Source organism: Lawsonella clevelandensis (assembly GCF_001293125.1).
Classification (GTDB): Bacteria; Actinomycetota; Actinomycetes; order Mycobacteriales; family Mycobacteriaceae; genus Lawsonella; species Lawsonella clevelandensis.
This window is the reverse complement of the sequence record NZ_CP009312.1, coordinates 1,382,288-1,439,958: the sequence shown is the minus strand read 5'-3', so window position 1 is coordinate 1,439,958 and position 57,671 is coordinate 1,382,288. Positions and strand designations below refer to the sequence as shown.

Annotated in this window: 53 protein-coding genes (1 of these 53 cut by a window edge); 26 read left to right on the top strand and 27 right to left on the bottom strand. The window is 60.2% G+C overall.

The window, feature by feature from the left end; genetic code table 11:
• Positions 1-10: 10 nt before the first annotated feature.
• The 3 genes from IY73_RS06100 to rfbB all read right to left on the bottom strand — a co-directional run bounded on the left by IY73_RS06100 (position 11) and on the right by rfbB (position 3,164).
• Entirely contained in the window at positions 11-907 is an 897-nt protein-coding gene (locus tag IY73_RS06100) for a glycosyltransferase family 2 protein (protein ID WP_053962305.1), read from the bottom strand.
• Positions 908-917: 10 nt separating this feature from the next.
• Complete coding sequence (rfbD, locus tag IY73_RS06095; protein WP_053962304.1) at positions 918-1,955, bottom strand: dTDP-4-dehydrorhamnose reductase; 1,038 nt, start codon at positions 1,953-1,955, stop codon at positions 918-920.
• A gap of 177 nt (positions 1,956-2,132) precedes the next feature.
• A complete protein-coding gene (rfbB, locus tag IY73_RS06090; RefSeq protein WP_053962303.1) occupies positions 2,133-3,164 on the bottom strand; it encodes a dTDP-glucose 4,6-dehydratase in 1,032 nt (343 codons plus the stop codon).
• Between the two features lie 267 nt (positions 3,165-3,431).
• Here rfbB and IY73_RS06085 point away from each other — a divergent pair, with 267 nt between their 5' ends.
• From IY73_RS06085 to IY73_RS06070, 4 genes are all read left to right on the top strand, one after another.
• On the top strand, positions 3,432-4,934 hold the full coding sequence (locus IY73_RS06085) for an LCP family protein (RefSeq protein WP_053962302.1): 1,503 nt from the start codon (positions 3,432-3,434) through the stop codon (positions 4,932-4,934).
• Between the two features lie 104 nt (positions 4,935-5,038).
• Positions 5,039-5,701, top strand: a complete 663-nt coding sequence (locus IY73_RS06080) for a TetR/AcrR family transcriptional regulator (protein ID WP_148417759.1) — start codon at positions 5,039-5,041, stop codon at positions 5,699-5,701.
• Positions 5,667-7,229, top strand: a complete 1,563-nt coding sequence (locus IY73_RS06075; RefSeq protein ID WP_053979081.1) for a glycerol-3-phosphate dehydrogenase/oxidase — start codon at positions 5,667-5,669, stop codon at positions 7,227-7,229. Before IY73_RS06080 ends, IY73_RS06075 begins: the two co-directional genes overlap by 35 nt.
• Before the next feature lie 189 nt (positions 7,230-7,418).
• The gene (locus IY73_RS06070) at positions 7,419-8,312 is read left to right on the top strand and encodes a TetR/AcrR family transcriptional regulator (RefSeq protein WP_053962299.1); all 894 of its coding nucleotides are present in this window, start codon (positions 7,419-7,421) and stop codon (positions 8,310-8,312) included.
• A gap of 17 nt (positions 8,313-8,329) precedes the next feature.
• Here IY73_RS06070 and purE read toward each other — a convergent pair whose 3' ends face one another.
• Together purE and IY73_RS06060 are read right to left on the bottom strand one after the other, a co-directional pair.
• Positions 8,330-8,842 (bottom strand): 5-(carboxyamino)imidazole ribonucleotide mutase, encoded by a 513-nt coding sequence (purE, locus tag IY73_RS06065; protein WP_053962298.1) that lies wholly within the window; start codon positions 8,840-8,842, stop codon positions 8,330-8,332.
• Positions 8,843-8,927: 85 nt separating this feature from the next.
• The gene (locus IY73_RS06060; protein ID WP_082345494.1) at positions 8,928-10,193 is read right to left on the bottom strand and encodes a 5-(carboxyamino)imidazole ribonucleotide synthase; all 1,266 of its coding nucleotides are present in this window, start codon (positions 10,191-10,193) and stop codon (positions 8,928-8,930) included.
• Positions 10,194-10,239: 46 nt separating this feature from the next.
• Here IY73_RS06060 and IY73_RS06055 point away from each other — a divergent pair, with 46 nt between their 5' ends.
• Positions 10,240-11,058, top strand: a complete 819-nt coding sequence (locus IY73_RS06055) for a GtrA family protein (protein ID WP_063665779.1) — start codon at positions 10,240-10,242, stop codon at positions 11,056-11,058.
• A gap of 38 nt (positions 11,059-11,096) precedes the next feature.
• Here the strand turns inward: IY73_RS06055 and IY73_RS06050 are convergent, their stop codons facing one another.
• A complete protein-coding gene (locus tag IY73_RS06050; RefSeq protein ID WP_053962297.1) occupies positions 11,097-11,858 on the bottom strand; it encodes a PH domain-containing protein in 762 nt (253 codons plus the stop codon).
• Positions 11,859-11,865: 7 nt separating this feature from the next.
• A complete protein-coding gene (locus tag IY73_RS06045; RefSeq protein ID WP_053962296.1) occupies positions 11,866-12,774 on the bottom strand; it encodes a biotin--[acetyl-CoA-carboxylase] ligase in 909 nt (302 codons plus the stop codon).
• Between the two features lie 181 nt (positions 12,775-12,955).
• On the opposite strand from IY73_RS06045, the gene IY73_RS06040 reads away from it, so the two are divergent.
• The 8 genes from IY73_RS06040 to IY73_RS06005 all read left to right on the top strand — a co-directional run bounded on the left by IY73_RS06040 (position 12,956) and on the right by IY73_RS06005 (position 22,596).
• Entirely contained in the window at positions 12,956-14,560 is a 1,605-nt protein-coding gene (locus IY73_RS06040; RefSeq protein WP_390175745.1) for an acyl-CoA carboxylase subunit beta, read from the top strand.
• On the top strand, positions 14,560-15,216 hold the full coding sequence (locus IY73_RS06035) for a nucleoside triphosphate pyrophosphatase (RefSeq protein ID WP_096334773.1): 657 nt from the start codon (positions 14,560-14,562) through the stop codon (positions 15,214-15,216). The genes IY73_RS06040 and IY73_RS06035 overlap by 1 nt, the downstream gene beginning before the upstream one ends.
• Before the next feature lie 154 nt (positions 15,217-15,370).
• Positions 15,371-15,586 (top strand): acyl-CoA carboxylase subunit epsilon, encoded by a 216-nt coding sequence (locus IY73_RS06030; protein ID WP_053962294.1) that lies wholly within the window; start codon positions 15,371-15,373, stop codon positions 15,584-15,586.
• Between the two features lie 147 nt (positions 15,587-15,733).
• Entirely contained in the window at positions 15,734-17,053 is a 1,320-nt protein-coding gene (locus tag IY73_RS06025; protein WP_053962293.1) for a TrpB-like pyridoxal phosphate-dependent enzyme, read from the top strand.
• A 225-nt stretch (positions 17,054-17,278) separates the two neighbouring features.
• The gene (locus IY73_RS06020; protein ID WP_192839649.1) at positions 17,279-18,196 is read left to right on the top strand and encodes a sulfurtransferase; all 918 of its coding nucleotides are present in this window, start codon (positions 17,279-17,281) and stop codon (positions 18,194-18,196) included.
• Positions 18,197-18,351: 155 nt separating this feature from the next.
• The gene (locus IY73_RS06015) at positions 18,352-20,145 is read left to right on the top strand and encodes an acetyl/propionyl/methylcrotonyl-CoA carboxylase subunit alpha (RefSeq protein ID WP_053962292.1); all 1,794 of its coding nucleotides are present in this window, start codon (positions 18,352-18,354) and stop codon (positions 20,143-20,145) included.
• Positions 20,146-20,398: 253 nt separating this feature from the next.
• Positions 20,399-21,919 (top strand): glycerol kinase GlpK, encoded by a 1,521-nt coding sequence (gene glpK / locus IY73_RS06010; RefSeq protein WP_053962291.1) that lies wholly within the window; start codon positions 20,399-20,401, stop codon positions 21,917-21,919.
• A 164-nt stretch (positions 21,920-22,083) separates the two neighbouring features.
• The gene (locus tag IY73_RS06005) at positions 22,084-22,596 is read left to right on the top strand and encodes a gamma-glutamylcyclotransferase family protein (protein ID WP_053962290.1); all 513 of its coding nucleotides are present in this window, start codon (positions 22,084-22,086) and stop codon (positions 22,594-22,596) included.
• Between the two features lie 169 nt (positions 22,597-22,765).
• Here the strand turns inward: IY73_RS06005 and IY73_RS06000 are convergent, their stop codons facing one another.
• Together IY73_RS06000 and upp are read right to left on the bottom strand one after the other, a co-directional pair.
• Positions 22,766-24,577 carry an APC family permease gene (locus IY73_RS06000; protein WP_237025151.1) on the bottom strand — a complete coding sequence of 604 codons (1,812 nt, stop codon included), beginning with the start codon at positions 24,575-24,577 and terminating at the stop codon, positions 22,766-22,768.
• Between the two features lie 328 nt (positions 24,578-24,905).
• Positions 24,906-25,550, bottom strand: coding sequence for a uracil phosphoribosyltransferase (gene upp / locus IY73_RS05995; RefSeq protein ID WP_053979078.1), 645 nt, complete (start codon positions 25,548-25,550; stop codon positions 24,906-24,908).
• 151 nt (positions 25,551-25,701) lie between these two features.
• On the opposite strand from upp, the gene IY73_RS05990 reads away from it, so the two are divergent.
• The 4 genes from IY73_RS05990 to IY73_RS05975 are packed head-to-tail and all read left to right on the top strand — an operon-like array spanning position 25,702 to position 29,664.
• Complete coding sequence (locus tag IY73_RS05990; protein WP_148565063.1) at positions 25,702-26,025, top strand: hypothetical protein; 324 nt, start codon at positions 25,702-25,704, stop codon at positions 26,023-26,025.
• On the top strand, positions 26,019-27,854 hold the full coding sequence (locus IY73_RS08660) for an NlpC/P60 family protein (protein ID WP_053979076.1): 1,836 nt from the start codon (positions 26,019-26,021) through the stop codon (positions 27,852-27,854). Before IY73_RS05990 ends, IY73_RS08660 begins: the two co-directional genes overlap by 7 nt.
• A gap of 3 nt (positions 27,855-27,857) precedes the next feature.
• Entirely contained in the window at positions 27,858-28,391 is a 534-nt protein-coding gene (locus tag IY73_RS05980; protein ID WP_053962285.1) for a YbaB/EbfC family nucleoid-associated protein, read from the top strand.
• 52 nt (positions 28,392-28,443) lie between these two features.
• A complete protein-coding gene (locus IY73_RS05975) occupies positions 28,444-29,664 on the top strand; it encodes a hypothetical protein (protein ID WP_053979075.1) in 1,221 nt (406 codons plus the stop codon).
• Between the two features lie 120 nt (positions 29,665-29,784).
• Here the strand turns inward: IY73_RS05975 and yhjD are convergent, their stop codons facing one another.
• From yhjD to IY73_RS05945, 6 genes are all read right to left on the bottom strand, one after another.
• A complete protein-coding gene (gene yhjD, locus IY73_RS05970; RefSeq protein WP_053979074.1) occupies positions 29,785-30,789 on the bottom strand; it encodes an inner membrane protein YhjD in 1,005 nt (334 codons plus the stop codon).
• 35 nt (positions 30,790-30,824) lie between these two features.
• Positions 30,825-31,856 carry a tryptophan--tRNA ligase gene (gene trpS, locus IY73_RS05965; protein ID WP_053962282.1) on the bottom strand — a complete coding sequence of 344 codons (1,032 nt, stop codon included), beginning with the start codon at positions 31,854-31,856 and terminating at the stop codon, positions 30,825-30,827.
• Positions 31,857-31,983: 127 nt separating this feature from the next.
• On the bottom strand, positions 31,984-32,886 hold the full coding sequence (locus IY73_RS05960) for an exodeoxyribonuclease III (RefSeq protein WP_053979073.1): 903 nt from the start codon (positions 32,884-32,886) through the stop codon (positions 31,984-31,986).
• Positions 32,883-34,211 carry an MFS transporter gene (locus IY73_RS05955; protein ID WP_053962280.1) on the bottom strand — a complete coding sequence of 443 codons (1,329 nt, stop codon included), beginning with the start codon at positions 34,209-34,211 and terminating at the stop codon, positions 32,883-32,885. Before IY73_RS05955 ends, IY73_RS05960 begins: the two co-directional genes overlap by 4 nt.
• Positions 34,212-34,214: 3 nt before the next feature.
• Entirely contained in the window at positions 34,215-35,435 is a 1,221-nt protein-coding gene (locus tag IY73_RS05950; protein WP_053962279.1) for an NADP-dependent isocitrate dehydrogenase, read from the bottom strand.
• A 215-nt stretch (positions 35,436-35,650) separates the two neighbouring features.
• On the bottom strand, positions 35,651-37,192 hold the full coding sequence (locus IY73_RS05945) for an MFS transporter (RefSeq protein ID WP_053962278.1): 1,542 nt from the start codon (positions 37,190-37,192) through the stop codon (positions 35,651-35,653).
• 151 nt (positions 37,193-37,343) lie between these two features.
• Between IY73_RS05945 and IY73_RS05940 the strand changes: the two genes are divergently transcribed.
• The 3 genes from IY73_RS05940 (at position 37,344) to metX (ending at position 41,267) form a co-directional block, all read left to right on the top strand.
• On the top strand, positions 37,344-38,666 hold the full coding sequence (locus tag IY73_RS05940) for an O-acetylhomoserine aminocarboxypropyltransferase/cysteine synthase family protein (protein WP_053979072.1): 1,323 nt from the start codon (positions 37,344-37,346) through the stop codon (positions 38,664-38,666).
• Positions 38,667-38,716: 50 nt separating this feature from the next.
• The gene (locus tag IY73_RS05935) at positions 38,717-40,048 is read left to right on the top strand and encodes an O-acetylhomoserine aminocarboxypropyltransferase/cysteine synthase family protein (RefSeq protein WP_053979071.1); all 1,332 of its coding nucleotides are present in this window, start codon (positions 38,717-38,719) and stop codon (positions 40,046-40,048) included.
• Between the two features lie 67 nt (positions 40,049-40,115).
• Positions 40,116-41,267: a homoserine O-acetyltransferase MetX gene (gene metX, locus IY73_RS05930; protein ID WP_063665778.1), complete on the top strand. Its 1,152-nt coding sequence runs from the start codon at positions 40,116-40,118 to the stop codon at positions 41,265-41,267.
• 160 nt (positions 41,268-41,427) lie between these two features.
• Here the strand turns inward: metX and IY73_RS05925 are convergent, their stop codons facing one another.
• Positions 41,428-41,988: a DUF3017 domain-containing protein gene (locus IY73_RS05925; protein ID WP_053962275.1), complete on the bottom strand. Its 561-nt coding sequence runs from the start codon at positions 41,986-41,988 to the stop codon at positions 41,428-41,430.
• 107 nt (positions 41,989-42,095) lie between these two features.
• The gene (locus tag IY73_RS05920) at positions 42,096-42,953 is read right to left on the bottom strand and encodes a bifunctional methylenetetrahydrofolate dehydrogenase/methenyltetrahydrofolate cyclohydrolase (protein WP_053962274.1); all 858 of its coding nucleotides are present in this window, start codon (positions 42,951-42,953) and stop codon (positions 42,096-42,098) included.
• 108 nt (positions 42,954-43,061) lie between these two features.
• Here IY73_RS05920 and IY73_RS05915 point away from each other — a divergent pair, with 108 nt between their 5' ends.
• Positions 43,062-43,592, top strand: coding sequence for a tRNA (cytidine(34)-2'-O)-methyltransferase (locus tag IY73_RS05915; RefSeq protein WP_053962273.1), 531 nt, complete (start codon positions 43,062-43,064; stop codon positions 43,590-43,592).
• On the opposite strand, the gene IY73_RS05910 is transcribed toward IY73_RS05915, so the two are convergent.
• Genes IY73_RS05910 through IY73_RS05900 form a run of 3 tightly spaced genes read right to left on the bottom strand, consistent with a single transcriptional unit; the run spans position 43,589 to position 46,555 of the window.
• Complete coding sequence (locus tag IY73_RS05910) at positions 43,589-44,953, bottom strand: PFL family protein (protein ID WP_390175741.1); 1,365 nt, start codon at positions 44,951-44,953, stop codon at positions 43,589-43,591. The two genes, IY73_RS05915 and IY73_RS05910, sit on opposite strands and share 4 nt — an antisense overlap.
• 15 nt (positions 44,954-44,968) lie before the next feature.
• A complete protein-coding gene (locus IY73_RS05905) occupies positions 44,969-45,238 on the bottom strand; it encodes an ACT domain-containing protein (RefSeq protein ID WP_053962272.1) in 270 nt (89 codons plus the stop codon).
• Between the two features lie 9 nt (positions 45,239-45,247).
• Positions 45,248-46,555, bottom strand: coding sequence for an acetyl-CoA hydrolase/transferase family protein (locus tag IY73_RS05900; protein ID WP_237025121.1), 1,308 nt, complete (start codon positions 46,553-46,555; stop codon positions 45,248-45,250).
• 108 nt (positions 46,556-46,663) lie between these two features.
• Here IY73_RS05900 and dusB point away from each other — a divergent pair, with 108 nt between their 5' ends.
• Complete coding sequence (gene dusB / locus IY73_RS05895; RefSeq protein WP_257720250.1) at positions 46,664-47,803, top strand: tRNA dihydrouridine synthase DusB; 1,140 nt, start codon at positions 46,664-46,666, stop codon at positions 47,801-47,803.
• Positions 47,804-47,877: 74 nt separating this feature from the next.
• On the top strand, positions 47,878-48,567 hold the full coding sequence (locus tag IY73_RS05890; RefSeq protein ID WP_053962270.1) for a phosphate signaling complex PhoU family protein: 690 nt from the start codon (positions 47,878-47,880) through the stop codon (positions 48,565-48,567).
• Positions 48,568-48,753: 186 nt separating this feature from the next.
• Here IY73_RS05890 and pstB read toward each other — a convergent pair whose 3' ends face one another.
• The 6 genes from pstB to IY73_RS05860 all read right to left on the bottom strand — a co-directional run bounded on the left by pstB (position 48,754) and on the right by IY73_RS05860 (position 54,382).
• On the bottom strand, positions 48,754-49,530 hold the full coding sequence (gene pstB / locus IY73_RS05885) for a phosphate ABC transporter ATP-binding protein PstB (protein ID WP_053962269.1): 777 nt from the start codon (positions 49,528-49,530) through the stop codon (positions 48,754-48,756).
• A gap of 25 nt (positions 49,531-49,555) precedes the next feature.
• Positions 49,556-50,518, bottom strand: coding sequence for a phosphate ABC transporter permease PstA (pstA, locus tag IY73_RS05880; RefSeq protein ID WP_082346606.1), 963 nt, complete (start codon positions 50,516-50,518; stop codon positions 49,556-49,558).
• Positions 50,519-51,454 (bottom strand): phosphate ABC transporter permease subunit PstC, encoded by a 936-nt coding sequence (gene pstC, locus IY73_RS05875; protein ID WP_063665777.1) that lies wholly within the window; start codon positions 51,452-51,454, stop codon positions 50,519-50,521. It abuts the gene before it with no gap.
• Positions 51,451-52,539, bottom strand: a complete 1,089-nt coding sequence (gene pstS, locus IY73_RS05870) for a phosphate ABC transporter substrate-binding protein PstS (RefSeq protein WP_053962268.1) — start codon at positions 52,537-52,539, stop codon at positions 51,451-51,453. Before pstS ends, pstC begins: the two co-directional genes overlap by 4 nt.
• Before the next feature lie 84 nt (positions 52,540-52,623).
• Positions 52,624-53,664 (bottom strand): mycothiol synthase, encoded by a 1,041-nt coding sequence (gene mshD, locus IY73_RS05865; RefSeq protein ID WP_053979069.1) that lies wholly within the window; start codon positions 53,662-53,664, stop codon positions 52,624-52,626.
• 4 nt (positions 53,665-53,668) lie between these two features.
• The gene (locus IY73_RS05860; protein ID WP_053962266.1) at positions 53,669-54,382 is read right to left on the bottom strand and encodes a response regulator transcription factor; all 714 of its coding nucleotides are present in this window, start codon (positions 54,380-54,382) and stop codon (positions 53,669-53,671) included.
• Between the two features lie 148 nt (positions 54,383-54,530).
• Between IY73_RS05860 and IY73_RS05855 the strand changes: the two genes are divergently transcribed.
• Genes IY73_RS05855 through IY73_RS05845 form a run of 3 tightly spaced genes read left to right on the top strand, consistent with a single transcriptional unit; the run spans position 54,531 to position 56,413 of the window.
• Positions 54,531-55,412: an LmeA family phospholipid-binding protein gene (locus IY73_RS05855; protein WP_148417752.1), complete on the top strand. Its 882-nt coding sequence runs from the start codon at positions 54,531-54,533 to the stop codon at positions 55,410-55,412.
• Positions 55,413-55,454: 42 nt separating this feature from the next.
• Positions 55,455-55,724 (top strand): hypothetical protein, encoded by a 270-nt coding sequence (locus IY73_RS05850; protein WP_053962264.1) that lies wholly within the window; start codon positions 55,455-55,457, stop codon positions 55,722-55,724.
• Between the two features lie 14 nt (positions 55,725-55,738).
• Positions 55,739-56,413: an FABP family protein gene (locus tag IY73_RS05845; RefSeq protein ID WP_053962263.1), complete on the top strand. Its 675-nt coding sequence runs from the start codon at positions 55,739-55,741 to the stop codon at positions 56,411-56,413.
• 15 nt (positions 56,414-56,428) lie between these two features.
• Here the strand turns inward: IY73_RS05845 and cydC are convergent, their stop codons facing one another.
• Positions 56,429-57,671, bottom strand: the 3' portion of a protein-coding gene (gene cydC / locus IY73_RS05840) for a thiol reductant ABC exporter subunit CydC (RefSeq protein WP_082346605.1). The gene runs 467 nt beyond the window's last position; the window shows 1,243 of its 1,710 coding nt (coding positions 468-1,710); its start codon lies beyond the right edge, outside the window; the stop codon is at positions 56,429-56,431.

The following is a 57,671-nucleotide window of genomic DNA, read 5'->3' as shown; positions in this document are numbered from 1 at the left end:
GTGGAAAAGGTCAGTGCCGCTGGCGGCGCGCCAACGATACGGCAATCTGACACCGAACCCACAGGCCAGCCTTCAGTATCCACCGTAGTGGAGCTTGCCACCAATGTGGGTGGCGATCGGCCTGGAATTTATATGCACTCCGATGGTGTGCCGGCAACATGGTCTCCGGATGGGAGCTGGCAGCATGGCCTTTCGCATGCCGGATCTCAGCGGAGGGGACGAAGATGTTCTGCCAACCTGCTTTACCGAGCCGGTCACCCAGATCCACATCCTCCATATACATGAAGTAACCCTCGTCGAAACCAGCAATCTGGTAAAAGGCTTCCCACCGCACCAACAGACAGGAACCGGACAGCCAACCGGCAGGATGCTCCACCGTCATGTTTCGATCATCCAAGTAAGACTTCGTCCACGGGTTTCCCGGCCAGATCGGACCAAGAAGGGCGTGGGCAATCCCATCGCGAATACTCGGCAGGGCCCGCGCAGAAGGATAGATAGTACCGTCCGCTTCTCGAATAAGTGGCCCTAGCGCACCAGCTTTCTCCCAACGCTCAGCAGCAGCGAGCAGCGCATCAATCGACCCCGGCGAGAACTCCACATCAGGATTGGAGATGAGGATGTAGTCAGTGCGGACGTCCGGGCAATTGTCCTCAAGATAGGTGAAGGCCCGGTTGATAGCGGAGCCGTAGCCGAGGTTAGAACCCATGCCGAGCAGGCCGACGGTGAGGCCGGGGGTGCCAGCATAGTCACGCACGGCAGCCTCAGGTGCCCCGTCGGTGGAGCCGTTATCCGCCATAATGACGTGCACTGGCTGATGAGTCGCTGCAGGAATACTGTCCAAGAAGGTGCGCAAGTAGCGACCGGGTGAATAGGTGACGGTCACTACTGCTAAGGATGCTTGTGCCACGAGTAATAGCCTATCTATCCGACTGGTTGAACTCGAACTGAGGAATCGGCAGGTGCCTCGTGGCGGGCGTCGGTAGGGACCCCTGTGCAGAGTCAGCCAGCGCCTCCCTGAGCGCGTCCTGCCACGAACGCAGCGGAGTCAGCCCGGCATCCTGCCAGCTGGTGGAACTGAGGACTGACCAGCTAGGGCGAGCTGCCGGAGTGGGGAACTCGCTGCTCGTGCAGGGGTGCACAGCTGCGGCCGCGTCACTATCGAGTTGGCTGATAATGGCCTGAGCGAATTCGAACCAGGTGGTGAAACCTGAGTTAGTGGCATGGAGAAGAGCGGGTACCGACTCCCCATGACAGAGTTTCTGACAGAGTTCCCACAGGCCCCAGGCCAGGTCGAGGGAATAGGTGGGGCAGCCGCGCTGGTCGTTGACGACCGTTACGCTCCCCTTCTCTCGGTAGAGATCCTGCATCGTGGTGACGAAGTCGCGGCCCCGCACACCCCACTGGTGGCGTTGCGGACCGGTAAACAGCCAGGAGGTGCGCACAATCACAGCTTGCTGTGGTCCCTCAGCACCGGCCCAGGCATCCATAATGGCAGCTTCACCGGCGGCTTTACTCGCTCCGTAGACGCAGCTCGGGGAGACTGGGTCGTCTGTCTCCCAGGGCAGGCACTGTCCTGCATCATCGAAACGCGGCTGCCCCCCAAAAACGTAGTCAGTACTGAGGTGAACAAGATGCGCACCCCGTTCCCGGCAGAGTGCTGCCAGTTCACCAGGCGCTTCGGCGTTGACGCGGTAGGCCAGGTCGGAATTCTCTTCAGCAGCATCGACGGCAGTGTAGGCGGCGCAGTTAAGGACGATGTCCCCGGGGCCCAACATGAGCGTTTCACCAGCGGTGAATACCGACGGATCGGAGAGATCACAGTCCCGGCGCGAGTACATCACTAGCGGGGTTTCCTGCCCGACTTCCCACAGGAAGGCAGGTTGGGTGGCGAGGAGCGCATAGCCAAGTTGGCCACTGGCTCCCACGATGTGGATTCGGCAGCGATGCGTTGTCACAGGAATACTCTCTTCTTTAGTCGCTAGTGTGTGACGTTTCGAGTCAGTCGGCTCATGATGTGTGGGCGTGCGATGTCGCGAGAAAACCGCTCGATGGGCGCCAAGTGTATAGAGGCTACTGGGGTTTGCGCTGGTTTCCTAATAGCCGCACGAGTCGGGGAGACCAGCAACCTGGCGTCAACGCGGGTCAACATCCTGGTAGGGTGCGGCCTGATCGAACCGTTCCAGCCGAGGTGCCCCCGCGCGCAACGGTTCCCACCACTCCCGGTTCTCGCGATACCAGGCGATAGTAGAAGCCAATCCGTGGTCAAAACTCATGTGGGGCCGGTAGCCCAATTCCGCACGGGCTTTGGAGTCGTCCACACAGTAGCGCATATCGTGACCCGGTCGGTCTGCCACGAAGTCGATCATGTTCTCGCGCATCCCCATCTCAGCGACAATCCGACGAGTCATCTCTAGCGCGGACATTTCTGTCCCACCCCCAATGTTATAGACCTCCCCGGCACGGCCTTTCGTCAACGCCATCGCTAACCCCCGGCAGTGGTCAGTGACGTGCAGCCAGTCGCGGCGAGCGGAGCCATCACCATAGACTGGTACCTTCTTTCCCTCCATAAGGTTGGTGACGAAAAGCGGGATGAGCTTTTCGGGGAACTGGTGCGGGCCGTAGTTATTGGAGCAGCGGGTAATGACGACGGGCAGGCCGAAGCTCCGGAAGAACGATTGGGCGACGAGGTCAGAGCCTGCTTTCGAAGCGGAGTAGGGGCTGGTGGGAAGGAGCGGGTCTGTTTCCGGCCAGGCCCCCAGCGGGATGGAACCGTAGATTTCGTCGGTGGAGACATGGACGATGCGGCTGACGCCGACGTCGTGCGCCGCCTGCATGACGGCTGCGGTTCCTACGACGTTGGTGTGCGCGAAAGTGGTGGCTCCATTAATGGACCGGTCGACATGTGATTCTGCGGCGAAATGGATGACGGCGTCGTGTCCACGCATGGCCTCGTGCAGAGTGGGTTCATCGCAAATGTCACCGTGGACGAAGGAGAAGCGGGGGTCACTCGCACATTGGGTGAGGTTTGTCAGTGTGCCGGCGTAGGTGAGGGCATCGTAGACGGTGACGGCTTCGAGCTCCGGAAGATCGAGTGCTCCCTCCAGAGCCATTGTGGTAAAAACTGAGCCGATAAAGCCAGCTCCACCGGTGATGAAGAGCTTCACCCTATGTCCTTCCCCTAGGTGCTAGTGCTTGTTCCTAGATTACCTACTATGGGAGCTGCCCTGTGCATTTCTGGAACAGCTGCTGTAGAGCACCTGAAACTCTTGGCCTCACCTCAGGTTTTTCTTGTTGAGTGGGCTCGTCAATTGTCGAAATGTAGTGCTTTTTTCGTAATCTAGTAGGAGTACTCTGTTACCACAGAGTGATCTTCTAGTTATCCACCAGTAATAGTCCTGGTGGGAGGGATATCGACGAGGAAAGGAGATGCTATGAATGGCCGCGCTCCCCAGACGGTTCTGACGCGCGTTGTGCGACCTATTATCGCTATCATCGCCATCCTCCTCGTCGTTGTGTCAACCTTCGCATGGTCAAAGATCGATACCCTCAAAGACAACACCGCGAACGCCTTCCTTTCCCTAGGTGGTGAAGCGGATGGCGCTACTGACATCCTCCTCGTCGGGTCTGACTCCCGCACTGATGCCAAGGGCAATCCGCTTACCCCCAGCGAGCAGCGTATGCTGCACGCAGGCAGTGATGTGGAATCGACCAACACGGACACCATCCTGCTGGTGCGTATTCCCCACAATGGCCGCTCCGCTACCGCTATCTCCATTCCCCGCGATACGTGGATCTCCACCCCGAAGTTGGGTGAGGGCAAAATCAATGGCGTGTATGGGCAGACTCTGTTGTTGGCCAAGCAGGAAGCCCTGGCCAAGGGCATGTCCCCGCAACAAGCCGAGAAGGTAGCGACGGATGCTGGCCGTGAAGCCCTCCTCCACGCAGTCGCCGATCTTACCGGCGTGACGGTCGACCATTATGCCGAAGTGGGCTTACTGGGCTTTGTCCTTATCACTAATGCAGTGGGCGGCGTGGAAGTATGTCTCAACCGTGCTGTGAACGACCCTTATTCGGGTGCACACTTCCGTGCTGGAGTGCAGACACTGAGTGGTTCCAAAGCACTTGCGTTTGTCCGTCAACGCCACGGTTTGTTGCGTGGTGACCTCGACCGTATTACCCGCCAGCAGGCGTATATGGCCTCTATGGTGCGCAAGGTGCTTTCCGCGGGTGTCCTCACCAATCCGGATGCGTTGAACCGGCTCACTCAAGCAATTAACCGCTCCGTGGTGGTGAACGAGGGCTGGGACGTGGTGCAATTCGCCCAGCAGCTTCAGCACCTGACGGGTGGGCAGGTGAAGTTCGCTACCATCCCTGTCACTAATCCTGATGCACATATGAAGCTGGATAACGGCGACATGGTGAGTGCTATTGAAGTTGATCCGCCGGCAGTGAAGGCGTGGGTGGAGCGCACCATTGGGTCTTCCAAGAAGCCGGGGAAGAAAAAGGAACTGCCGAAGCCGGAACGTGTCAACATTGATCGTTCTGCCGTGTCACTATCGGTCTTGAATGCCGGTTCTCTCGCCGGATTGGCTGGTTCAGTGGCCAAGTACTTGGAGGGGCTGGGCTACCAGACTCAGAACACCGGAAACTCTGACAACGACACCCCCACTAGTGTTGTGGTGGGTAATCCACAGACCATGGCTGCGGCGGATGCCGTGAGTAAAGACTTGGGTGGTCTCCCCGTCCAGAGTTCCGCAGATGTACCTATTGGAACCGTGCGAGTCGTCCTCTCTGACGACTATGAGGGACCGGCCACGAAGGACGGGAAGACTGTCTTCGCCAGTGATCTTGAACTGCCTGTCAAACCCACTGTGAGCCCCGGTAGTACCCCCTCTATTAGCGCGGGTGGGCGTGGTCCGCAATGCGTCAATTAGGTTCTGCGTCCCCGACGAGCAGCACTAATGTGATCTTGCCAACTATTGCCATTTACACATTAACACTTATTGACAATCTGTAATTCCTAGGGGAGTATTGAACCGTGCCTAAGTCACCTCAGAATCCAGAATCCACCACGATGTCGGTCGATGAAGCCATCATCAAAGCTGGCCTCAGCTGCATCGTGAAGGATGGTGTACGCCGCACAACCATGGCTGGAATTGCCCGAGCCGCCCAAGTGAGCCGCCCTACTCTCTACCGCCGTTACAAGGACGTCACCGCCCTCGCCACGGCACTCCTCACCCGGGAACTCCTCGACATTCTAGACACTGTGCCCCGTATGCCTTCGGATACCGAGGAACTGGTCAACACCATCGTGATCTACACCGACAAAGCACGGAACAATGCTTTCCTCCGGGCCATTATCGAGACAGATCCCGAACTGCTGACCACGTACTCCTTCCGACGCTTCGGCCAGAGCCAAATCGCTCTCATCCGCTACTTGGAAACCCTCATCAAGCAAGTCCAGGTATCAGATGTGGCCCGCGCACACGGTGAAGAGCCGGAGGCAGCACTCCTCATCCGCCAGGACGATCCCCACGTCATGGCAACTATGATTCTGGTCATAACCCAGGCTGCTGCACTCTCCGCACAGGCAGCCTCCTCCGGTTTTGGTAGTGATGACGTTTGGCGTGAAGAACTAACCAAAACATTGAAGGGATATTTGTCTCATGACCTCACAGGATCCTCGCGCACTATCTCCTGAACTTCGTACCGAAACTCTCGCTAAACTCGCTTCGATGCCCGCCGGTGAGCTCGACATGATCATCATCGGCGCCGGCATCACCGGTGCCGGCGTGGCTCTCGACGCCGTCACCCGCGGCCTCAAAGTCGCCATCATTGAAAAAGAAGATATCGCCTTCGGCACCTCCCGCTGGTCCTCCAAGCTCGCCCACGGTGGCCTCCGCTACCTCGCCAAGATGGAACTCGGCATCGCCCACAGCTCCGCCGTCGAACGTGGCATCCTCCTGGAAGAGACCGCTCCACACCTCGTTCATTCCATCGCCCAGGTCGTTCCACTGAACGACGCCGCCACCACCATCCAGCAGGGTGCTTCCCGCGTCGGCTTCATTGGTGGCGACCTCCTCCGCATGGCGGCCGGCACCTCCGGCGACATTCTTCCCCACTCCCACTACCAGAGCGTCTCTAAGACCCTCGAAATGTGTCCCGGTGTCTCCCGCGATGGACTTAAGGGCTCCTGGGTGTTCTACGACGGCCAGATGATCGACGACGCCCGAGTCGTCACCTGCGCCATCCGCACCGCCGCAGAAAAGGGCTGCCTCGTCCTCACCCATGCTGCCTGCAGCGACGTCACCGGTACCTCCGTAACCGTCACTGACCAACTGGGCGGCAAGAGCTTCACCCTCAGCGCCAAGTCTGTGAGCTCTGCCACCGGTGTCTGGGCAGGACACATCGATAACGAGATCAAACTCCGTCCCGCCCGCGGCACCCACCTGGTGATCGACGCTGCCAAGATGGGCAACCCTACCGGCCAGCTCACTGTGCCGCTGCCTGGCTCCATCTCCCGTTACCTCTTCGCCATCCCCGAACAGCTCGGACGCATCTACCTGGGCCTCACCGACGAAGAAACCCGTGGCGAAATCGTCGACGTCCCACCCACCCCGGAAGAGGACATCGACTTCCTCCTCAAGAACTTCAACAGCGCCCTCGAAGTGAAACTCACCCGTGACGACGTCATCGGCGCCTTCACCGGCTACCGCCCGCTCATCGACTCCGGTGAAGGCGGATCCACCTCGGACCTGTCCCGTCGCCACGCCATCATCGAAGCCAGCAATGGCCTCATCTCCATCGTGGGCGGTAAGTTCACCGAGTACCGCCTCATGGCTGAAGAGACCGTCGACGAGGTCATCAAGCGTCGCAACCTCAGCGCCGGCCCCTGCATCACCCGCACCACCCCCTTCATCGGTGCTCCCAAGCACTCTGCCTCGGCCGGGGTGTCCAAGGCAGACCTGGACAAACTGCCCGCCTCGCTGGTCGCTCGCTTCGGCCACGAAGCCCCCAACGTAGTGGCCTCCTGCCCGGTCGAACGCCCGCTGGAGCAGGTTGCCGGCATGGACATCACCCGTGCTGAGTTTGCCTACGCTGTCACCCACGAAGGCGCCATGACTGTCGACGATATCCTGGACCGCCGCACCCGCGTCGGCTTGGTGAAGAAGGACCGCGACGCAGCCCTTCCCACCGCCCAGGAAATGATCGACACTCTGGTCAAGTAGGGCACAACCTACAGCAACTTCATTAACTCTTCCCGGTGGGCCTAGTAGCTGTTTACTAGGCTCACCGGTTTTCTTTCCCCATGTAAGAAAAATTCGGCGCTAAATCCCGTAGCATAGTGGACAAGCCACGATATCTACTCCCCGACAGTGCACTGGCCTGCGCGCCATTGAGTTTTCACCCTTCCCCATATGACCACACCACATAACTCCGTCCCCTACTCGTGGAACTTGCCCCTCAATATTGACGGCAAGATCCTTGGCGCGGCCTACGACGTCATTATGGAAAAGGGCATCGACAAAGCCACAATCTCTGAAATCGCCAGCCGTGCAGGTATTTCTCGGCCAACTCTGTATCGTCGCTTCAGCGACATCAACGCCGTCTTCTGCGCCCTCGTCACCTCCATCATGCTGGACATATTGAACCAGTGCTATCAGCTTGTCGACACCGTGGAAGAACTCATCGATACCCTCCTCGACTTTGTGATCCGCGTGCGCGAACAACCCATTTTTGACCAACTCGCACGCTCCGAAAACGGCTTCCTAGCTAACTATTTCGTTATGCGCCTCGGTATTTCACAACGGGAATTGCTTGCAGTACTAGCCTCCCTGATCCACCACTGCCGAGCCGTCGACCCAACCCAGCTCCGCGACGAAGACGACATGGAACTTGCCGCCATGATCATCATGATGCTGCAAGGCACCAGCCTCTCCGTTGGATCCATGTCCCGCATCATCTCTAATGACACCTGGCGCCGACAACTGAAATACGCACTCACCGGGCTCCTTAGCCCCTCCGCAGACATTCCCCCAGCAAATATTCCGCGCAGCCCCGAAACGAGCGCAACCAACCGACGTTCTCGCTTCATCTCCCTCGGAGTCCCCGAAGCTGAACCTATGACTCCCCCCGCCCGCTTCATGGCAGACATCTCGAAACCGAAAAGTAGCAGCCGGCGCACCTCAACCCGCAGAACTGCTGGCAAACCAGGTGCACAAAAACCACCTGCCGACGAAACAGCTGCCCCTCCCACCACACAAAAGAGCGCGAAGAACAGCACTCGCCGCTCCCCGCGCTCTGCCCGCTAGACTGCGTCTACCTGGGGTTACCGTTCCTGATCCAGGCGGTTCTGCAAAGCCGCGTGTTTACCCACGACCTCTTCTTCCATCCCTGCCATAAAGGCCTCCATCTTCGCCCGCACCTCTGCATCAGCAGCGCCAATAATACGAGCAGCCAACAGGCCAGCATTCTTCGCGCCATCAATCGACACAGTTGCTACCGGCACTCCCGCCGGCATCTGCACGATAGACAACAGCGAATCCATTCCCTCCAGGTTCTTCAAAGCACGCGGGATACCAATAACAGGCAACGCCGTGGCTGCCGCCATCATGCCCGGCAGATGTGCAGCACCACCGGCACAAGCAATAATGCACTGCAGCCCCCGCCCCGCGGCCTCCTTGCCGTAATCCAGCATGCGCTGCGGAGTACGGTGCGCCGAATACACACCCACCTCCCATGGAATACCGAACGCATCCAGGGCTTCCACCGCCGGCTCAACTGTCGGCCAGTCGGAATCTGACCCCATCACAATTCCTACCAAAGGGTTATAGGACGCCATCGTCGTCACCTTTCTTCACGTCTTACCCGACGCTCATCCGTCTCAGCATCGTTGTCGTGTACGTTGCCAGCGTGGATACAATAGCTCACTCGTTAGCCGGCATACCTGTATGCGGGTCCCAGCCATCCAGCCACTCCGCCGTGGACATCCACTGTGCCGCCAACTCGGCTTCCCGCTGTACCTTCGCCACATAGACGGGATCCTCAACCGAACCACCCAGCGGGCCACACACGTTGACGTGTCCCAGTTTACGGCCCGGACGCTCGCTTTTTCCGTACATATGCAGCTTCACATTGGGGAAGCGTGCAAATAGGTGATGCGCCCGTTCATCCATCGTCATCTTCGGAGTCTTCGGCGCGCCCAACACATTGGCCATCACCGTAAACGGCACCCGCATAGAGACGTCCCCCAACGGATAATCCAGGACTGCCCGAATGTGCTGCTCAAACTGGCTGGTAATGCACCCATCCTGCGTCCAATGGCCGGTGTTATGAGGGCGCATCGCCAATTCATTAACCAGCAAAGAGTTATCCGGCAGCAAGAACAGCTCCACCGCCAGCACGCCGGTTACCTCCAGCTCCTGGGCAATGCGCAACCCCAACTGTTGGGCAGCTGTCGCCACCTCCGCTGGCAAACAGGGCGCAGGAGCCATCGCAACGGCACAAATTCCCTGCTGTTGGATGGATTGGGTAACGGGCCACGCGGCCCCCTGCCCCTCTGGAGAACGGGCGACCAGGGCAGACAATTCCACCACCCACGGCACTTTCCACTCGCCCAGCATTGTCATCTCGTGCGCCGTGATCCCCGTGCGCACAATTTCCTGCGCCTCCACCAACGTCGTCGGAGCCCACACTCCATGGCCGTCGTATCCGCCACGCGCCGTCTTAATGATGACCTCGCCGTCGTTCTCCTCCCAGAACCGCGCAACATCGTCATCGGTCTGCAGATGGGCAAACGGGGGCACCGGGGCACCAATCTCCCGTAGGCGACGCCGCATCTGCAACTTATCCTGGGCAAAAATGAGGGCACGCGGCTGTGGCTGGAAGTTCACTCCCTCCGCCAGCAACGTGGCTAGCACGTCCTGGGGGACATGCTCATGGTCAAAGGTCACCACATCCGCCCCCTGTGCGGCGGTACGGATAGCTTCTACATCCGTATGCTCGCCCATCACCACGTCGGGAGTGACCTGGGCAGCGGATTCCGTAGGACCAGAGGACACCACCCGCAACGTCTGCCCCAGCTCGATTGCCGCCTGGGCCGTCATACGAGCCAGCTGCCCACCTCCAATCATGGCGACCTTGGGCATAATGCGTTCGGTGACAGGGGGATACTTGCGTGGCGCGGTAGGCATAGGCAGTACTCTTCCGGCAGGAGCAGGATGGATAGCGAATAATGCCGTGCCGTCGGGAATTCTTTCGCCGGCCTATGCCGACGCAGAGGGGGACGACCTGGCATTCCATGTCCATTGTGTCACGTCACCGGCAGAAGAAGGTAAGCTGACTTTTGTGAAAATAGAAGAGTCCCTCCTCAAACACATGCCGGAGAAGTGGCGCCCCTTCCTCATTAAGCATCGCGAATTCATCCGCTTCGGCATCGTCGGTGGCATTACCTTCATCATCGACAACGGCATTTTCTATGCCTTGACGCTTACCGTCATGCAGCAGAAAGCCACCATGGCCAAAATTCTGGCCGTCACTATTGCTGTCGTTTGCTCATACGTTCTTAACTCCGAATGGGCATTCCACGAGCGTGGCGGAAAACGCAGCAGGCGTGAAGCCACCTTCTTCTTCATCGTCTCCGGTATCGGCATTCTCATCAATGCCATCCCGCTGTGGTTCTCCCGCAACATTCTGGGACTCGCCCTGGTGAGCCATGGTGGTCGCCTCACCTCACAGCTTGCCGTGTCTCTCTGGGACTTCCTCTTCGGTTCCATCATCGGTATGTTGCTGGCCATGGTGTGGCGCTGGTGGGCCTTCGACAAGTTTGTCTTCCCCAAAGCCCCCGAGATGGAAGAGATGGCAAAGCCCCACCGCGCCCCCAAGTTTGCGCAAGGTGAGGCAGTGTCCATGACACAAGACTGGAAGCAACACTCCCGCCGCCAGACCCCGATCCGGAAGGGAACCGTCGCCAGTCGTGCTGTTGCCCGGCGCGAACGCTACCGAACGCCAGAAGAGCGGATCACAGCAAAGCGTGCGCAAGCTGACCTCAACCAGTAAGCGCCGTCCCCCTACGATCTCCTCTTGGATCCTCCCCGTTAGCGTCGAAATAATCTGCGCCGGCGGGGAGGTTTTTGTGCACCTCCGCCATAATCTGCGGTATTCCCCCGCCCTGCGTAGGAGGGACGGTAGGGGGCCCCAGTGGGTGGCTGTAGCGGCGGCTGCAGTGGATTCTGTGCCGGCGACTGGTAGGTGGCAAGCGGGGGCATCGGCGCATAGCCTGCTCCCACCGGTGGATATGCTGGATACCCCTCGGCTGGCGCATAGTATGCCCGCTGCGAGTAGGCGCCCGTGCGCTGCAACTCGGCACTTCCCGAGCGCACAAAACTCTCCAGATCATGTGGATGCGGAACCCGGTCGAACTGCAGTCCGCCTAGTTCATAGCTAGAGATATGAACAGTGCCGTAGTGCAGCATGCGGCCTAGCAGCGATTGCTCCACATCCACCGCTTGCAACCATGCCAACGACACAGAGAAGGTTTCTTTACGGAACACACCCTGTCGGAACACCACCCGGTTGCTGGTGACCACAATGGAAGAGCCCAGCCAGTGCAGTACCGGCACCACCACCCATACCAGCAGCATCGCCACCATCACCAGGATGAGGGCGGCTTGCAGAATGTCACGGAGGACTCCTTCCTGGAGAGCGTCGGACAGCCCCACCAGCAGCATCGCGAGCATGACCGTCAGGATGGTCAGCAGTGTCGGGCGGGCAAGGCTGATCCAATGGGGACGCTCGTGAATGAGAATCTCCTCACCCGGGTCGAGGATCTTCTCTGGGTAGTCACCGCTTCTCTTCATGACTCCATCATGGCAGGTAGCAGCCTCCTCCGCGAACATGTCGCACATCACCAGCACGCACCGCTTGGACTGCCCCGTTAGCTGTGCGCAACAACAGACAGCCATCCTCCGCTACATCCACCGCTGTTCCGTGGGCCATTACCCCATCCGGTAGCTGTATATCCACTTCCTGGCCAATAGTGGAACAGCGGTCAATATAATCTTCCAGCATCACCGTGTCTCCCCGCCACCATTCCTGTACCCGCCGATCGAGTTCTGTAAAGATGGCGATAGCAAGGTCCTCCCGGCTGGGTGTGTGGTCTCCCAGTACCATCGCCAGCGATACGGCATAGTCGACTGGTAGTTCATCGGGAGACTGGGTGACGTTGATGCCTACCCCCGGCACAATCGCGGCGGCGCTACTGCCGTCGGGGAAGGTGCGGTCTACCGCCGCCATCTCCACCAGCATGCCGGCCAGTTTCCCACCATTGCAGAGAATGTCGTTAGGCCATTTGAGGGAAAGGTCGATTTCTCCCGGAGTTCCACTGGCGCTTCCTGCGCCGGCACCCGCATCAATGCCTGCTTCTCGGAGGGTCCGGCGGAGCCCATCGATCACTGCCACACCCGTTGCTAAAGGCAGCAGCGCCCATCGTTGCGACGAGACGGTACCTGTCCGGATAAGGGCCGAGAAGCTGATAGAGGATTGGTGCGGGGCCACAAAACTGCGGGTGTAGCGGCCTCGCCCGTTGGTCTGGTACTCAGCCAGCAGCAAAGCCCGGTCGCAGGTGAGGTCGGCGGAAGCCCGCTGGACCATGTCGCTATTGGTGGAACCTGTAACATCCGCTACCTCTAGGGACTGCCAGGTGGTTGCGGGAGTGTCCACTAGCGCAGCACGCAGAAGGGCGACATCGAGTGGACGGGTAGGGACGAGCGGCATGAAGACTCCACGGGGAGAGAAACTGATGGCGCAGCTACGGGCACCGTTATCTTGCTAGCCATTCTACGGGGTGGACCGTGCGTGCGGTGTGGGGGTGGTGAAGTCGAGATTTTTGGGGGAAACCCCAACCTAGTCCACGCTCGGTTCTCCAGAAAGGCCGCAGTTGAGTAAGCTAATGCTCATGAGTAATGGCGCACCTAGTATTCACACCACTGCCGGCAAGCTGAACGAGCTTCGTCGCCGCATGGCCGAAGCCCAGGCACCCGTCGGCGCCGAGGCTATCGAGAAGGTTCACGACGCTGGTTTGATGACCGCCCGCGAACGCATCGTGGCGTTGTTCGACGAAGGCTCCTTCGTGGAAACCGATGCGCTGGCAAAGAGCCGCTCCAACTCCTACGACCTGGCATTCTGCAAGCCGGTGGGAGACGGCGTGGTCACCGGCTACGGTACCGTCGATGGCCGCTCGGTATGCGCCTTCTCCGCTGACTCCACCGTACTGGGAGGCAGCTTCGGCGAGGTGACGGGCGAGAAGATTGTCAAGATCCTTGACCTTGCAATTAAGACCGGACGGCCGCTGGTCACCATTATTGACGGCCGCGGCGCTCGACTGCAGGAAGGCGTCAACTCGCTGGCCTTCTACGGAGAGATCTGCCAGCGGCTGGTGAAGGCCTCCGGCCTCATCCCGCAGATTTCTGTCGTACTGGGTCGAAGCTCCGGCGGCAATGTCTTCGCCTCCGCACTGCAGGACTTCGTCATCATGGTGCGTGGCCAGTCCGAGATGCTCTTCGGTACCCCCGAAATGATCGCCGAGCGAAGCGCAGGTAAATCCACCCAGGACATGGGTGGTGCGGACATCCACATGGAAAAGACCGGCCTCTGCCATTACGTGGCCGACGACGAAGCGGATGCCCTCACCTACGCCAAGGAACTGCTCGCCCACCTGCCCTCTAACAACCGAGCAGAAGCACCCAAGCAGCCCTGGGTGAAACTCCCCGGCGCACCCGGTAGCCACCCACGTCCGGAAGACCTGGAACTCGACGCCATTGTTCCCGACTCCGACGCCACCACCTACGACATGGTGGAGATCATCACCCGACTCGTTGACGATGGCGACTTCCTGGAAGTACAGGCAGGTCGCGCCACCAACATGCTGACTGGTTTTGCCTGCATCGAAGGCCGCTCCGTCGCGGTCGTCGCCAACCAACCGCAGGTTCTCGCCGGTGCGATTGACACAGCTGCCGCTGACAAGGCCGCCCGATTCATCCGCACCTGCGATGCCTTTAACATTCCCATCATCACCCTGGTGGATGTGCCCAGCTTCCTCCCCTCCCTGGAAGAAGAGCAGGCCGGCTCCGTACGCTCCGCCGCCAAGCTCTTCTACGCCTACGGCGAAGCGGTCACTCCGTGTGTCACTGTCGTCGTCCGTAAAGCCTTCGGCGAAGCCTACAACGCCATGGGCTCCAAGCACCTTGGCGCTGACATCAACCTGGCCTGGCCGACCGCCCAGATCGCCATCGATGATGCCGCTAACTCCGTTCCCCGCCTGCACCATCAGCAGCTTGCAGAAGCTGCCGAGAAGGGTGAGGATGTGGAAGCCCTCACCGCAAAGCTGCAGGCCGAGTACGAAACACAGGTGGTTAACCCCTACGTTGCCGCTGAGCGCGGTTTTGTGGACTCCGTCATTCCGCCATCGCACACTCGGGACGAAATCGCCATCGCACTGCGTCTCCTCGAACGCAAGGTGGTTCCCAGCTACCCGAAGCGCCACGGCAATATCCCGCTGTAATGACCACTGTGGTGTTGGGGTCGGCCTCGCCGTCCCGCCTACAGATCCTCCGCAGCGGTGGAATTGAGCCTTTCGTTCTCGTCTCCACCGCAGATGAGAACGAGCTCAAACACCAACTCCCCGCTGGCCCCACACTGGTGGAACAGCTAGCTGCTGCCAAAGCCGCCGACGTTGCCCACCAGCTGTGTATTTCCCACCCGACACTGGCGGCTGACGCACTCGTCATTGGCTGCGATTCCATGCTGCTTACCGCAACCGGTGAGCTGGTAGGGAAGCCACTCACGGTAGAGCGCACCATCGCCCACTGGCAGCAGGTACGCGGCACTTCTGCAGAACTCCTCACCGGGCATACCGTTATTCGCCTGACGGACGGCGCAGAGGCCACCGCCTCCGCCGTCACCCGCACCGTCGTACACTTCAGCACTCCCACTGACGACGATATCCGTCGCTATGCCGAATCCGGCGAACCCCTCTACTGTGCCGGTGCCTTTACCTTGGAAGCTCTCGGCGGCTGGTTTATTGATGCCATCGAGGGGGACCCCTCCAACGTGATCGGGCTGAGCCTGCCCACCCTCCGCCGGCTCGCCGCCCAAGTGGGACTGAACGCCACCAGCCTGTGGAATACCGTCACCAGCCCATCAGCAGAAGAAAAGTGACAGAACATCGCACAGTAATTAGGTTTTTCGCACCACCGCGCTAAACTGTTATTTTGCGTAGCAGCATAAAAGCGCTGGATACCGCCAACGTATCGAGAGCGGATCCCAGGAACCATCTGCCACCCACGAGAAAGACCGTAAGAAGGGTAAACGAATGACCGTAAAGCCGGACGTGGTTTTCGACATCGTTAAAGGTAACCCCACCGAAGCAGAGGTTGCCGCCATCGGCGAAGCCCTCCGCACCATGGCCCTCGCCGCCTCGACCGACACCATGCCGCAGGTCACCAACGCCCTCAACAACTGGGGTGATGTTAACCGCCAGTTCTCCCCTGTTCTCGCCTACGCCCCCACCGCCTACGTCAACCTCTAGGCACCGCAGCCACATCACTAGGCGTAATCCACTTTTCTAGGAATAGCCTGCATCTCTAGGAGCTACTCCCACCCTAAAATGGTGTCCGCTACCGCAGTAGCCCCCCTCAAATGGATTTCCCCTGATCGTGATGAGAGACTGTCAAGTATGACTGTCGAACTTTCCCCGAATACAAAGGTCATCTTGGACGAATCCGAGATGCCCACCCAGTGGTACAACCTCAACGCTGACTTTCCCGAGCCCTGCGCTCCGCACCTCAACCCGGCCACCCAAGAGCCCGTCACCGAAGCTGACCTCCAACCGCTCTTCTCTGCCGAACTCTGCCGCCAGGAGCTCACCAAAGACCGCTACGTTGAAATCCCCGAGCCGATCCGACGGCTCTACACGCAGTGGCGCCCCAGCCCCCTCTACCGCGCCCGTCGCCTAGAGGAAACACTCGGCACTTCTGCCCGCATCTACTACAAGTACGAAGGTGTGAGCCCCGTCGGTTCACACAAGACCAACACCGCTCTACCACAGGCCTACTACAACAAGATCGAAGGCATTGAGCACCTCACCACCGAGACGGGTGCTGGTCAATGGGGAGCCGCCCTCAGCTACGCGGGCGCCATGTTCGATATTGACGTCCAGGTGTGGCAGGTCCGCACCTCCTACGAATCCAAACCCTACCGCCGCATGCTCATGGACCTCTACGGAGGACGCTGCTACAGCTCCCCCACCGTGGACACCAAAGCCGGCCGCGCCATGAACAAAAAATTCCCGGGCACCACCGGATCCCTCGGCATGGCCATCTCCGAAGCCGTCGAAGTAGCTCTCGGCGACGACAAGACCCACTACACCTTGGGCTCCGTGCTCAACCACGTGATGCTCCACCAGACCATCATCGGTGAAGAAACCCTCCTCCAGCTCAAGAAGTTCGGCGAAGAACAAGCCGACTACGTCTTCGGCTGCGCCGGTGGCGGCTCCAACCTGGCCGGCCTCTCCTTCCCCTTCATCCGGGAAATCATCGCCGGCAACTGCACCACCAAAGTTGTCGCCGTCGAACCTGCCTCCTGCCCATCCATGACAGAAGGAGAATTCCGCTACGACTTCGGCGACGTCGCCCACACCACCCCGCTCATGAAGATGTACACCATGGGTGCAGACTTCGTCCCCGACCCCATCCACGCTGGCGGCCTTCGCTACCACGGCATGGCACCCATGGTCTCCCACGCCTACCACCTGGGTCTCATGGACGCCATGGCACTCCCGCAGGAAACCACTTTCAAGGCCGGCCGCCTGCTGGCCCGCACCGAAGGTATCGTGCCTGCCCCCGAGTCCACCCACGCACTTGCCGGCGCACTCTTGGAAGCCCGCAAGCACCAAGGCACCCCCGGCAGCGGCCCGTCCATCGTCATCGGTCTCTCCGGCCACGGTCTCCTCGACATGCCCTCCTACGCCCAGGTCGGCATGCTGGAAAGCTTCTGACTAGCAAGCAGCTAAACACGCCCTGCGCGCACCCGCACCACGGACACCCGCTGTATCTCTGCTCACCAGCATAAGCACCCCCGAACACTGTCACCCATCCTTACTCCCAGCAGTAGGCAGGTGGGTGGCGGTGTTCCATTCATTCGGCAGAGCGCCCCCAGAAAAACTAGAATGACAGGTGAAAACTACTTCGCGCCCTGCAACTTCATGCCCGAGGAGGACAGCGTGCCCGCGCCCTACGATCTCAACCCGCGGTTCAACGACTACGCGCACCCAGAGCGCCTCGTCTCCACCGAATGGCTCGCTGAACACCTCGACTACCCAGGACTACGCATCCTCGAATGCAACGAAGACGGCCTCCTCTACGACATTGGCCACGTCCCCGGCGCACTCCGCCTCGACTGGCGCAAAGACCTCTTCGACCCCAACATCCGCGACTTCATCAACGGCCAACACTTCGCCAGCCTGATGCGCCACCTCGGCATCCGCCAAAACGACACCATCGTCCTCTACGGCGACAAATCCAACTGGTGGGCCGCCTACGCACTCTGGGTCTTCTCCCTCTTCGGACACGCCGACGTCCGCCTCCTCGACGGCGGCCGCGACGCCTGGTTCCTGGAAGAACGTCCCACCAGCTTCGCAGTCCGCACCTACCCAGAATCTGACTACCCCATCGTCGAACGTCATGACGACAACCGGCGTGTCTACCGGCAAGACGTCCTCGCCGCACTTGGTTCCTCCCTCATCATCGATGCCCGCAGCCGCGACGAATACGTTGGCAACACCCTCTCCCCACACCTCTCCAGCGCCGTCTCCCGCCGCGGACACATCCCCACTGCCTTCAACATCCCCTGGAACCGCGCCGTCGGACCCGACTCCCGCTTCCTCCCCCGCACTACCCTCGAAGACATCTACGACGGAGTCTGCTCCCCCGACGACGAACGCGACGTCATCACCTACTGCACCATGGGAGAACAAGCCAGCCACACCTGGTTCGTCCTCACCTACCTGCTCGGCTGCGACTGCGCCTACAACTACGACGGTTCCTGGTCCGAATGGGGAACCGCCGTACGGATGCCCATCGTGCAAGGCACCGCCCCCGGATCCGTCCCCTTCCCCCTCCCACTCAGCGCCCGCCACTAGACACAACCGCCCCCACCACGAGACATAACAGCAGCACAACCCAAGGCTACGTGTCCACTTTGTTCGGTGAAACCGGCAGGAAGGCGTAGACTTGGGTACGGTTTGACCCGGTAAAGTTCCCCTTTGCTGAAAAAGAAAAGTCACAGGAGAGAAGATTGTCCGCTAACGCAACAGCAACGATCAACAAAGTACTAGTTGCGAACCGCGGCGAGATCGCCGTCCGCGTCATCCGTGGTGCCCGCGACGCAGGCATCCCCAGCGTGGCCGTCTACGCCGACCCGGATGCCGACGCCCCTTTCGTTAGCCTCGCCGACGAAGCCATCGCCCTGCACGGCTCCACCGGCGCCGAAACCTATCTCAACGTCGAAAAGCTGCTTTCCGCAGCAGAAGCCGCCGGCGCCAACGCCATCCACCCCGGCTACGGCTTCCTCTCCGAGAACGCCGATTTCGCCCAAGCCGTCATCGACGCCGGCTACATCTGGATTGGCCCCCCGCCGGAGGCCATCCGCAAACTCGGCGACAAAGTCACCGCCCGCCACATCGCCGAACGTGCCAACGCCCCCATGGCAGCCGGCACCAAAGACCCCGTCAAAGACGCCGGCGAAGTCATCGCCTTCGCCGAAAAATATGGCTGCCCCATCGCCATCAAAGCCGCCTTCGGTGGTGGCGGACGCGGCATGAAAGTCGCCCACAGCATCGACGAAATCCCCGAACTCTTCGACTCCGCCACCCGTGAAGCCACCGCCGCCTTCGGCCGTGGTGAATGCTTCGTCGAGCAATACCTCGACCGCGCCCGCCACGTCGAAGCCCAAATCCTCGCCGACCAACACGGCAACGTCATCGTCGTCGGCACCCGCGACTGCACCCTGCAGCGCCGCTTCCAAAAACTCGTCGAAGAAGCACCCGCCCCCTTCCTTACTCCCGAACAGGAAGAGAAGATCCGCACCTCCGCCCGTGCCATCTGCCGCGAATCTGGCTACTACGGCGCCGGCACCGTCGAATACATGGTGCAAGGCAACACCGTCTCCTTCCTCGAAGTCAACACCCGTCTCCAGGTAGAACACCCCGTCACCGAAGAAACCACCAACCTCGACCTGGTACTGCGTCAGTTCGACATTGCCGAAGGCAAAGAACTCGACATCACCGAAGACCCCAAGCCACTCGGCCACGCCATCGAATTCCGCATTAATGGCGAAGACCCCGGCCGTAACTTCCTCCCCGCCCCCGGCACCGCCATCCGCTACGAAGAACCCTCCGGTCCCGGTGTCCGCGTTGACTCCGGCGTCCGCGAAGGCGACATCGTCGGCGGCGAATTCGACTCCATGCTGGCTAAACTCATCGTGTGGGGCGAAAACCGCGACAATGCTCTCGCCCGCGCCCGCCGCGCCCTCGCCGAATACCACATCGAAGGCCTCGCCACCACCATCGACTTCCACCGACACATCGTCTCCAACCCCGACTTCGTGGGTGACGGCAACAGCTTCAACGTCTTCACCAAGTGGATCGAAACCGAATGGAAGAACCCCTTCGACGCCGCTGATGAAGACCCCGACGCCGTCCAGATGGAACACCTCCCCAACCAAATCGTGGTTGTCGAAGTAGACGGAAAGCGCATGGAAGTCAGCCTGCCAGCCGACTTCGTCGTTCGCGGTTCCCGCCCCGCCAAGGTACGGAAGCCCCGCCCCCGCACCTTCGCCTCCAACTCCGGCTCCTCCGCCTCCGGCGACACCATCATAGCCCCCATGCAGGGCACCGTCGTTAAAGTTGCCGTAGAAGAAGGCCAGGTCGTGGAAGAAGGCGACCTCGTCATCGTGCTCGAAGCCATGAAGATGGAAAACCCAGTCGTCGCCCACCAAGCCGGCACCATCACCAACCTCTCCGTCGAGCCCGGTACCCCCGTCACCCCCGGCACCGCCATGTGCAAAATTCTGCAAGACGACGCCGAATAACACACCCCACACCAACAGCACACGCTCCCCCGCCCTGCCAAGGGCCGGGGAGCGTGGCGTATATCTCTTCTTGCCGTGGCAACCCAGCTAGCTCACACCCAGACCATACAGCTACCCGTAACCCCCATACCACCTGCGAAAAAGCTTTCCAACCAGCGCCACCATCACCCCCGCCAGGTTGCTCCCCCACGCTCCTCACTCTGCGCCGCTTCGGTATATTTGGAGTAACTCTGATGCCGAAAAGGAGCATTACATGCCTAGCTCTCGCTATGTTATTGCCCTTGATCAAGACACCGTTTTTACTCACTGCTCTGTCTTCGATCACGATGGAAATCTGGTGGCCACCACCGAACGTGACCATCGCCAGATTCTCCCCTCCCCCGGATACGTCGAACACGATCCGATGGAAATCTGGAAAAACGCCCGTCTGACCCTCGCAGAAGTCCTCGCCGTCATGGAAATCACCTCCAATGACGTCGCCGCACTCGGAATCACCAACCAACGCGAAACCGCCGTGCTCTGGGACAAAACCACCGGCCTCCCCATCTGCAACGCCATCGTCTGGCAGGACACCCGCTCCCATGCCTGCCTCGACGAAGTCGTCAACAAGATCGGCGAAGACCGCATCCGCGAACTCACCGGCCTACCCCCCACCATCTACTTCGCCGCGCCCCGCATCAAATGGATGCTCGACAACGTCGATGGCGCCCGCCAACTCGCCGACGAAGGCAAACTCCTCTTCGGCACCATGGACACCTGGCTCATCTGGAACCTTACCGGAGGCACCCAAGGCTCCGTCGACGGCCCCGCCAAACACATCACCGACGTCTCCAACGCCTCCCGCACCATGCTCATGAACATTGAGACATGCACGTGGGACGACGAACTCCTCGAAGCCTTCGACATCCCCAAGAGTATCCTCCCCCGCATCCGCTCCAGCTCCGACGTCTTCGGACACGTCCGCCGCCGCGGCCCCCTCCCGGGCGTCCCCATCGCCGGCATCCTCGGCGACCAGCAAGCCGCCGCCTTCGGCCAAGCCTGCCTCTCCGTCGGCGAAGCCAAAATCTCCTACGGCACCGGTAACAGCCTCCTTCTCAACGTCGGATCCGAACCCGCCGCCCCCGCAGACGGCCTCATCTCCACTGTCTTCTACCGCCTCGGCGACGACGAACCCGTCTACGCCCTCGAAGGCTCCATCGCCGTCACCGGCCTCGCCGTCCGCTGGCTCCGCGACAACATGGGCTTCTTCAACTCCTCCGACGATATCGAAGCCCTCGCCGCAGACGTCGAAGACAACGGCGGAGTCTACTTTGTCCCCGCCTTCTCCGGCATCATGGCACCCCGCTGGCGCGACGACGCCCGCGGCACCATCGTCGGCCTCACCCGCTTCGCCAACCGCAACCACATCGCCCGCGCCGCCCTGGAAGCAACCTCCTACCAGACCCGCGAAGTTGCCGAAGCCATGCGCAAGCAAGCCGACATCCAACTCAAGACCGTCAAAGTCGACGGTGCCATGACCGAAAACAACCTACTCATGCAGTTCCAAGCCGACATGCTCAACTGCCCTGTGGTACGCGGCAGACTCCGTGAAAACGCCTCCCTTGGCGCCGCCTACGCAGCCGGCCTGGCCGTCCACTTCTGGAGCTCCACCGACGAAATCCGGGCCAACTGGATCCCCAACGACATGTGGCGCCCCACCATGGACGAAAACACCCGCGAGGAGCTCTTCCACAACTGGAACAAAGCCGTGGAACGCTCCCTCGACTGGGCCTAACCCCCACAACCGAAGCACCCACACAGCCCACTCAAGGCCAACCTCCGGCCACAGCACCACAAGCAGCAGTGTCCAACCACACAACCCCATAAAAAGCCGCGGCGCCTCTCGTTAAACCCCACCAAGGGGTAGCACGAGGGGCGTCGCCGCGATATTCTCAAAACATGCCCCTCTACGCCGCCTACGGAACGAACATGGCGCCCGCACAAATGCTGCGGCACGCGCCCCACTCGCCACTAGCCGGCACCGCCTGGCTCGAAGGATGGAGACTCACCTTCGCTGGCGAAGACATGTCCTGCTGGGAAGGTGCCCTCGCCACCGTCGTCGAAGACCCCGACAGCCGCGTCTTCGTCGCCCTCTACGACGTCCCCGCCCACGACGAAAAACGACTAGACGAATGGGAGGCCTACGACCAAGACCTCCACCGCAAAATCAAAGCCCGCGTCACCGCACGCATCACCACCCCACCCCGCCCCGGCACCACCGACACCGAACCAGACATCCAAATCCAAGAAAAATCCGTCCTTGTCTGGTTCTACGTCATGGACGCCTACGAAGGCGGACTCCCCAGCGCCCAATACCTCGCCATGGTCGCCGACGCCGCTGAAGAAGCCGGCGCCCCCGCCAACTACGTCCGCGAACTCCGCATGCGCAGCTGCCGCCCCGCAGAACGATAACACCCCCAAAAAACACACAACAACGCCGCCACACCAAACACCCCGCAAGGCGACATTTCCCACCACAGCTAGCTCCGCTAACCTACATGACGGTGCCTACTCCATCCATTTCGGCTAGCTCCGCTAACCTACATGACGGTGCCTACTCCATCCATTCCGGCTAGCTCCGCTAACCTACATGGATATGCGGCCGCAGATCTCGGTTGGGCTCAGCCCTGCGCAGCACCTCGTGGGTCACCGAGGCCACCTCGCCCTGGCCCCAGAAGAGGAAACGGCTGAGGGAACGGGTGGGGCTGATGTTCGCCCATTCGAAGTAAGCGTCCGGCACCACACCGGTGACGTCGCGGATATACAGCAGGACGGCGGCAATAGCGTTCGGGGCACCCGGTGCATCAACCCACAACACGCGATGCTTACCGCGCATCCGGCCATGCACCTCCAGCACGGAATCGAAATCCGACGCGTCCTTCACATTCACTTCGAGGAACACAATCGGCACATCTTCTTCGATATGCGTCAATCGCCGCTGAATACGTTCCTTAATGACGTACTCATCCTGTGCAAACGTCTCCGGATCATGCGCCACAATAACCAGGCGATCACGGCGCTTCGCCGCCTTCAACACCTTCTGGGCTTCCTTATCGAAGACAATATCCTGCACACGCAGCTCATAAGCGCGGTGAATACGCGACGCAAATGACACACCTATAATCGCGGCAATGAACACCGCGGCGATCTGCACGCCCTCCGGACGCTCCACAATATTCACAATCGTCGTGTAGACAAAAACACAGGTAGTGATGGCAAAACCAACAAACTTGCCCCGCTCTCTGTTCTTCCATGCCGACAACGACACCGCGTAACCTGCCGACGTGATCAGCACCAACACGCCCGTCGCATAGGCTGCACCCTGGTGATCCACATCCGCCTTAAAGAGGATCGTCACCACAATAGCGACAACACCAAACACCATCGCCAGCGGACGAGTATGCGCCGCCCACTCCGGAGCCATACCAAAACGCGGCAAGTAGCGTGGCACCAAGTTCAGCAGGCCAGCCATGGCAGACGCACCTGCGAACCACAGAATAAGGATGGTAGCGATGTCATAGACCGTACCCATGCCATTGCCCATGTAATGGTGGGCAATGTAGGCCAAGGCACGACCGTTCGCCTCACCTCCCTCCTGCAACGCTTCCTCGGGAATAAGCATCGTGGTGATCATCGAGGACGTGATGAGGAAAGTACTCATCGTCAGAGCGGCCACCGTCAACATGCGGCGAACACCCTTCACACGATTCGCAATACGCTCCTCCTGCGTACCTTCACCGCCCTTAATCTGTGGCATCACAGCCACGCCAGTCTCGAAACCAGACAGGCCAAGAGCCAGCTTGGGGAAAACAATCAGCGAAATCGCGATCATCATCATCGGGTCGCTGTGCTGTGCAAACAGAGCAGTCTGCCAATCCGACACAAAATGCGGATGGGTCACCAGAATCCACAGCCCATTCCCCACCACAATGAGATTAAGGAAGAGGAAAGACGACACCAACACCACAGAAAGGTTGATAGCCTCGCCAAAGCCCTTCAAAAAGACACAGGTGAGAACGAACAACATAAAGATGGTGATGGGAACGTTCTGCCCCTCAAAAGAAGCCGGAGTGAACGGGTTCTCAATGACGTGCGCTGTCGCGTCAGCAGCCGAGAGCGTCATCGTAATGAGATAGTCCGTGGCCGCGAAGCCAAGGAAGATCAACACAAGAATCTTTCCGCCCCACTTCGGCATGAGACGCTCGAGCATGCCAATCGAACCCGCGCCAAGCGGAGATTCTTTCGCAACGCGACGGTAGATAGGGAGTGCACCACACACCGTGAGGAGTACGAGAACAATGGTGGCAAAGGGAGCGAGAGTACCAGCAGCGAGGGCTGCGATACCAGGTTGGTAACCTAGTGTAGAGAAGTAGTCGAGGCCAGACAGGCACATGACTTTGTACCAGGGGTGACGGTGTGCGTCATGGATAACACGGCCGTGCGGACCCTGTAGTGTGGCTGGCTGCTGGTCAGCGTCACTGAGCCACCAGCTCTTCAGACGTTCTCCGAGTTTGCGGCTACTATGGCCACTTTCCAACGAAGATTGATTCACGGCGAAGAATCTACTCCTATTTTTGCCAATACAAAATCCTTGCACGACGCCATTTTTAAATAGCAAAAAAGAGGCCTCGAAGCTACCTTTAAACTCTGTCCAAGGCCTCTTTTTGAGCTTTATTCTCGGCTTCTCAACAGCGAATAACCTGGCATTTTATTGAGATGTCTTATTGAGCCGAGGTGTCATTGTAGCGCGGCCCGTAAAGGCGGTCACCAGCGTCCCCAAGACCAGGAACAATGTAGGCATCCTCATTCAAACCATCGTCCACCGCAGCCGTCACCAACCGCACCGGCAGACCAGACTCCGCCAGCGCCTGCACTCCCCGCGGTGCCGACACCATACAAATAGCAGTAATATCCCGCGCCCCGCGGTCAGCAATGAGCCGCAGGGTATGCAACATGGAACCTCCCGTCGCCAACATCGGGTCAATAACAAACACAGTCTGATCAGAAAGATCGTCCGGCAGCGCTTCCAGATATGGGACCGGCTGATGAGTCTCCTCATTGCGGGCCATACCGACGAAGCCCACCTGAGCGTCGGGAATCATCGACATTGCCGCATCCACCATGCCCAAACCAGCGCGGATTACCGGCACAAGTAGCGGCGGCTGCAGCAGACGGTAACCAGTGGTCGGCACCAAAGGGGTGTTAATGGGGAGATCTTCCAGCGGAAGATCGCGTGCTGCTTCATATACCAACATCTGGGCGAGTTCTTTAAGTGCCGCCCGGAACTGTGCATTACTGCTGCGCTCGTCGCGCATTGTGGTGAGACGGGAAAGGGCCAGGGGGTGATCGATGACAGTTACATCCATGCCTCTAATCTTGGCATACCTCTCCCCTATTCATGGTCTCGAGGGCACCCTGAACTGTGCCAAAAATTCTTCGACTTTTTTACAGGCGAAGGAACCTTCTGGGAACAGGCAGCGTCATATGGTTAACGTCCATCTCCATGAAGGGGGAAGCATGTCTCTAAACCATGTTTCAGCAGATATCCCCGCCATTACAGCCTTCGGAACCGCAGTGGGTGCGGCCGGAGCTGGTCTTGCGGGTGAAAAGAGTCTGCTAGAAGTAGCGTCCAGCGGCGTCATCTTGCCCGCATTGGGCGTCATCGCCACGGAATTTGCCGTCGCTTACGAAACTGCCCATGCCGTTCACAGTGCCGGATTCACAAAGGTCGTTGGTGATCTTGAAGACAGCGCAGCACGCGCAGCTGCCACCAGTGCTGCCTACCTCAGCACTGAAGGCATCCATACCGCCACAATCGCTAAGGAAGGTGTGGAATGTTAGATCCCGTTACCCTCGCCCTGCCCATGATCCAGACCATGTCTGGACTGGGCGCACAAGGTTCCCTGGAACTTACTAACGCCACCGGTCTGCACATTCAGCTCAGTGTCGGATACTGTGCGGATGCCCCGGGCGCCAGTGGACAACCTGGTGCCACTCCCCCGATCCATTCCTTCCAGAGCGGACCCACCCCCAACCCGTTCACGACCACCGCTTCCCAACAGACCCTGCAGGCTCCCCATATGGGGCTGCCACTCGGCCTGCCCACCCTTCCTGCTCCGGATCTCTCTGCACTGCACGGGCTCATCTCCGCACTGGAACAAACCGGGCAGGCATTTGGCACAGTGGTCAACGCCATCGGAAGTGCCACCCAACAGATCGCTAGTGCGTGGACTGGCCCTGCCGCCAAGGCTGCACTCGAGGCCGTCAAAGACATCTCCTCGCACTCCGGTGACCTCGAAGTGAAGACAAGCGAACTCGCCAAGGCCACCAATGAGGCAGCTGCTATCGTCGGCACAGCAGCCATGGAGATCGCAGGCATCATCGCGAAGTTCCTGCACGAGGCTGTATCCTCCCTGAGCCTGATAGAGACGGGCATCGGGCCAAATCTCGCGATCATTGGTGCTGCCATCAACTCCTGTCGGCAGGCGGCGGAAGTGTTCATGAACGCACTCAGCCAACTGCAAAGCCCCACCGCAGAAGCTCTGAAGACGGCACACGACACCCGCCTTAATGCCGACATCACACTTCCGCTTGCACTACCCTCCCTCACGTCCATGACGGAAGCTGCGGGAGCCGCACTTACCCCCAAGCTCCCCACGCTAAAAGGCAAAGTGAAACTACCCGGCATGGTGGACGTTGCCGGAAAACTCGCCCCAGGATCACTCCCCTCCGGCCACATCGCCTGGGGAGATGACGCCAACAACTTCCCCCACTCCCAGCCGGCCGCCACCGAAGCAGCCTCCTCCGTCCCCACCACCAGCTCGCCCACGACAAACGGCCTCCACAACTACTCTGGTCCCACCGGGCTACAGAGCGGCGCAACCACTACTGCTTCCCCTACCGGTAGCCCCACCGGCTCCCCCGCCGGTGCTGGAGTTACCTACACGCCACCAGCTGGTGGCGGTACTATCGCTGCCACCAGCGTCGGCACCAACAACCCGGCCAATGGTGCCAGCTACCGCAGCGGCTATGACACCAGCGGCAGCCCCGCCGGCAGCAGCACCGCCAACGGCTACGCTGCCAACGGCTACTCCAGCTACGGCCCCCAGACAGCCACCGGAACCAGCGCCAATTTCACCCCAGCAGCCACCACCACAGGGGTCGGATACGTACCCGAGCACGACAACGGCAACTACAGCCCCCGTGGGAAATACACCAGCACCGGCAGCTACAACACGTACAGTGACCTCTCTTACGTCGGCATCGACGGCCCCGTCCCCATCGTCCTTCCCAACGGCACCACCGTGTACGCCCCCAATCCCATTGCCGCCAAAGCCATCGAGTCTGCACTGTCGCAGATCGGTGTCCCCTATGTCTGGGGTGGCACCAGCCCCGGAGTCGGCCTCGACTGCTCTGGTCTCACCCAGTGGGCCTACGAACAGGCCGGCCTAGAAATTGGCCGCACTACCTGGGACCAGGACAACAATCCGCAAATTCCCGTCGGTGATGCACTCCCCGGTGACCTGCTCATCTGGAACGGCCACGTTGCAATGTTCCTCGGCAACGGCCTGATGATTGAGGCAGGCGACCCCGTCTCCATCACCCCTGTCCGTACCGACAATGCCGGAATGACCTTCGAAGGTGTCTTCCGGCCCTGGCTGAAGGCATAGTACATGAGCAAGAACATCTACCGCACCGCCGACCGCACCATCACCATTACCTGTGCCGACAACGGCGACTTGCTCGGCATCGAGCTGCACGGGAATCTCTCCCCCGCACGGCTCTCCGCCGAACTATGTCGACTCCACGCCAAGGCGCTACCACAGTACGAGCAACCGTACAGCAACCGAGAAATCGACAGCGTCATGGCACGGCTCAGTGAACCGCCCACCCCGGCACTGGCAGAAATCTATGGTGCCCTCCACGACAGCATGGCCACCCTTCGCAAAGCTGGCGAAGACCTCCAGGCCCACCCCAGCGAAGGAAGCACCGAAGCAGTCACCGTCACCATCTCGGGACGCGGCTGCCTCACCTCTGTCGAATGCAAAGACAAAGCGAAGAAGCTCACTGCAAACGAACTCGCCACGTCTCTCCTGGAGGCCTACCAGCAGGCTAAAACAGCTGCACAAACCTACTCAGAACAATGGCGTACACAGCTGACGGCTGCACTCGAAGAGATCAATCCGGTTCGCGTAACACGCGCCTAAAAGTTCCCCACAAGATATGGCAGTGGCTCTGTAACTCCCGTAGGCTGAGAGTATGTCTGTAGCTGATATTGTTCCTGTAGCACTGGGTCTTCCCTCCGGAGACTTCGTCACCCTGTGGGCCCCCGCCTGGCGGGAAGACGGAGAAGACTGGGAAGCCATGCTTGGCCTCGACGAAGACCTCTACGGCTTCGCTACCCCTGCCGAACTCGCCGCTTTCCTCCGCTCCGGCGCGCCCAACGACCTGGAAGACCACCCGTCGTGGGAACACACTGCACAACTCTCCGCACTCGAACTCGACCCCGACGAGGAACACTCCTATGACCTCGTCGGAGTTCCGGAACTCCTCGCCGAAGACCCCACCGAAGAATCCGTCCTCGAACTCGACGACTGCTTCACCATGGTGCGCACCATCGGCAGCATCTGCGACATCCCCGAGATCGAAAAATTCTTCCGCAAACACGGAGACCTCGGCGCCACCTCCGGCGGAGTCGACAACTTCTACGGCCGCGAAGGCGCCCGTGAATGGACCCGCATCGGCAAAATCGTCAGTAAGAACTGGGACGCCATCCTCAACCTCGTCGACAGCCTGCTCGTCAGCCCGGAGGTAGACGCCGCCCTCCTCGCCCAAGCCGAAGCAGACTTCGCGGAAGCCCGCGCCCTCGCTGCAGAACAAGAAGACGACACCGCCGGTCTACTCGACGCCGACGAATGGGAACCCGACGCCGACGAAGACCCCTTCTGGGCCAGCATCGGTATCGACCCCATCAAGATCATCCTCCCCGGCGGCACCCGGTTTAGCCTCCGCTGCTACATCAACGACGAACCTCTCTTCCTCGGCAACGATGAACACATCTTCGGCTTCACCAGCCAGCGCGGCATGCTGCGCTTCCTCGCTGAAGAACCCGACCACAGCATGTACAAACTCCCCGGCTGGGACCAAGTAGCCTTCCGCGCCGGCAGCGGTGAGCTCAACGTCCGCCCCACCGACGACAACATCTATTCCTTCGTCCGTCTCCCCAAACAGATGAAGAATGGCCCCGCAGACGTCGACGAAAATCAGCTCGACCTTGCCGTCGAACTGCTCCTCGACGCTGAAGACTACCTGGATACCGACGTCGTCGACGCCTACCTGGACGATTCCACCCGCCTCGGCAGCTACGTCGAATCTATCCTCGGGGACAACACCGAAACCCCCGCGGACCCCTACGACGACATCGTCGACGAATGGGACAAACTGGTGATCTGGCTCGACAGCGTCATCGACAAACAATAGCCACCACCACGCGACACCCCAGTCGCACCCCACAACGCCATTCCGCGCATTAGAGAGGGCCGCTCTACCAAGAGCGGCCCTCTCTAATGCCCTAGCGGACAAACAACACGTCGCCCAGCGCTAGTCGTTGTTCTCCCGCTCTTTCACAGCGGCAGCAGCGACCACAGACAAGCTCGCAGCCTTACTCTTCTCATCCCGATCCGTTTCACTACGCTTCGCAGCCACATCTCCACGCAGCGCCCGCTGCGACGTCGCAGCCCAAGCCGTGCAGAAAAGAATAATGCGCCAAGTGAAGAAAAGGAACACCATAATACCGATGATCGGGCCGAACACAACACCCGCCGGAGACGACAAAACACTCTTCACGTAGATCGCCGCCACCCGGATCCAGATCACCAGCAGCACCGTAGCGCCAGTAGCCGCCACCAACGACGCCCGCGGCTCCGCGTGTTTACGCGGCAGATAGCCAATCACCCAAATCATCACAACCCAGATAGCCAAGGCAGAAACAAGCAGCGACACCACCGTCAACAACACCTGCATACCCGGCACATGGCTCAACTGCAGCCACCCGACGACCTTCTCCATCAGGCCAGACGACGAGATCATAGTGAGACCAAACGCCACCACAAACGCCAGGAAAAGCCCCAGCAGTGCCAACAGATCCTTACCCTTCTTCTTCAAGAAGTTCTCGGCCTGCAACGGAATGGCCCACTGAGCGGTCAAACCATCTCGCAGATTACCAATCCATCCCAGCCCGGAATACAAGGCAGTCAACAAGCCAATAACACCAACTGCGGAGCGCTGCTTCACCGCCGTCTCCACCAACTGGGACACCTGCTCCCCCATCGAACCAGGTACCTTGGCGACAATTTGATTCTGAATGTCGACCAGCAGCTCGGGGCGGGAAAACAGGAAAACACCAGCGATCGCAAAGCCCACCATCAGCAGCGGAAAGATACCCAACACCGAGAAATAGGTAATGCCACCGGCGTAAAGATTGCCGCGTTCCTGCGAATAACGTTCGTGCGTCGCCAACAAATGGTCCAGCCACGGCCACTTCACACGGAATTTAGCGAGGCCGCGAAGAGCATCCGGCTCCTTCAGATCAGTACTGATAGTCATCACTTCCTTAGACGAGTGGTGGCTAACAACAGTGATCAGCGCAGCGGACGCAAGAAACCAATCTTCTCGTAAACCTTATCCAGAACCGGAGCCGAAAACTCGCGGGCGCGTTCCGCACCACGCTGCAGCATCCGCTCCAGCTCTGCCCGGTCAGAGAGAATCTCATCCACGCGGGCGCGCAATGGAGTAGCGAACTCCGTCATCGCTTCCGCGGTATCCTTCTTCAGATCGCCATACCCGTGGCCCTCGTACTCGGACACCAACGAATCGATGTCGGTACCACTGAGTGCACTGAGAATAGTGAGAAGATTGGAAACGCCGGGCTTATTCTCGCGATCGAAAGCAATCACACCGTCGTTATCGGTTACTGCCGAACGGATCCGCTTAGCCGAAACCTTCGGATCATCCAGCACGTTAATAATACCTTTGGGATTCTTGCCAGATTTTGACATCTTCGACGTCGGGTCCTGCAAATCGTAAATCTTGGCCGAACCCTTAATGATAAAAGCCTCTGGCACAACGAAAGTGCGCCCGTACTTATTATTGAATCGCTCTGCGAGATTTCGCGTCAATTCAACGTGCTGACGCTGATCCTCCCCCACCGGGATGAGTTGAGGGCTGTACAACAAGATGTCCGCAGCCATCAAAATGGGGTAGTCAAAAAGCCCAACCGTGGTCTTATCGCGCCCCTGCTTGAGCGACTTGTCCTTGAACTGGGTCATCCGGCTGGCCTCGCCAAAACCCGTCATACAGTTGAACACCCACGTCAGCTCCGCATGTTCCGGCACCTGCGACTGCACAAAGAGCACCGACTTCTCGGGGTCAACACCCAGTGCGATGAGCTGTGCTGCCGCACCCCAGGTTCGCTCCCGCAAAACCTTCGGATCCTGCTCCACGGTAATGGCGTGCATATCCGGAACGAAGTAGAAGGCGTCGTAATCCTCCTGTAACTCCACCATCTGCTTCACAGCACCCAAGTAATTGCCTAGGTGGAAAGAATCGGCGGTGGGCTGCAGGCCAGAAAGGACGCGCTGACGGCCCTGCGGCTTCGTATCGGTGTCTGTCATGGTTGTTCAACTACCTATGTTCGAGGTTGTGAGCGAAAAAGTGTGTGGTGTTCAGGGTACTCGCGTTGCGCTGCGAGACGTAAAGGAGGCTGCTCACCGCAGCTCCCGGCTAACCCCGAACAACCCGCTACTGGTAGGTGACGGTCACTGGGGCGTGGTCTGACCAGCGCAGCTCGTAGGCATCTGCCCGCTCCACCCGCGCATCCACCAGACGTTCCACCAGCCCAGCCGTAATCGCCTGGTAGTCGATACGCCACCCGGCGTCATTATCGAAGGCCTTCCCCCGGTAGCTCCACCACGAGTAGGGGCCACGCTCCTCCGGCAGCAGATAACGCTGCGCATCCGTCCACCCGGTAGGGACGCCAGACTCGTCAACGCCAAGACCCTGCGGCCCGAAAACGCTTGTCATCCACTCCCGCTCGGCCGGAAGAAAGCCCGATTTCGTGGTATTTGCCTTGAAGTTTTTGAGATCCTCTTCGCGGTGGGCAATGTTCCAGTCTCCACACACAACGGTTTGTGGGGCGGAGCCGGCAGCCACCTGCATCGCCCGCTGCTGCAAGAATGCGCTGAAGCCGTCCATAAAGCGGTACTTTTCGTCCTGGCGCGGAGTGTCTACCTCCCCGGAGGGAAGATAGAGCGAGGCCACGGTCAGTACGTCGCCCTCACTAGCTCTTGCTAGCTTCCCGTCCACTGCAAAGTCGGCCTCAATGTAGCGCCCAGCACATGCGAATTCCTCCACGTCGATACCGGTACGAACAGCCAAAGGGGCCTCACGGCTGAGAATGCCGACGCCGGCGCGGCCTTTTGCGGCAGCCTCCTGCATGCACAGGTGCCAGCATCCGCCGTTGTCGACAAGCACCGGTGCGAGGGCCGTCACAGTTTGTGCGGGGGTAGCGCGTACTTCCTGCAAACACACGACGTCGGCGTCCGTGGACTCTAGCCAGGCAAGGAACCCAGGGTTCTCAGCAGAGCGAACGCGGGTGGCAGCGCGAATGCCGTTGACGTTGACAGAGGTAACAGTAATGCTCACTGCTCAGCACCTTTCGCAGTAAAAGAGTCCACAGAAGCAGCTGCGTCCTTACCGGATTTCACCAAATAGACGGCGGTGAGGAGGAATACGAGGCCCAGGGCACCGAGAGCTGCTCCAAAGACGGCGGGCAGGATGTACATGAAGTCGCCACCCAACTGGTGGTGGACTACCTGCGTGGAGAGGAAAGAACCGATGATGTTCGCCAGGCAGAGTGCCACATGGTTCATCGAGGACGCCAGGTTTTGGGAGTCACCCGCATGGCGAATGAGGCGTACCTGCATAGCGGGCGAGAAGGCGCCTGTGCCGAACACACCCACCAGGAATACTTCAATGAAGAGGGTAACGGGGTATTGCACCATGAGCGGAGAGACTGCCAACACCACAACAAAACTGCCCATGATGATGGGGAAGGCGGCTTCCGGAAGTCGGTCAGAGAGTTGGCCGGAGAGGAGGGTACCGACGAGGGCACCAAAACCAATGACCATCATTACGAACGGCATGATGTCGGGATCCATCCCGGTGACGGTATTCACCGTCCGGGTAATGTAGCTGAGGAACCCGTAGAGACCACCGAAACCGATGAGACCAGCCACTAGAGTGAGGATGACCTGGCGATTCTTGAACAGACCAAGCTCCTTCTTGGGGTTGGAGCCCGATAAGTCTTTCATGGCGGGAAGCCAGGCGAGCATTGCCGCGAAGGCCAGAGTGCCGAAGAGCGCGATAATGCCGAATGCGTAGCGGTAGTTGGTGACCTGGCCCACCCAGGTGACGAGAGGGACGATAGCAAGATTGGCGATAGGCAAACCGAGCAGGGAGATGGACACAGTCCGGGCTGTTTTGCCAGGTGGCGCCAGATAGGCGCCGACGAGGGCCATGAGCCCATAGATCGCCCCGTGGGGGACGCCTGCAAGGAAGCGTCCCCCCAGGAGGATCCAAAAGTTGGGGGCAAAAACAGTGAGGAGGTTACCCACCACCTGGGTGCCGACTGCCACTATCAACAGCTTTTTGCGGTTGATGTGGACGAGAACCACGGTGAAGAGGGGTGCCCCAAAAACCACACCGATCATGTAGAGGGTGATGGCGAAGCCGAGTGTCGACTCTGTCGTCATGCCCAGGTGCTGACCTACATCGGGCAGCAAGCTAATGATGACGGATTCCGTACAGGCGGTACCAATGCCACCCAAAATGAGGGCGAGGATGGAGAGCGTGGCGGAACCGGAGGTAGCGCGAGAGCTCCCACGACCTCCCTCCTGTGTCGCGGAGCGAGGAGGGGTAGACGTGCCAGTGTCGGCAGCAGAGGAGGGAGTGGTGGGAACGTCGCTCACAGGCTAGACCGCCAGTTTCTTTCCAAGGTTAGTGATGAGGGCTTCCATGAACTGTTCGGTGGTGAGCCATTCCTGGTCACCGCCCACGAGGAGGGCGAGGTCCTTGGTCATCTGGCCGCCTTCGACAGTGTCGACGATGACCGTCTCCAGGGTGTTGGCGAAGCCGACGAGTTCCTGGTTACTGTCCAGTTTGCCGCGGTGGGCAAGGCCCCGCGTCCAGGCATAGATGCTGGCGATGGGGTTAGTGGAGGTGGGGTTACCGGCCTGGTGCTGGCGGTAGTGGCGGGTGACGGTGCCATGGGCGGCTTCTGCCTCGCAGGTCTTTCCGTCGGGGGTGAGGAGGACGGACGTCATGAGACCGAGGGAGCCGAAGCCCTGGGCGACGGTGTCGGACTGGACGTCGCCGTCGTAGTTCTTGCAGGCCCAGACGTAGCCGCCTTCCCACTTAAGGGCGGAGGCGACCATGTCGTCGATGAGGCGGTGCTCGTAGTGGAGGCCGGCGGCCTCGAACTGTGCCTTGAACTCTTCGTCGTAGATGCGCTGGAAGATGTCCTTGAACTGGCCGTCGTAGGCCTTGAGGATGGTGTTCTTGGTAGACAGGTACACCGGGTAGTTCATGCTCAGGCCGTAGTTGAAGGAGGCGCGAGCGAAGTCCTCAATGGACTTGTTGAAGTTGTACATGCCCATAACGACGCCGCCGTCTTCGGGGAGGCGCACCACTTCGTGTTGGATGGGTTCGGAGCCATCATCCGGGGTGAAGGTGATGGTGACAGTGCCGGCGCTGGGGGCTTTGAAGTCGGTGGCGCGGTACTGGTCACCGAAGGCGTGACGGCCGATGATGATGGGCTTGGTCCAGCCGGGAACCAGACGAGGCACATTTGCCATGATGATGGGGGCGCGGAAGATGGTGCCACCGAGGATGTTACGGATGGTGCCGTTGGGGGACTTCCACATCTTCTTCAGGCCGAATTCTGCAACGCGGGCCTCATCGGGGGTGATGGTGGCGCACTTGACACCAACACCGTGCTTCTTGATGGCGTTGGCAGCATCAATGGTGATCTGGTCGTCGCTGGCGTCACGGCTCTCAATGCCGAGGTCGTAGTACTCGAGGTTAAGGTCGAGGTAGGGAAGGATCAGTTCGTCACGAATGTCTTGCCAGATGACACGGGTCATCTCGTCACCGTCGAGTTCAACGACAGTGCCGTCGACGTGGATCTTCGACATTGATTCTCCTTTGGTGGCGCAGTGCGCGAGGGTTAGGCGTGGATGCAGGGATTATTGTGTAGAGTTTTGTGCCCGCCGCAGCTGGCGGCGCTGGCAAGGGGTGCTTGCTGATCTGGGCAGACACAAAATTATCACCCTCCCCATCATAGATGAGAAGGGTGGCGAGGTTGAATACGGAACCTAGCGGGAAGGAGGACGTTCCGACCTAGCCGGAGCTAGCCCCGCTTTGTGCGGAGTTGAGACTCGGTAGCCGAGTTAGGCTCCGCCACTGATTGTGGTTCCTTTACTGGCTGCGGCGCTTCCATCGCTAGCAGTTCCTCCCGGCCATCATTGCGGAGGGCATCTGCCAAAGCGCAGATCGCACCCACGGCCATCAGGGCAATGATGAACGCCATCGAAATGGCGAAAGCGTGCGCGTACCCCGCCAGCGTAGTGTCGAAACGAGTAGCAAAGAACACCAAGGTGACACCCGCAATACCCACTGCCGAGCCAACACGCTGTACCGTTTGCAGCACACCCCCAGCAGCACCAGCCTGCTTCACCGGCACTTCTGCCAACGCGAATGTTTGGTTCGGGCTAATAGTGATACCAGAGCCGAAGCCTGTGATGGCCCCCCCACTAACAATGCCTAACCAGACGTAATCTGGCGAGAGCAGGAACACCGAAGCCGCCATTAGGCCCAGGCCGGCCATAGTGACGACGAGACCTATGAAGACCAGCCAGCGTCCGCTTAAAGCAATCCATACCGAGGAACGCTGGGAACCATACGCACCCAGTAAAGCCAGTGGCACTTGCATCAGTCCGGCTAACCACGCAGCCATCCCCAGCCCCTGCTGAAGGTAGAGGGTTAGCACGATAAAGACGCCCGTCCAGCCGGCGAAAAAGCCAGTAGACACGGCAGCCCCCAAGGTGAAACCTCGATTCTTCATGAGGGTGCGCGGCACCACCACAGAATGCTGGCGATTCTCTCGCCACAGCTCCCACGCCATGAAGAGGATTCCGAAAAGTAACCCCACACCGATGAGATACCAGGGGGAATGCTCAAGCCCGTAGGCGGGATCGGTTGCCAGAATGAACGGGAGCATCGACGCCAACACACCGGCAGCCATGAGCAGCAGGCCTACTGTGTCAAGATTCAGCTTGGTGCCCTTTTCTCGTTTCTGCGGAGCCGGCAGCACCTTGGGACCCATCACCAGAATAACGATGGAGAAGGGGATGTTGACCAGGAAGACTGAACGCCAACCCCAGTCCGGGCCCAGCGCACTCACCAAGACTCCGCCCAGGGCGGGGCCGATGGCGGAGGAAATACTGACAACCATGCCGAAAATGCCGAATGCACGAGCCCGCTCGCGACCTTGGAAAAGCTCTTGAATAAATCCAATAACCTGCGGGGTTGTTACCGATGCACCGATACCTTGCAGGACGCGCATAATGACCAGAATCTCGGCACTAGTGGAGAAACCACACGCCAGGGACGTCACCATGAAGAGAAGAGACCCAAAGAGAAAGACCGAGCGCCGTCCAATAACGTCCCCTAATCGTCCGGAAGGAACGAGCAAAAGACCAAAGGCAACGGCATAACCAGCCACAATCCACTGGAATTGCGTGGGCGTTGCGTGCAGTGAACTTTCGATTGTGGGAAGCGCCACGTTGACAATCGAGACGCTTAAAAGCCCTACGGAGCCTGCGGCCATAACAACGGAGAAAGCCTTCCAATGCTGGCTCCATTGTTGTGGTTTCATCCAGTGTTTTGTCATGTATTCTTCCTACCTTACGACATCAAACTAATTAAAATCATCCTGCGTAAAACCCACTCTGAGCTGGCATTAGTCACCATTGAGCACATAGTTTTTGAAATAGCAAAATACCTCCCATGAACCACTAAACAACAGTTAAAGGACTACTAAAATGACCACCAAGTACGACAACAGCAACTCCTCCAACTGGAACTTCACCACCCAGTCCGTGCATGCCGGACAGGGTGTCGACAACGACGTGAGCGCCCGCAACCTCCCTATCTACCTCTCCTCCTCCTTCGTCTTCGACAGCGCCGAACACGCCGCCAACCGCTTCAACCTCTCTGACACCGGGCCGGTATACTCCCGCCTTACCAACCCCACCGTTGACGCCCTCGAGAACCGTCTCGCAGTACTCGAAGGTGGGGTCGCCGCAGTCGGCTTCTCCTCCGGCGCAGCCGCCATCACCAACGGCCTCCAGACCGTCGTACAAGCCGGTGGACACATCGTCGCCAGTCCCCGCCTCTACGGCGGTACCGAGAATCTCCTCCACCACACCTTGCCTAAGTACGGCATCGAAGTAACCTTCGTAGAGAACCCGGATGACCCGCAATCCTGGCAGGATGCCGTCCAGCCCAACACCAAGGTCTTCTACGGCGAAACCATCTCCAACCCCGCCAACGATGTCTTCAACATTCCGGTCATCGCCGAGATCGCGCACCGCAACAACGTCCCACTCTTCATCGACAACACCCTCGCCACTCCCTACCTGGTGCGTCCGCTCCAGCAGGGCGCCGATATCGTTGCCGAATCCCTTACCAAGTTCATCGGTGGGCACGGTTCCGCCCTCGGTGGTGTGCTGGTTGACGGCGGTAACTTCGACTGGGCTGTCGAGAAGGACGGCACCCCCGTCTTCCCCAGCTTCGTCACCCCCGACCCCTCTTACCACGGCCTCGTCTATAAGGACCTGGGTGCTGCCGCTTTCGCTCTGAAGGTGCGCGTCTCCCTCCTCCGCGACACCGGTGCCACCCTCTCCGCCTTCAACGCCTGGGTTATCCAGCAGGGCGTCGAGACGCTGGCTCTGCGTGTTCGCCAGCATGTCACCAATGCCCAGCAGGTGGCCGAATGGCTCGACCAGCAGGACCTGGTGGAGAAGGTGCACTACGCCGGACTCCCCTCCAGCCCCTGGTACCAGGTGGGCACGCAAGTGACCCCGGAAGGTGCCGGCTCCGTCCTCGCCTTCGACATCAAGGGTGGCAAGGATGAGGCCTGGGCCTTTATCGATGCCCTCAAGCTCCACAGCAACCTCGCCAACGTTGGCGACGTACGCTCCCTGGTCGCCCACCCCGCCACCACCACGCACTCCCAGCTCACCGACGAGGAGCTGCTGGCCGCTGGTATCACGCCCAGTACTATCCGTCTCTCCGTCGGTATTGAGGACGTCGAGGACATCATCGGCGACCTGAAGCTCGGGTTTGCTGCCATCACCCAGTAGGATGGAGTGCTAGAAGCACTGCTTATCTAGCACAAGGAGGCGCAACGCCTGTGGAGTATAAATACGACAACACTGACTACGCAGAGTGGGACTTCGACACGCGCGCAGTCCATGCCGGTCAGACGTTAGATTCCGACTATGGTGCCCGTGCCATGCCACTCCACCTGACGACCGCCTTCGCCTTTGAAGATTGTCAAGACGGAGCAGACCGCTTCGCCCTCGCCAAGGGCGGCCACATCTACACCCGCTTGAACAATCCGACCAACGATATGGTAGAGGCCCGTATCGCTTCTCTCGAGAACGGTGTGGGTGCTCTGCTCTTCGGATCCGGCATGGCCGCTATCCTGGCCACTGTCGAATCCATTGCCGTCGCCGGCGATCACATTGTCTCCAGCCCCCGCCTCTACGGTGGCACCGAGACTCTCTTCCGCCACACTCTCCCGAAGATGGGCCTCACGGTGACCTTTGTGGAGGACCCGGATGACCCACAGTCCTGGCAGGATGCCGTCCAGCCCAACACCAAGCTGTTCTACGGCGAAACCATCTCCAACCCCGCCAACGACGTGCTGGACATCCCGGCCATCGCCGAAATCGCCCACCGTAACCTTGTCCCGCTGGTCGTCGACAACACCATGGCCACCCCCTACCTCACCCGCCCGCTCGATATGGGGGCAGACGTGGTCGTGGAATCCGTCACCAAGTTTATGGCAGGCCATGGCACCGTCATGGCAGGCGCCATTGTGGACGGCGGCTCCTTCGACTGGACCGTTAAGCGCAACGGGGAACTCATGTTCCCCGGCCTCGCTGCTCCCGACCCCGCCTACCACGGCTTTGTCTACACAGATGCGGGTTCCGGCGCGCTCCTCCTCAAAGCCCGTGCCAGCTTCATGCGTGATACCGGATCTGGCATCGCCCCCTTCAACGCCTGGGCTGCCCAGCTTGGCTTGGAAACCCTCGCACTGCGCATGGAACGGCATGTCACCAACGCCCAGAAGGTGGCCGAGTGGCTCGCGCAACAGGAACTAGTCGAAGCTGTCAACTACGCCGGTCTTCCCTCTTCCCACTGGTATGAGGTACACAAGCGCGTCTGCCCAAAGGGTGCGAGCTCCGTCCTCGCCTTCGACATTAAGGGATCGACGAAGGAAGCGTGGACATTCATTGACGCTCTCAAACTCCACACCAACCTGGCGAACCTGGGTGATGTGCGGTCGCTCGTCACCCACCCCGGGTCCACCACCCACTCCCAGCTGACCACTGAGGCGAAGAAGCACGCCGGCATCACCGACGCCACCATCCGCCTTTCTGTGGGTCTGGAGTCCATTGACGATATCATCGCAGACCTACAACGCGGTTTCGACGCTGTCGCTGCTCTGAAGAACTAAACTAGAGGGTCACAGACCCCGGCGGCCCCCACCGCCCCTACCAGGACACACGAAAGGAGGACAGACAATGGCGTCCCAACCACACCCCCTACTGCCGCCCGCCGACGGCACTCTGGGATACGTGCGTATTGGCGATGTGTTGCTGGACTCCGGTGTCCTGCTGCCCCAGGTCACCATCGCCCTGCAATGCTGGGGCACTCTCAATGCCGACGCCAGCAACGTCGTCCTTATCGAGCACGCTCTCACCGGGGACTCGCATGTCGTTGGCCCTAAAGACGCCCTTCACCCCACCCCCGGCTGGTGGCCGGGCATGGTGGGGCCGGGTTGTCCTATCGACACCGACCGCTGGTTCGTCATATGTACGAACACGCTCGGTGGTTGTCGTGGCACCACCGGCCCTTCCTCTCTCCACCCGGATGGACACTACTGGGGTGCGCGTTTCCCCGCCATCTCCATCCGCGATATGGTGCGGGCTGAGGCACAGTTGGCGGACCTGTTGGGTATCCGTCGTTTCGCCGCCGTCATTGGTGGCTCCATGGGGGGAGCTCGAGCTCTCGAATGGATGATCATGTACCCGCAGCGGATGGCTGCTGCTGGAGTGTTAGCGGTGGGGCCGCGTGCCTCCGCCGATCAGATTGGCTGGCAAACTACCCAGATTCTCGCCATCACCGCTGACCCGGCCTGGCAGCAGGGCGGCTACCACGGCACTGGCCGTGAGCCCACGATGGGTTTGGGAATTGCCCGGCGCATCGCCCACCTTTCCTACCGCTCTGAACAGGAGTTAGATCGGCGTTTCAGCAACCGTCCTGCCCCCGGAGAGGATCCCATTGGGGAAGACCTCAGTATGCAGGGACGGTACGCGGTACAAAGCTACTTAGACCATCAGGCGTCAAAGCTCATCGCTCGCTTCGATGCCTGCTGCTATGTACTGTTGACAGATGCACTAAACCGCCATGACATTGGTCGTGACCGTGGTGGCCTCCACCATGTGTTGAAGAACTGTACAGTGCCGGCAGTGATCTGTGCGGTGGATACGGACCGCCTGTACCCTCTGCGCCAGATTGAAGAGATTGCGGAACATCTCCCCTACTGTGATGGGGTGGACATCATTACCTCTGAGAAGGGTCATGATGGGTTCTTGGCCGAAGCTGACCAAACGGCGGAGATCCTGCGCAAGACTATGGCGCTGGCCGAGGCAGACGAGCAGGTTCGCTTCTAAGAACGGGTTGCCCGTGTTTCTATGGTTGGCCCCTCTTTCTAGAGGGTGCCCCGTCTTTCTAGGGTTCTCTAGAGTTTCTAGGGTTGTCCCAGGTTTCTGCGGTTCCATCGTGTTTGTGTGAGGGCTGCAGAGCAAGTCGCTTAGGCGAACTTTGGCGGGATTAGGAGGGAACTGTCATCACGAGGAAGAGCAGTGCTGTTCCCACCACCAGAAGGAAGATGACGTCGAAGCGCTGCGAGCGCACTTCCAGCATCTCCACATAGTCGGCGGGAAGAAAGGAGCGGAAGGCAGCCGTCAGTAGCGCTGTTCCGGCAAGGACGGTAACCCCGCGTCTCCAGTGGTCAGCTAGGACAAATGCGGCTGACACGATGAGCAGTGCCAGCACAATGAGGAAGGCGACCTGCCGGCGCCACCAGGCAGGGTCGTGTTTGAAGATACCCACAAACCAGTCCCAAAAGGGCTTCCAACCACGAGCGGCCACGCCGTAGCGTTCCAAGTCGACGTTCTCAATAACGTCGTCGGGGGCGTCGACTCGCCCCATGGGGGCGGGTTCAGGCGGAAATGCGGGATTGACGAGCTGGGGTTTGTCGTCGAGGAAATGCGGGTCCCGGGTGGTGGGACGATGCCGGATAGGCGGTACGTCGCGATGCTTCTGTACAGTACCCGGCTGCTCCTGGACCGTACCCCGGCCTTCTTGCGCCGGACTAGAGTGTTTCTGCACTATAGCGGGATGTTCCTGGGGGGTGGAAGCAGGGGACTGTCGCCGGGAGGGACGTTTCCTCCCGGCGGTGTGGTCCTGCCGTTGCCGGCGCGGCGGCTGTGGGGCCGTCACTCAGCGGCAGCCATTCGTTCACAGCGCTCCACCACATTGGTGATAAGGAACGCACGGGTGAGGGGACCCACGCCACCGGGGTTGGGGGACACATAGCCGGCCTTCTCCCACACGTCGGGGTGGAGGTCGCCGGTCAGTGTGCCGTCCACACGGGAGACACCGACGTCGAGCAGGGCAGCGCCTTCTTTGATCATGTCGGCAGTGATCATGTGGGGTTGGCCGGCGGCCGCGATGACGATGTCGGCGTCACGGGTTTCCGCAACCAGATCTTTAGTGCCGGTGTGGCAGAGGGTAACGGTGGCGTTCTCGCTGCGGCGGGTGAGCATGAGGCCAATGGGACGGCCGACGGTAACGCCGCGTCCCACGACACAGACCTTGGCACCGTTGAGTTCCACGCCATAGCGGCGCAGCAGGCCGATGCACCCGTTGGGGGTGCAGGGCAGCGGGGCAGGTTCCATGAGGACCAGCTTGCCGAGGTTAACGGGGTGCAGGCCGTCAGCGTCTTTTTCGGGGTCGATGAGACCGAGAATGCGGTTCTCGTCGAGGTGTTTGGGAAGCGGCAGTTGCACAATGTAGCCGGTGCAATCCGGGTCTTCGTTGAGTTCCTGGATGACGGCTTCCAGTTCTTCTTGAGTGGTGTCCGCTGGTAGGTCCTTGCGGATGGAGCGGACACCAATTATCTCGCAGTCCTGGTGCTTCATGCGCACGTAGGAGTGCGAGGCGGGGTCGTCGCCTACCAACACGGTGGCGAGGCCGGGAACTATGCCCTTCTCGCGGAGGGTAGCTACGCGGCTGGTGAGGTCGGCGAAGATTTCGTCGCGGTACTTAAGTCCATCGAGTTTTACTGCAGTCACGGTTCTTAGTATTCCATGTTCCTGCGGGAAGGAAACATCGGGTGGTGACGTGTTCTGCCGTCACCACCCGATGTTTCCTCCTCAAACCCCACATGACACAATAAACACATGCCCGGAGCCAACATTCGCATCCTCTTCGCCCGCCCCTGCATTCCGCCCAACACCGGCAATGCCATCCGCACCTCCGCCGTCACCGGCTGCGAACTCCACCTTGCCGGCCCCCTCGGCTTCGACCTCTCCGACAAACACCTCCACCGTGCCGGTCTGGACTACCACGACATGGCGCACGTCGTACTCCATCAGAGCCTCGACACCGCCCTCGCCGCCCTCACCAGTGGGCCCCACTCCCCCGCCGCTGAAGCAATGCCCGCCACCGCCAGCCGCACCCCCGGCCGTGTCTTCGCCTTTTCCGCCCGCGGTACCCGCCACTTTGGGGGAATAGACTATCGCCCCGGCGACATCCTGCTCTTCGGACCGGAACCCACTGGGCTCACCGATGCCGAACTCGCAGACCCGCGCATCACAGAAGTGGTACGCGTGCCGATGCTACCGGGGCGCCGTTCTATGAACTTAGCCAACACTGCTGCCATCGCTGTCTTCGAGGCGTGGCGCCAGATGGGTTTCGTGGACGGCGTCTAATTCTTAAATCCGTGCACCGGGGCAGGGAGCCGCCCACCCCGGCCAATGAGCATCTCCGACGAATACGGGGATGTCGCCATAATCGGCGCATGCCCAAGCAAGCCGCCGAACTCCACCGTGTCCCCCACCTGCATACCCGGAACCGGGATGACACGCACCGCGGTAGTCTTCGAATTCATAATGCCAATGGCCGCCTCATCGGCGATCATGCCGGCAATGCTGGCAGCTGGGGTATCACCGGGGACGGCCACCATATCGAGGCCGACCGAACAAATGGCTGTCATCGCCTCCAACTTCGACAGATCAATAGCACCCACTTCTGCTGCCTCAATCATGCCAATGTCCTCGGAGACGGGAATGAAGGATCCAGAAAGGCCGCCCACATGGCCACAGGCCATCATGCCGCCCTTCTTCACCGCATCATTGAGCAACGCCAGCGCGGCAGTAGTGCCGTGGGCACCCACCCGCTCCAGCCCTAGCTCCTCGAGAATACGAGCCACCGAGTCGCCTACAGCGGCAGTGGGGGCAAGGGACAAGTCCACAATGCCAAATGGCACTCCAAGACGCTCCGCGGCGATACGGCCGACCAGCTGCCCCACACGGGTAATTTTGAAAGCCGCTTTCTTGATGACATCAGAGGCTGCACCGAAGCTTGCCGTGGGAAGATTCTCCAGTGCTCGCTTAATAACGCCAGGGCCGGATACGCCCACCGACACCACACAGTCGGGCTCTTCGACACCATGGAAGGCACCTGCCATAAACGGATTGTCCCCCACTGCATTCGCAAACACCACCAGTTTGGCTGCACCCAACCCTTGCTGGTGGGCTGTCAACTCAGCAGCCTGTTTCACAACCTCACCCATGCGGCCTACTGCCGACATGTTGATACCGGCCCGTGTGGAGCCAATATTCACCGACGAGCACACCAGACTTGTTTCCGCCAACGCCTGCGGAATGGAATTAACAAGAGCTAGATCCCCTGTAGTGGAACCTTTTTCAACAAGTGCCGAGAAGCCGCCAATAAAGTTCACACCCACCGCATGCGCGGCTTTATCCAGTGTCCGGGCAAACTCCACATAGTCATCCGCCCCACTCGCCGCCGCAATCAACGCAATCGGGGTGACGGAGATGCGCTTGTTAATGATCGGGATGCCCAGCTCCCGCTCAATCTGCTCACACACCTCCACCAGGCGGGCAGCACGCGTGGTGACAGTGTCATAGATCTTCTGCCGGCAGCGATCCCCATCACTATCACTGCACCCCAATAGAGAGATACCCATAGTAACAGTGCGGATATCGAGGTTTTGCTCCTCGATCATGCGGATCGTTTCGAGAATATTCTCCGTAGTGTCCATACTCATCGCGATACCCACCCACTACAGCCGGTGCATGGCGTCGAAGATGGCCTCCGACTGGATGCGGATGTCCAGCTTCTGCTCCTCACCCACTGCAGAAAGGCGTTCCTGCAGCGTACCAATGGGCTGCACGGTATCATCGAACTCGCACTGCAGAATCATGGTGAAGTACTCCTCCATGAGGGTCTGCGACATGTTGAGAATGTTGGTGTCGAGTTCGGCAAGAGCGTTGGCCACAGCAGCAACAATGCCCGTGTGGTCAATTCCGGTAACAGTAACGATGGCCTTCATGCCACTATCCTAGCTGCTGCCGCGCAGGATCCCCGCTTCCCAAGCTTCCCGCTCCAACTGCTCCCGCTGGTCAGGGTGCGCAATCGCGATCAACGCCTGCGCCCGCTCCGTCACCGTACGCCCCCGGAGCCTTGCAATGCCCCACTCCGTCACCACATTATCCACCAGGTTCTTACTGGTCGTGACGACATTTCCGGGGCTCGTGCGCACCACAATACGGCTCTTCCCGCCCCGCCCAGTAGAAGGAGTGACAATGTAGCTGCGGCCTTCGGGAGACCACAACGCGCCCAGACAGAAGTCCGGCTGGCCGCCTGCCGCCGAGAAGTAGCGCCCCTCGATAGTCTCCGAACAGCACTCCCCCCACAGGTTCACCTCGCTGGTGGCGTTAATAGCGCACACCCGCCGCTCCTGGGCAATGACGGCCGGGTTATTGGTCTCTTCCACCGGCAGAAGTTCCACCGTCGGATTGTAGTTCAGCCAGCTCATCAACGCCGGCGACCCCACCGCAAAAGTAGCCACATGCTTACCCGGATGGCAGCGCTTGTAGACGCCCGTAATGACGCCCTCTTCAATGAGCTGCATAGCCCCGTCACTAATTGCCTCGGAATGCAACCCCAGATCCTGGTGGTCCGCCAAATGCCCCAGCAGCGCATTCGGTACCCTCCCCACCCCAATCTGCAGGCAGGAACGGTCTGGAATATCTGCTGCCACATACTCGGCGATGCTCTCATCGACAGCACTCAGCGGCGGCGGGGTGACAGTGAGCAGCGGAGCCTCCGAATAGCAGAAACCCGCCACCTGGCTCACATGTAGGCGGTGTGCCCCATACGTGTACGGCACATGGGGGTTAACCTCCAAGAAAAACGGGATAGTGCCGATAAAAGAGGCCACATAGTCGGCGTTCGTCCCCAGCGACACGTACCCCTCCGCATCGGGGAGGGAGCAGTGAGAAATCGCTAAGGTGGGCTTCACCTGCCCACGGAGAATGGCCGGAATCTGGGAAAAATCAGCGCACACCAGCTCAGAATGCCCTGCATGGTAGCTGTCGCGGGAGCCCGCACCCAAAAAGTAGTTCACGTGGGTAAGCCGCCCCGGATATGCCCCCTGTTGAAAAGGGCGGGTGGTGAACGGATCCATCCAGTGAATCTGCACATCTTGCAGCGTGGGGCCGGCTGCGTCAATAGCATCGAGGAGGGTGGCGGGTTCTGCAGCTTCAGCGGGGACCAGAATACGGGCACCCGGGTGAATGAAATCCAGTACGGCAGAGGCCGGCAGGTAGCCGATCTCGGAAGGGGGCATTGGGGGCCGCTCAGTCACTCTCTGTCGCTCTCGGTGGGGTGCTGCGCCAACGATGCAGCGCACTAGTGGTGAGTTCAGAATAAACGATATTTGCACTAGCTGCCCGATTCACGATGGAATGGAGAGGTGTTACGCATTGGTTCCCTGGAGCTCTCCTCCCCCGTCGTTCTCGCACCGATGGCTGGGGTTACCAACGCTGCCTTCCGGGTCCTCTGCCGCGAACAAGAACTAGCCCGCGTCGGCGCAGTCTCCGGGCTTTACGTCTGCGAGATGGTGACGGCCCGCGCTCTCGCCGAAGAACACCCCGCTACCCTCGACATGATGCGCTTCGCCCCCACCGAAACCCCCCGCTCGGTGCAGCTCTACACCGTAGACCCGGAGTGGACCTACCGGGCGACCCGCCTCATTGTAGAACGAGGCATGGCGGACCACATCGACATGAACTTCGGCTGCCCCGTCCCCAAAGTCACCCGCCGGGGCGGTGGCTCCGCCCTCCCCTACAAGCGGCGCCTCTACCGGGACATTGTGCGTGCCGCCGTTCGGGCGACTGCGGGGACAGACATCCCGGTCACCGTGAAATTCCGGGTGGGTATTGACGACGACCACATCACTTACCTGGATGCGGGGCGGATTGCGGAAGATGAGGGGGCGGCCGCCGTCGCCCTTCACGGCCGGACCGCGGCGGAACGCTACGCCGGCCACGCCCACTGGGAGCACATCGCCACCTTAAAAGAGCACGTCACCTCCATCCCCGTACTAGGCAACGGGGACATTTTTGCCGCCACCGACGCTGCCGCGATGATGGAACAGACCGGCTGCGACGGGGTGGTTGTGGGGCGCGGATGCTTGGGACGTCCGTGGCTCTTCGCCCAAATCCACCAAGCCCTAGCAGGAGACCCCATTTCGGCCCCACCCACGCTGGGGGAAGTGACCGCAATTATGGTGCGCCATGCCGAACTGTTGGCGGAATTCCATGGTGAGCTGAAGGGCTGCCGGGATCTGCGCAAACACATCGCCTGGTATTTACACGGCTACCCGGCGGGTCGCGAGCTACGCCAGCAGCTGTCACGCGTCGCCACCGTGAAGGAAATCGCGGAGTTGCTCGCTCCCTTCGCAGACAGCCCGGCGATGCCGGAGAACCCGGATGCACCGCGGGGTCGACAAGGCTCAGTAGCGGCAAAGGTGACGCTTCCGGACGGATGGCTGGATGACCCTGAACAGGACGGTGTTGTGGTAGACGACCACGACCTGCATTCGGGCGGGTAACACGCCGGTAGTGTTCACCTCACCTTAAGCTTCTTCACCTGCCTCCAGCCTGCACTTTTTCGTATGATGGGGGTATGCGTACCGCTTATCAGCATCAGCTTGACACTCTGAAGAGGCGCCTACAGGATCTCCTTCAACAGGCCACCCGTAATCTGCAGCTGGCTACCAGCGCACTACTGAACGCTGACCTCTCCGCTGCGGAACAGGTTATTAGTGGTGCTGACAAGCTCAGCGTAGACGCCCACGAAATGGCGGTTCTCTCCTTCGACCTGCTAGCACTCCAGGCCCCGGTGGCGAGTGACCTCCGCCAGGTAGTTTCGGCGATGAACTCCGTGAACGACGCCCGCCACATGACGGTGCACGCCCTGCACATTGCGGACCTCGCCCGCGACCACCACCCCGACTGCTGTGTGCCCGACGAAGCTATTGACCTCATCGAGTCCATGGCGAAGCTGGCGACCGCCGAAGGTCACACGGCCGTGCAGGTGCTAGATGAGATGGATATTGACACCGCCCGCTGGCTGGGTGAACGCCACCTGCGCATGCATGACTACCGAGAGGCTGCTCTCGCCCTGGTGCGTACCTCCAGCTGCACCTTCAGCCCGCGGCAAGCTGCCGATCTGGCACTGCTCGCCCACTACCTGGAGCGGTTTGGCGACTACGCCGTTGACGCCGCACAGCGCGTCATCTATCTAGTGACCGGCGAGGATCCAGAAATGGATGAGCTGGCGGAAGCTGCCCAGGAAGCGGCAGAGCACGACTAAACCGTGCTTTGTGTGGGCAGGGGCCTTATGCGGGTACCTTGCCTGCAGCGTCTCCCGCTGGGTAGCGACAATTACACAGTACTTAGGCCGCACAGTACTCTGTTGTACGGTACCCACCTGCACAGCCGCCCTCCGCACTTTTTGTTTAACGTTTGAAATGGCATAAGGGCCGAACCCAGGAGGGCCTTAGCCGAAGCGGCCGGAGATGTAGTCTTCTGTCGCCTTGTTGTCGGGGTTGGAGAAGATCTTGTTGGTGGGACCCACTTCCACCAGCTGACCGGGCTTGCCGGTTTCTTCCAGGTTGAAGAAGGCGGTGTCGTCGGAGACGCGAGCCGCCTGCTGCATGTTGTGGGTAACGATGACGATGGTGTAGTTCTCCTTGAGCTGACCCATGAGATCTTCGATAGCCAGGGTGGAGATGGGGTCGAGGGCAGAGCAGGGCTCGTCCATCAACAGCACTTCGGGCTCGACGGCGATAGCACGGGCGATGCACAGCCGTTGCTGCTGCCCACCGGAGAGAGAACCGCCGGGAATGGTGAGGCGGTCTTTGACCTCATCCCAAAGATGGGCAGCGCGTAGGGATCGCTCCACCACTTCGTCCTTATCCTGCTTAGAGATGCGGCGTTGCAGCTTCAGACCGACCACGACGTTGTCCTCGATGGACATGGTAGGGAACGGGTTGGGGCGCTGGAAGACCATGCCGATGGTACAGCGGAGGGAGACAGGGTCGACCTGCGGACCGTAGATATTTTGGCCGTCTAGGAGCACCTCGCCGGTGCAGTAGGCGCCGGGGGTAACTTCGTGCATGCGGTTAAGGGTGCGCAGCACGGTGGATTTACCACAGCCGGAGGGTCCGATGAAGGCCATCACCGAGCGAGGTGCGACTGAGAGGGAAATATCTTTCACGGCGTGAAACTTGCCGTAGTAGATATTTACATCTTTCATGTCGAGTCGTTTTGCCATGGCTAATTCTTACTCTTTCTTCCGGCTAGACGTTCTTCGGAGCGATCGCCTTGGCAATGACGCGTGCCAGGATATTGAGGATCGCGATGAGGATGACAAGGGTGAGGGCGCTTCCCCACAGGGTGGCGGAGTCCGCATAGTTGGGGGTGACGCGGAAAGCATCGTACATGTAGAGCGTCAGTGAACTCTGCGGACCATGGAACAGGTCGTAGTTGAAAGCACGAGTGGAGCCCACCAGGATGATGACCGGTGCGGATTCACCCATGACGCGCGCGATGGCCAGCATGATGCCGGAGGCGATGCCGGAGGCGGCGGTGGGCAGCACGATCTTCATAATGGTTTTCCACTTGGGCACACCTAGTGCGTAAGCGGCTTCGCGGAGGTCCTGTGGCACCACTTTCAGCATCTCTTCCGTGTTGCGGACGATGACGGGGATCATCAGCAGGATGAGGGCGAGAGTGACAGCGAAACCGGAGCGGTCGAAGCCGAGGATGCTCACCCACACGGTATAGATGAAGAGTGCGGCGACGATAGAGGGGACGCCGGAGAGGATGTCCACCATGAAGGTGGTGACCCGGCCGAGTGCCTTGCCTTGCCCGTATTCCACCAGGTAGATGCCGATGGCAAGGCCGATGGGGACGGACACTAAGGTACACATGGCAACCTGCAGGAGGGTGCCGACGATGGCGTGTCCGACGCCTTTGTCACCGGGGGCATAACCGAGGTCGCCGTTGTTCCACCAGGCGAGGCTGGCGATGGCGGGCGCACCCTTGATAAGGACGGTGGCGAGTACCCAGATGAGGGGGATGAGGGCCAGGATGAGGCAGGCCCAGATGAGCACAGTGGCGACGTGGTTGGACACCTTGCGGCGGGTGGCCAATGGCTCGAAGCCAACGCTCTTCAATGGGGTATTGGGGTTGCGCGGATTGGTGGAGGGGGTGAAGGAATCTTCGTCGCGGACGATGCCGTCAGCTGCAACATGTGACATTTACTTCCCCTTCCGTGCGAGTACGCCGCGGGCGATGCTGTTGACGATGAAGGTGAGGACAAAGAGCACTAGGCCGGCGGCGATGTAGGCGCCAGTGGAGAGTGGGTCTTTGAACTCAGCGGCGGATTGGGCGATCAACGTTGCGAAGGTGGTACCGGAATCGAAGAGGGAGCCTGCGAAGGTACCACCGGCGATCACCATGAAGAGTGCCATCGTCTCCCCTAGTGCGCGGCCGAGGCCCAGCATGGCGCCAGAGATCAGCCCGGATTTCCCGAAGGGCAGGACGGAGAGTTTGATCATTTCCCAGCGGGTGGCACCAAGGCCGAGGGCGGCTTCAATCTGCCCTTTGGGGGTTTGGTTGAAGACTTCGCGGGCGGTGGAGGTGATGATGGGGAGGATCATGATGGCCAACACCACGGCACCGGTGAGTACGGTGCGGGCAGTGCCGAGCGGCGGGTCGCTCGGTTCGGAGCGGAGGAAGGGGATGACGGTACCGATGGTGTCGGAGATCCATTGGAAGGCGGGTCCAAGGAACGGGCCGAGGACGCCGGCACCCCAAATACCGTAGACGATGGAGGGTACCGCTGCCAGCAGATCCACGGTGTAGACCAGGGGGCCTTTGAGCTTGGCGGGACAATATTGGCTGAGGAAGAGCGCGATTCCCAGTGAGATGGGGAGGGCGAGGAGGAGTGCTACCAGCGACACCACCACGGTGGTCCAGAAGAGGTTGGAGATACCGAACTTCATGGCGTCTGGGGAGTCGGTGGACCAGGGGCCGTTGTAGGTGAAGAAGTTGACGGTGTTGTGCTGCAGTGCGGGAATGGCATTCCACAACAGGAAGATGCCGATGGAAGCGATCACGACGACAATGAAGATACCGGAGCCCTTCATCGCTCCTGCGAAGACGTTGTCCTGTGTTTGGGTGCCTTTACTCATTTGTTAGCCGCCTCTACTGTGGCCATGAGCTTCTTCTGGTAGCTGGGGGGCAGTGGAATGTAGCCGTGGGTGCTGACCACTTTTTGCCCTTCAGTGAGGGCGCTGCGGAGGAAGGTCTGTAGGCGGTCCCGGTCTGCCGGGGAGTATCCGGCGGAGCAGAAGATCTCGTAGGTGGTGAGGAGGAAGGGGTAGGCACCTGGCTTGTTCAGCGTGTACAGGTGCTTTGTGTCGACAACACGGTCGAAACTCTTGTCGCGAAAGCGAATGTGGTCGAGGGCACGGCCGGCGGACTGGTCTGTCATGGCGACAGGTCCAGAGCCGAAGTCCAGGCGGGCCTTCTGCATTTTGGCGGCGTATCCACCTTCCACATAGGTGATGGAGTACTTGTTGCCCATGACGTCTCCCGCGACACCGGCGGAGCCTTGGGCACCGTTACCCACACCCTGCCAGACTTTGCCGGTGGCGTGCGACTTCCAGTTCTTGGGTGCGGTGTAGGAGAGGAATTTCTGCACGTTGTCAGTGGTACCGGATTTGTCCGAGCGGAAAATGACAGAGATGTGCTCGTCGGGAAGGCTCTTGCCCGGATTGAGCTTCTGGAGGCGGGGGTCATTCCAACTGGTGATGCCGCCGTTGAAGATGAGGGCGAGAGCGTCGGGAGTGAGGGCGAGGCCATCTATACCTGGGAGGTTGTAGGCGATGGCGACGGGGCTGATAACGAGGGGGAGGTGCCAGGCTGGGTGGCCGTTGCAGCGTTGGAGAGAACGCTGGGCTTCTTCCGCATCGAGGGGGGAGTCGGAGCCGCCGAAGACGACGACATTTTCTAGGAATTTCTGGACGCCTGCACCCGAACCGGTGGCGTTGTAGGCCAGGTTGATGCCATGTTCTCGAATGAGCACGTCGGCGAACAGGTTGACGGCGTTTTGTTGGGAGGTGGCACCTTCCCCGGTCAGGATGCCGCGCGTGTTATCCGGGTTGCCTCCGCAGGCGGTGAGCACAGCACTAGCTGTCCCGAGGGCCAGCAGTGTCATGGCAATGCGCGCTCCGGTACGCCGGGGGCGGAAGGCAGTGTCGTCTAGCGTGTCCATACACCATCCACGGTACCTACTGGCAAGGAACGAGCACCTCCTTGACTAGGTAAACAGTTGATGAAATAAGCCGAGGTAGAGTGCCTATCTGGCGGAGATGAGGGTGGAATAGTCCGTATCACAGCGGTACGCCACATCACAGCGTGCCACGGTAAACCCATTTCGCTCATACACCTTCAGGGCGGCGGCATTGTCCCCCTCCACGTAGAGGATGAGCTCCGGCACACCGCGCGCTGACAGCCGACGTAACGCCAGCGAGGTCAGGACAGTGCCAATACGCTTGCCCTGAATCTCTGGGTCGACGCCGACGAGGTACAGTTCCCCGGCGGCCCCGACGGGAGTATCCTCCGCGACACCGTGGAGTTTAGTCCACACGAAGCCGGCCACCTGTGGCTGGGCACGGTGGTGGGCGGTGTCGTCGGTGACGAGGGCAACGAAGCACTCCTCCGGGGCGAACCAGGGTTCCTGCCGGTGGGAGAGAATATCGTCGACGGTCCAGCCGCTCTGCTCGGGATGCCAGGAGAAGGCAGCATTGTTGACGTGCAGCATCTCTGCATCCATAGTGTCCTGCCCAAAGCGGGCATCAGCTTCGGCCAGGGTGAGGATCTCGATGCCGGGGGCGAGGTCCGGCAGGTTGACGATGAGGCTATCGGTGGGGCAGCTCATCCGCAGGAGTTCCCGGGATCTCTCGAGATTGAGACGCTCCGCCAGGTGCCGGGCGGCCCGGAGGTCCCCATGTGACCACACCATGAGGCGTTGGTCGAGAGACTCGTCGCCGTCCGTACTGGCGGTACTGGTGGTGGTATCGCTGGGACCGATACGGAGAGCGGCAGCAAGGAGTGCCCGCAGGAGCTTCTCGCCCCACCCTTGGTTCCGGGCGGTAGGGTGAACACCACATTCGATGGTGGGGATACGGCGAGCATCAACGTTCCCATAGCCCACCAGGCGCCCATCGTCAGCCACCCAGGCGTGCAGGAGGGTATCGGAGGAATCTGCCCAAATGAGGGCAGCGGCCTGTTCTGAGAGCGGTTCAACGCCGTCGTGGGACAGGGCAGCCGCACATACGAGCTCGGCTTGCGCCCGGAGTTGGGCAGGAAAATCGATCTCGCAGTGTAGTTCTGGCACAGAGTTATCCTTCGCGTGAGGTGGTGTCCACGGAGCTTTCCGATTTCCGGCTCGTGGAGGGCGCCACCGCCTTGTAGCCTACGTTGCGCACTGTCGTGATGAGAGACTCATACTCCGACCCAAGTTTGGCGCGCAGACGGCGCACATGCACATCCACGGTACGGGTACCACCGAAGAAGTCATACCCCCACACTTCTTGGAGAAGCTGGGCGCGGCTAAAAACTCGCCCCGCATGCTGGCACAGGAATTTCAGGAGCTCGAATTCCTTGTAGGCCAGGTCGAGGGAACGCCCCTTGAGGCGTGCCACGTAGGTGTTCTCATCAATAACAAGATCACCAAGGGTGATGATGCCGTCATCCACCCCATCTTCCGCCTCCTGTAAGCGCGCCATCACCATCCGCAGGCGCGCCTCCACCTCCGCCGGGCCAGTAGTAGTGAGGAGCAAATCCGCAACTCTCCAATCTGGGCTCAAAGCAATGAGGCCACCTTCGGTGAGCACGGGAATGATGGGCTGGTCACAGGTGGCGGCAAGGGAGCGGCAGAAGGAGCGAGCTTCTGCCAGTTCGCTACGAGCATCCACCAATACGACGTCACGCTCTTCTTCATCGACAATAACGCGGAGATCTTTGGGGCGCATCACCACGGTATGGGGTAGCAGCCCGAGAGCCGGCACTACGGAAGCGACATCCGTCTCGTGGCTAAGCACGAGGATACGCATAGGCTCTCCCTTCGGGGCACCTGCTGGATGGACGCACCAGCTGCCGGAGCAGGGCAGCCAGCGCGGGCTCATTAATTACAGCCTATTCTACCCAACCGCATGGCCATAGTTGCTAGTAAGCGAAGAACCGATAGTCCACAATAGGAGTATGCGTACGTGGAAAACAACGGTGATGAAGTTTCTGGCCGGACTGGCTATTGTGGTGGTGCTCCTGGGAGTCGTAGAGATCGCCATCTCCTCCTATACGGAGAAAATATTCGCCAACGCCATCCTCACCAACCCGCAAATCCACACCCGCCCCGAGGTGGCCGTCAAGTCTTTCCCCAACCTCTTCAAAGTTCCTGACGGGCGCACTGGCGGGCTTCTCATCAACCTTAATGACGCACCCCACGCATCCCCCGACATCCCCCGCGCCAACGTCCAGGTGGAATACTCCAACCTCCGCTTTGACCAGCACGATCTATTCGCCGGACAGCTTCACGACTTCAGCTTTGGGGAAGGGACGGGGCGCGTCTACATTTCCGGCAGCGCACTGGCAGAATACTCGGGGATCGGAGACTTGCAATTCCAGGCCGCCGACAATGCCTCCCCCGCTGGCACGGGTGAGGACAAAGCTCTCCTCACCGGCACCCTCAACCTCCCGTGTGGCAGCGATGGCCCTCACCCGGTGCATGTGGAAGTCCGTGCCCACGTCTTCTTCTGGAAGGAAGGGAAACGGCTAGAGATCGACCCGGAGAAGCTGGAGAAGTTCACAGATACGTCGAAACATTTGGCACCAGCGCAGTGCCACCTCAACGACGCCCTCACCCAGCACGTGTTCAAACGGCTCTCCTTGAGTTTGCGGGTGCCCTCTCTCCCCCTCGGCATCGTCCCCCAACTGGCCTTCGCACAAGCCGGAAACCTAGTCATTGTGGGCCCCACCGCTCAGTCCCCCATCACCGGAAAAGAAACCGCCCGGTATCCTGGAGGTACCTCAACTCAAGCGCGGTGGGAAAACCTCACCAACTACTTCAAGTTCGCCCCCCAGTAGCGGCCTAACCCCAGAACCCCACGCGCCAGAAAGGATGTGACGATGGTGACGGCAATGCAGATCGTCCTCATCCTGGTTGCCCTTGTTCAGGCAGTCGGGATGATGGCTGTCCTCATTTACAATTATCGCCGCATCCCCATAGATAGTCCGGAGGAGGACGGCCCTCTCGATAGTGAGACTGCCGACACCGCCCTATTCCGCAGCGACACCCCGGTAAACGCCGAGGATAATGGCACAGTACGCCGTTCCCTCCGCGCCCGGGACAGCCGCTCTAGCCGGCCCCAGCGCCGCACCAACCGACGAAACTACTAGGACCCATCATCACCATGACCGACACCACCCCTCCCCGCAACGACGCCCCCCTCACCGGCAACGACGCCATCACCAAAGCGGAAGAAGTAGCCGCCGCTACCTCCGGTCTCAACATCCCCGCCTTCGAAGGCCTACCCATTGCCGACGACACCGCCAACCTGCGCTACGGGCCGGACATCCACGAAGGCCTGCTGGCCCTCCTCCCCCTGGTGGGCGTCTGGCGTGGGGAAGGTATTGGAAACTACCCCGAAGCCACCCCCAGCGAGGACGAAGCCAAGAACGAGCACGGGGATTTCGCTTTTGGGCAGCAGCTCATTGTCTCCCACAATGGCGAAAACTACCTGTGTTGGGATTCCCGCACCTGGCGGCTGGACGGCGACGGCTCCGTCACCAACCCAGATGTGCGGGAGACCGGCTTCTGGCGCATTAGCCCCACTGACGAGATTGAGCTACTGGTGTGCACCAGCTCCGGGCTCTCCGAACTCTACCTGGGGAAGCCGCTGAACGAGCGAGCATGGGAACTTACCACCGATGTCTCCCTCGCCTCCCCCACCGGCCAGGATCTGGGCCGCAGCAAACGCCTTTATGGGCTCGTCGAGGGCACAGACCTAGGGTGGGTAGAAGAACGCGACATGAGCGGCGAGTTTGTGCCGCGCATGTCCGCACGTCTCCATCGCGTCGTCGGCTAGCCCCGACCGGGCTGGCTAGACGGTCAGGAGCCGGCGCTCGGGTGTCGGCTCCACACTCATCACCTGCACCCCTTCCGGCAGGTGATCCGGCAGCACATGTGTCACTACTACGACCGCTTGGTCGGGGGTGAAGATATCGTCTGCGGCTAAAATACGCTGCATCATCACGGTCACGTCCACCGCGTCCATATGCTCGGTGGGCTCGTCGAGGAACACCACCGGGCGCTGCGACACTAAAGCGCGTGCCAGTAGGATACGGCGGCGCTCGCCGCCAGAGACTGCTTCTGCACCGCCTACCAGCTGGGTGTGCACTCCCGCCGGAAGGTTGTCGAGCCACTCACCCAAGCCCACCTTCTGGAGGGCGGCCACGGCCGCGTCCTCCGTGAGGTCACCCGTCACCACATGCAGGTTCTCTAACACTGTCGTATCGAAGAGGTGCGCGTCCTCGGGGAATACTCCCACTGTGGCACGCAGGCTGGTCTCTTCTGCTGTGGACACATCCACGCCATGGATATGGGTCGATCCGTTGAGAGCCGGAAGCAAACCAGCCATGGTAGAGAGCAAGGTGGTTTTCCCAATTCCGGAGGGGCCCACAATAACCACTCGTTCGCCGGGCTGCAGCTGCACACTGAGTGGCTCATTGAGAGGATGCACGGAATCCCAGCCGGCCACTAGGTTCTCCACCTGCACTGCCGGTGTACCTGCCGATGCGTCCGCTGGTACGGGAGTTCCCTCCGTCGTACGGGGTGGGGTGAGGAGCTCGCGGAGCCTGCGGAGCGAAGCGCGCGACTGCACGTACTGTTGTGCGGCTGTCGGCAACTGGTCGGAGGCTTCAAAGGCAGCGAGCGGGAGGAGAGCCATCACCAACAGGGTGGTGGGTTGCATGGCAGTCGTCTCGGCAAAGGTCACCCCTGCCCCATTCTGGGCGTAGAGGATAATGCCCATAATCAGGCAGGCTAGCACAGTCAGCCAGGTGGCCACTGGACCGATGGCGGAGGCGATAGCGTTGGGAACCGCGCTACGGTCTTCTTCCCGCAGGCTGCGCTGTCCGGCACGATCAGCGGAATCAATAACTGTGTCAAGACGTCCCGCCACTGCCAGCTCGGGAGCATGGTCCATGACGGTAACGACATCCGAGTAGAGGTCGTGTTCCGCCTCCGCCCGGGCTTCCTCGGCGGCGGTGTAGGAGCGGGCAGAGAGCCATGGCACCAGCACACCGGCCAAGAGGAGGGTGATGGCCAGCACGAGTCCGGCCCAC

Excerpts from the sequence above, each read along its gene's own strand:
- IY73_RS06085 (WP_053962302.1), top strand. The coding sequence starts at position 3,432 with ATGAATGGCCGCGCTCCCCAGACGGTTCTGACGCGCGTTGTGCGACCT.
- IY73_RS06075 (WP_053979081.1), top strand. The coding sequence starts at position 5,667 with ATGACCTCACAGGATCCTCGCGCACTATCTCCTGAACTTCGTACCGAA.
- IY73_RS06070 (WP_053962299.1), top strand. The coding sequence starts at position 7,419 with ATGACCACACCACATAACTCCGTCCCCTACTCGTGGAACTTGCCCCTC.
- purE (WP_053962298.1), bottom strand. The coding sequence starts at position 8,842 with ATGGCGTCCTATAACCCTTTGGTAGGAATTGTGATGGGGTCAGATTCC.
- IY73_RS06060 (WP_082345494.1), bottom strand. The coding sequence starts at position 10,193 with ATGCCTACCGCGCCACGCAAGTATCCCCCTGTCACCGAACGCATTATG.
- IY73_RS06050 (WP_053962297.1), bottom strand. The coding sequence starts at position 11,858 with ATGAAGAGAAGCGGTGACTACCCAGAGAAGATCCTCGACCCGGGTGAG.
- IY73_RS06045 (WP_053962296.1), bottom strand. The coding sequence starts at position 12,774 with ATGCCGCTCGTCCCTACCCGTCCACTCGATGTCGCCCTTCTGCGTGCT.
- IY73_RS06040 (WP_390175745.1), top strand. The coding sequence starts at position 12,956 with ATGAGTAATGGCGCACCTAGTATTCACACCACTGCCGGCAAGCTGAAC.
- IY73_RS06035 (WP_096334773.1), top strand. The coding sequence starts at position 14,560 with ATGACCACTGTGGTGTTGGGGTCGGCCTCGCCGTCCCGCCTACAGATC.
- IY73_RS06030 (WP_053962294.1), top strand. The coding sequence starts at position 15,371 with ATGACCGTAAAGCCGGACGTGGTTTTCGACATCGTTAAAGGTAACCCC.
- IY73_RS06025 (WP_053962293.1), top strand. The coding sequence starts at position 15,734 with ATGACTGTCGAACTTTCCCCGAATACAAAGGTCATCTTGGACGAATCC.
- glpK (WP_053962291.1), top strand. The coding sequence starts at position 20,399 with ATGCCTAGCTCTCGCTATGTTATTGCCCTTGATCAAGACACCGTTTTT.
- IY73_RS06005 (WP_053962290.1), top strand. The coding sequence starts at position 22,084 with ATGCCCCTCTACGCCGCCTACGGAACGAACATGGCGCCCGCACAAATG.
- IY73_RS06000 (WP_237025151.1), bottom strand. The coding sequence starts at position 24,577 with ATGTGCCTGTCTGGCCTCGACTACTTCTCTACACTAGGTTACCAACCT.
- upp (WP_053979078.1), bottom strand. The coding sequence starts at position 25,550 with ATGGATGTAACTGTCATCGATCACCCCCTGGCCCTTTCCCGTCTCACC.
- IY73_RS05990 (WP_148565063.1), top strand. The coding sequence starts at position 25,702 with ATGTCTCTAAACCATGTTTCAGCAGATATCCCCGCCATTACAGCCTTC.
- IY73_RS08660 (WP_053979076.1), top strand. The coding sequence starts at position 26,019 with ATGTTAGATCCCGTTACCCTCGCCCTGCCCATGATCCAGACCATGTCT.
- IY73_RS05980 (WP_053962285.1), top strand. The coding sequence starts at position 27,858 with ATGAGCAAGAACATCTACCGCACCGCCGACCGCACCATCACCATTACC.
- IY73_RS05975 (WP_053979075.1), top strand. The coding sequence starts at position 28,444 with ATGTCTGTAGCTGATATTGTTCCTGTAGCACTGGGTCTTCCCTCCGGA.
- yhjD (WP_053979074.1), bottom strand. The coding sequence starts at position 30,789 with ATGACTATCAGTACTGATCTGAAGGAGCCGGATGCTCTTCGCGGCCTC.
- trpS (WP_053962282.1), bottom strand. The coding sequence starts at position 31,856 with ATGACAGACACCGATACGAAGCCGCAGGGCCGTCAGCGCGTCCTTTCT.
- IY73_RS05950 (WP_053962279.1), bottom strand. The coding sequence starts at position 35,435 with ATGTCGAAGATCCACGTCGACGGCACTGTCGTTGAACTCGACGGTGAC.
- IY73_RS05945 (WP_053962278.1), bottom strand. The coding sequence starts at position 37,192 with ATGACAAAACACTGGATGAAACCACAACAATGGAGCCAGCATTGGAAG.
- IY73_RS05940 (WP_053979072.1), top strand. The coding sequence starts at position 37,344 with ATGACCACCAAGTACGACAACAGCAACTCCTCCAACTGGAACTTCACC.
- metX (WP_063665778.1), top strand. The coding sequence starts at position 40,116 with ATGGCGTCCCAACCACACCCCCTACTGCCGCCCGCCGACGGCACTCTG.
- IY73_RS05915 (WP_053962273.1), top strand. The coding sequence starts at position 43,062 with ATGCCCGGAGCCAACATTCGCATCCTCTTCGCCCGCCCCTGCATTCCG.
- IY73_RS05910 (WP_390175741.1), bottom strand. The coding sequence starts at position 44,953 with ATGAGTATGGACACTACGGAGAATATTCTCGAAACGATCCGCATGATC.
- IY73_RS05905 (WP_053962272.1), bottom strand. The coding sequence starts at position 45,238 with ATGAAGGCCATCGTTACTGTTACCGGAATTGACCACACGGGCATTGTT.
- IY73_RS05890 (WP_053962270.1), top strand. The coding sequence starts at position 47,878 with ATGCGTACCGCTTATCAGCATCAGCTTGACACTCTGAAGAGGCGCCTA.
- pstB (WP_053962269.1), bottom strand. The coding sequence starts at position 49,530 with ATGGCAAAACGACTCGACATGAAAGATGTAAATATCTACTACGGCAAG.
- pstA (WP_082346606.1), bottom strand. The coding sequence starts at position 50,518 with ATGTCACATGTTGCAGCTGACGGCATCGTCCGCGACGAAGATTCCTTC.
- pstC (WP_063665777.1), bottom strand. The coding sequence starts at position 51,454 with ATGAGTAAAGGCACCCAAACACAGGACAACGTCTTCGCAGGAGCGATG.
- pstS (WP_053962268.1), bottom strand. The coding sequence starts at position 52,539 with ATGGACACGCTAGACGACACTGCCTTCCGCCCCCGGCGTACCGGAGCG.
- IY73_RS05860 (WP_053962266.1), bottom strand. The coding sequence starts at position 54,382 with ATGCGTATCCTCGTGCTTAGCCACGAGACGGATGTCGCTTCCGTAGTG.
- IY73_RS05855 (WP_148417752.1), top strand. The coding sequence starts at position 54,531 with ATGCGTACGTGGAAAACAACGGTGATGAAGTTTCTGGCCGGACTGGCT.
- IY73_RS05850 (WP_053962264.1), top strand. The coding sequence starts at position 55,455 with ATGGTGACGGCAATGCAGATCGTCCTCATCCTGGTTGCCCTTGTTCAG.
- IY73_RS05845 (WP_053962263.1), top strand. The coding sequence starts at position 55,739 with ATGACCGACACCACCCCTCCCCGCAACGACGCCCCCCTCACCGGCAAC.